The organism is Nitratireductor arenosus (assembly GCF_009742725.1).
Lineage (GTDB): Bacteria > Pseudomonadota > Alphaproteobacteria > Rhizobiales > Rhizobiaceae > Mangrovimarina > Mangrovimarina arenosa.
The window spans coordinates 918,407-973,055 of the sequence record NZ_WPHG01000001.1 but is presented as its reverse complement, the minus strand read 5'-3'; the positions used below and the strand labels follow the sequence as shown (position 1 = coordinate 973,055).

General features: G+C 65.3%; 60 protein-coding genes and 1 other annotated feature (2 of these 61 cut by a window edge). Of the genes, 25 read left to right on the top strand and 35 right to left on the bottom strand.

Features of this window, described 5'->3' with window-relative positions:
* A protein-coding gene (hemC, locus tag GN330_RS04705; protein WP_156711478.1) for a hydroxymethylbilane synthase crosses the window boundary here: on the bottom strand, nt 1-382 show its beginning. 548 nt of this gene lie to the left of the window's left edge; the window shows 382 of its 930 coding nt (coding positions 1-382); it begins with the start codon at nt 380-382; its stop codon lies off the left edge, out of view.
* A 107-nt stretch (nt 383-489) separates the two neighbouring features.
* On the opposite strand from hemC, the gene tsaD reads away from it, so the two are divergent.
* From tsaD to GN330_RS04675, 6 genes are all read left to right on the top strand, one after another.
* Nucleotides 490-1,578, top strand: a complete 1,089-nt coding sequence (gene tsaD / locus GN330_RS04700; RefSeq protein WP_343040363.1) for a tRNA (adenosine(37)-N6)-threonylcarbamoyltransferase complex transferase subunit TsaD — start codon at nt 490-492, stop codon at nt 1,576-1,578.
* Nucleotides 1,575-2,573, top strand: coding sequence for an NAD(P)H-dependent glycerol-3-phosphate dehydrogenase (locus GN330_RS04695; protein ID WP_156711476.1), 999 nt, complete (start codon nt 1,575-1,577; stop codon nt 2,571-2,573). Before tsaD ends, GN330_RS04695 begins: the two co-directional genes overlap by 4 nt.
* Nucleotides 2,574-2,596: 23 nt before the next feature.
* Nucleotides 2,597-2,893: a YciI-like protein gene (locus GN330_RS04690; RefSeq protein ID WP_156711475.1), complete on the top strand. Its 297-nt coding sequence runs from the start codon at nt 2,597-2,599 to the stop codon at nt 2,891-2,893.
* Nucleotides 2,894-3,322: an EVE domain-containing protein gene (locus GN330_RS04685; protein ID WP_156711474.1), complete on the top strand. Its 429-nt coding sequence runs from the start codon at nt 2,894-2,896 to the stop codon at nt 3,320-3,322.
* A 10-nt stretch (nt 3,323-3,332) separates the two neighbouring features.
* A complete protein-coding gene (locus GN330_RS04680; protein WP_343040262.1) occupies nt 3,333-4,004 on the top strand; it encodes a class I SAM-dependent methyltransferase in 672 nt (223 codons plus the stop codon).
* Nucleotides 4,005-4,065: 61 nt separating this feature from the next.
* The gene (locus GN330_RS04675) at nt 4,066-4,473 is read left to right on the top strand and encodes a DUF1761 domain-containing protein (protein ID WP_156711472.1); all 408 of its coding nucleotides are present in this window, start codon (nt 4,066-4,068) and stop codon (nt 4,471-4,473) included.
* 1 nt (nt 4,474) lies between these two features.
* On the opposite strand, the gene GN330_RS04670 is transcribed toward GN330_RS04675, so the two are convergent.
* On the bottom strand, nt 4,475-5,065 hold the full coding sequence (locus GN330_RS04670) for a L,D-transpeptidase family protein (protein ID WP_156711471.1): 591 nt from the start codon (nt 5,063-5,065) through the stop codon (nt 4,475-4,477).
* Nucleotides 5,066-5,145: 80 nt separating this feature from the next.
* On the opposite strand from GN330_RS04670, the gene GN330_RS04665 reads away from it, so the two are divergent.
* Nucleotides 5,146-5,829, top strand: a complete 684-nt coding sequence (locus tag GN330_RS04665) for a response regulator transcription factor (RefSeq protein ID WP_156711470.1) — start codon at nt 5,146-5,148, stop codon at nt 5,827-5,829.
* 46 nt (nt 5,830-5,875) lie between these two features.
* Entirely contained in the window at nt 5,876-6,328 is a 453-nt protein-coding gene (locus GN330_RS04660; protein ID WP_156711469.1) for a cyclic nucleotide-binding domain-containing protein, read from the top strand.
* Nucleotides 6,329-6,399: 71 nt separating this feature from the next.
* Here the strand turns inward: GN330_RS04660 and GN330_RS04655 are convergent, their stop codons facing one another.
* The 6 genes from GN330_RS04655 to tesB all read right to left on the bottom strand — a co-directional run bounded on the left by GN330_RS04655 (nt 6,400) and on the right by tesB (nt 13,992).
* Nucleotides 6,400-7,206 carry an exodeoxyribonuclease III gene (locus GN330_RS04655; RefSeq protein ID WP_156711468.1) on the bottom strand — a complete coding sequence of 269 codons (807 nt, stop codon included), beginning with the start codon at nt 7,204-7,206 and terminating at the stop codon, nt 6,400-6,402.
* Between the two features lie 201 nt (nt 7,207-7,407).
* The gene (locus GN330_RS04650) at nt 7,408-8,079 is read right to left on the bottom strand and encodes an outer membrane lipoprotein carrier protein LolA (protein WP_156711467.1); all 672 of its coding nucleotides are present in this window, start codon (nt 8,077-8,079) and stop codon (nt 7,408-7,410) included.
* 79 nt (nt 8,080-8,158) lie between these two features.
* Complete coding sequence (locus GN330_RS04645) at nt 8,159-10,705, bottom strand: DNA translocase FtsK (protein WP_156711466.1); 2,547 nt, start codon at nt 10,703-10,705, stop codon at nt 8,159-8,161.
* Nucleotides 10,706-11,164: 459 nt separating this feature from the next.
* The gene (locus tag GN330_RS04640; RefSeq protein WP_156711465.1) at nt 11,165-12,520 is read right to left on the bottom strand and encodes an ammonium transporter; all 1,356 of its coding nucleotides are present in this window, start codon (nt 12,518-12,520) and stop codon (nt 11,165-11,167) included.
* A 28-nt stretch (nt 12,521-12,548) separates the two neighbouring features.
* Nucleotides 12,549-12,887 carry a P-II family nitrogen regulator gene (locus GN330_RS04635; protein ID WP_156711464.1) on the bottom strand — a complete coding sequence of 113 codons (339 nt, stop codon included), beginning with the start codon at nt 12,885-12,887 and terminating at the stop codon, nt 12,549-12,551.
* 226 nt (nt 12,888-13,113) lie between these two features.
* A complete protein-coding gene (gene tesB, locus GN330_RS04630) occupies nt 13,114-13,992 on the bottom strand; it encodes an acyl-CoA thioesterase II (protein ID WP_156711947.1) in 879 nt (292 codons plus the stop codon).
* A gap of 134 nt (nt 13,993-14,126) precedes the next feature.
* Here tesB and GN330_RS04625 point away from each other — a divergent pair, with 134 nt between their 5' ends.
* From GN330_RS04625 to GN330_RS04615, 3 genes are all read left to right on the top strand, one after another.
* Entirely contained in the window at nt 14,127-15,362 is a 1,236-nt protein-coding gene (locus tag GN330_RS04625) for a ubiquinone biosynthesis hydroxylase (RefSeq protein WP_156711463.1), read from the top strand.
* A 136-nt stretch (nt 15,363-15,498) separates the two neighbouring features.
* Nucleotides 15,499-15,936 carry an OsmC family protein gene (locus GN330_RS04620; RefSeq protein ID WP_156711462.1) on the top strand — a complete coding sequence of 146 codons (438 nt, stop codon included), beginning with the start codon at nt 15,499-15,501 and terminating at the stop codon, nt 15,934-15,936.
* A gap of 180 nt (nt 15,937-16,116) precedes the next feature.
* Nucleotides 16,117-17,268 (top strand): Leu/Phe/Val dehydrogenase, encoded by a 1,152-nt coding sequence (locus GN330_RS04615; RefSeq protein ID WP_156711461.1) that lies wholly within the window; start codon nt 16,117-16,119, stop codon nt 17,266-17,268.
* A gap of 32 nt (nt 17,269-17,300) precedes the next feature.
* Here GN330_RS04615 and msrA read toward each other — a convergent pair whose 3' ends face one another.
* On the bottom strand, nt 17,301-17,897 hold the full coding sequence (gene msrA / locus GN330_RS04610; protein WP_156711460.1) for a peptide-methionine (S)-S-oxide reductase MsrA: 597 nt from the start codon (nt 17,895-17,897) through the stop codon (nt 17,301-17,303).
* 179 nt (nt 17,898-18,076) lie between these two features.
* On the opposite strand from msrA, the gene GN330_RS04605 reads away from it, so the two are divergent.
* A complete protein-coding gene (locus GN330_RS04605) occupies nt 18,077-18,793 on the top strand; it encodes an alpha/beta fold hydrolase (RefSeq protein WP_197435029.1) in 717 nt (238 codons plus the stop codon).
* A 324-nt stretch (nt 18,794-19,117) separates the two neighbouring features.
* Here the strand turns inward: GN330_RS04605 and GN330_RS04600 are convergent, their stop codons facing one another.
* The 8 genes from GN330_RS04600 to GN330_RS04565 form a co-directional block, all read right to left on the bottom strand.
* Nucleotides 19,118-19,771: a YceH family protein gene (locus GN330_RS04600; RefSeq protein WP_156711458.1), complete on the bottom strand. Its 654-nt coding sequence runs from the start codon at nt 19,769-19,771 to the stop codon at nt 19,118-19,120.
* Between the two features lie 13 nt (nt 19,772-19,784).
* A complete protein-coding gene (locus GN330_RS04595) occupies nt 19,785-20,324 on the bottom strand; it encodes a hypothetical protein (protein WP_156711457.1) in 540 nt (179 codons plus the stop codon).
* A 22-nt stretch (nt 20,325-20,346) separates the two neighbouring features.
* On the bottom strand, nt 20,347-21,126 hold the full coding sequence (locus GN330_RS04590; protein WP_156711456.1) for a succinate dehydrogenase iron-sulfur subunit: 780 nt from the start codon (nt 21,124-21,126) through the stop codon (nt 20,347-20,349).
* Between the two features lie 78 nt (nt 21,127-21,204).
* On the bottom strand, nt 21,205-23,037 hold the full coding sequence (gene sdhA, locus GN330_RS04585; protein WP_156711455.1) for a succinate dehydrogenase flavoprotein subunit: 1,833 nt from the start codon (nt 23,035-23,037) through the stop codon (nt 21,205-21,207).
* Between the two features lie 8 nt (nt 23,038-23,045).
* Nucleotides 23,046-23,429 carry a succinate dehydrogenase, hydrophobic membrane anchor protein gene (gene sdhD, locus GN330_RS04580; protein WP_156711454.1) on the bottom strand — a complete coding sequence of 128 codons (384 nt, stop codon included), beginning with the start codon at nt 23,427-23,429 and terminating at the stop codon, nt 23,046-23,048.
* A gap of 2 nt (nt 23,430-23,431) precedes the next feature.
* On the bottom strand, nt 23,432-23,848 hold the full coding sequence (gene sdhC, locus GN330_RS04575; RefSeq protein ID WP_156711453.1) for a succinate dehydrogenase, cytochrome b556 subunit: 417 nt from the start codon (nt 23,846-23,848) through the stop codon (nt 23,432-23,434).
* A 208-nt stretch (nt 23,849-24,056) separates the two neighbouring features.
* On the bottom strand, nt 24,057-24,326 hold the full coding sequence (locus GN330_RS04570; protein ID WP_156711452.1) for an MliC family protein: 270 nt from the start codon (nt 24,324-24,326) through the stop codon (nt 24,057-24,059).
* 128 nt (nt 24,327-24,454) lie between these two features.
* On the bottom strand, nt 24,455-24,916 hold the full coding sequence (locus tag GN330_RS04565; RefSeq protein ID WP_156711451.1) for a GNAT family N-acetyltransferase: 462 nt from the start codon (nt 24,914-24,916) through the stop codon (nt 24,455-24,457).
* Between the two features lie 131 nt (nt 24,917-25,047).
* On the opposite strand from GN330_RS04565, the gene GN330_RS04560 reads away from it, so the two are divergent.
* The 3 genes from GN330_RS04560 to GN330_RS04550 all read left to right on the top strand — a co-directional run bounded on the left by GN330_RS04560 (nt 25,048) and on the right by GN330_RS04550 (nt 27,728).
* Entirely contained in the window at nt 25,048-25,416 is a 369-nt protein-coding gene (locus GN330_RS04560; protein WP_156711450.1) for a hypothetical protein, read from the top strand.
* Between the two features lie 108 nt (nt 25,417-25,524).
* Nucleotides 25,525-26,883, top strand: coding sequence for a hypothetical protein (locus tag GN330_RS04555; RefSeq protein WP_156711449.1), 1,359 nt, complete (start codon nt 25,525-25,527; stop codon nt 26,881-26,883).
* The gene (locus tag GN330_RS04550; protein ID WP_197435027.1) at nt 26,880-27,728 is read left to right on the top strand and encodes a COG3904 family protein; all 849 of its coding nucleotides are present in this window, start codon (nt 26,880-26,882) and stop codon (nt 27,726-27,728) included. Before GN330_RS04555 ends, GN330_RS04550 begins: the two co-directional genes overlap by 4 nt.
* A gap of 16 nt (nt 27,729-27,744) precedes the next feature.
* On the opposite strand, the gene GN330_RS04545 is transcribed toward GN330_RS04550, so the two are convergent.
* The 7 genes from GN330_RS04545 to GN330_RS04510 form a co-directional block, all read right to left on the bottom strand.
* Nucleotides 27,745-28,944 carry a GGDEF domain-containing protein gene (locus tag GN330_RS04545; RefSeq protein ID WP_156711448.1) on the bottom strand — a complete coding sequence of 400 codons (1,200 nt, stop codon included), beginning with the start codon at nt 28,942-28,944 and terminating at the stop codon, nt 27,745-27,747.
* A 189-nt stretch (nt 28,945-29,133) separates the two neighbouring features.
* Complete coding sequence (locus tag GN330_RS04540) at nt 29,134-29,589, bottom strand: hypothetical protein (protein WP_156711447.1); 456 nt, start codon at nt 29,587-29,589, stop codon at nt 29,134-29,136.
* Nucleotides 29,558-29,716 carry a hypothetical protein gene (locus tag GN330_RS04535; protein WP_156711446.1) on the bottom strand — a complete coding sequence of 53 codons (159 nt, stop codon included), beginning with the start codon at nt 29,714-29,716 and terminating at the stop codon, nt 29,558-29,560. Before GN330_RS04535 ends, GN330_RS04540 begins: the two co-directional genes overlap by 32 nt.
* 8 nt (nt 29,717-29,724) lie before the next feature.
* The gene (gene leuC / locus GN330_RS04530; protein ID WP_156711445.1) at nt 29,725-31,131 is read right to left on the bottom strand and encodes a 3-isopropylmalate dehydratase large subunit; all 1,407 of its coding nucleotides are present in this window, start codon (nt 31,129-31,131) and stop codon (nt 29,725-29,727) included.
* A gap of 337 nt (nt 31,132-31,468) precedes the next feature.
* A complete protein-coding gene (locus GN330_RS04520) occupies nt 31,469-32,317 on the bottom strand; it encodes a universal stress protein (RefSeq protein WP_156711443.1) in 849 nt (282 codons plus the stop codon).
* A 36-nt stretch (nt 32,318-32,353) separates the two neighbouring features.
* Nucleotides 32,354-33,838: a SulP family inorganic anion transporter gene (locus GN330_RS04515; RefSeq protein ID WP_156711442.1), complete on the bottom strand. Its 1,485-nt coding sequence runs from the start codon at nt 33,836-33,838 to the stop codon at nt 32,354-32,356.
* 72 nt (nt 33,839-33,910) lie between these two features.
* Nucleotides 33,911-33,966: a sequence feature (sul1 is cis-regulatory element that is thought to sense ions involved in sulfur or methionine metabolism; They are found in Alphaproteobacteria), on the bottom strand.
* A 132-nt stretch (nt 33,967-34,098) separates the two neighbouring features.
* Nucleotides 34,099-34,653 carry a MarR family winged helix-turn-helix transcriptional regulator gene (locus GN330_RS04510; protein ID WP_156711946.1) on the bottom strand — a complete coding sequence of 185 codons (555 nt, stop codon included), beginning with the start codon at nt 34,651-34,653 and terminating at the stop codon, nt 34,099-34,101.
* 99 nt (nt 34,654-34,752) lie between these two features.
* On the opposite strand from GN330_RS04510, the gene GN330_RS04505 reads away from it, so the two are divergent.
* The gene (locus tag GN330_RS04505; protein ID WP_156711441.1) at nt 34,753-35,469 is read left to right on the top strand and encodes a hypothetical protein; all 717 of its coding nucleotides are present in this window, start codon (nt 34,753-34,755) and stop codon (nt 35,467-35,469) included.
* Nucleotides 35,470-35,505: 36 nt separating this feature from the next.
* Here GN330_RS04505 and GN330_RS04500 read toward each other — a convergent pair whose 3' ends face one another.
* From GN330_RS04500 to GN330_RS04485, 4 genes are all read right to left on the bottom strand, one after another.
* Complete coding sequence (locus tag GN330_RS04500) at nt 35,506-35,994, bottom strand: MgtC/SapB family protein (protein ID WP_156711440.1); 489 nt, start codon at nt 35,992-35,994, stop codon at nt 35,506-35,508.
* A gap of 62 nt (nt 35,995-36,056) precedes the next feature.
* Entirely contained in the window at nt 36,057-36,707 is a 651-nt protein-coding gene (locus GN330_RS04495; protein ID WP_246188492.1) for a class I SAM-dependent DNA methyltransferase, read from the bottom strand.
* 297 nt (nt 36,708-37,004) lie between these two features.
* Nucleotides 37,005-37,826, bottom strand: a complete 822-nt coding sequence (locus tag GN330_RS04490) for an amino acid ABC transporter permease (protein ID WP_156711439.1) — start codon at nt 37,824-37,826, stop codon at nt 37,005-37,007.
* 67 nt (nt 37,827-37,893) lie between these two features.
* Entirely contained in the window at nt 37,894-38,691 is a 798-nt protein-coding gene (locus tag GN330_RS04485) for a transporter substrate-binding domain-containing protein (protein WP_156711438.1), read from the bottom strand.
* A gap of 297 nt (nt 38,692-38,988) precedes the next feature.
* Here GN330_RS04485 and GN330_RS04480 point away from each other — a divergent pair, with 297 nt between their 5' ends.
* Complete coding sequence (locus GN330_RS04480; RefSeq protein ID WP_156711437.1) at nt 38,989-40,029, top strand: DUF2332 domain-containing protein; 1,041 nt, start codon at nt 38,989-38,991, stop codon at nt 40,027-40,029.
* A 16-nt stretch (nt 40,030-40,045) separates the two neighbouring features.
* On the opposite strand, the gene GN330_RS04475 is transcribed toward GN330_RS04480, so the two are convergent.
* The 7 genes from GN330_RS04475 to GN330_RS04445 all read right to left on the bottom strand — a co-directional run bounded on the left by GN330_RS04475 (nt 40,046) and on the right by GN330_RS04445 (nt 46,210).
* Nucleotides 40,046-40,660 (bottom strand): pyridoxamine 5'-phosphate oxidase family protein, encoded by a 615-nt coding sequence (locus GN330_RS04475; protein ID WP_156711436.1) that lies wholly within the window; start codon nt 40,658-40,660, stop codon nt 40,046-40,048.
* A gap of 4 nt (nt 40,661-40,664) precedes the next feature.
* Entirely contained in the window at nt 40,665-41,315 is a 651-nt protein-coding gene (locus tag GN330_RS04470; protein ID WP_156711435.1) for a septation protein A, read from the bottom strand.
* A 5-nt stretch (nt 41,316-41,320) separates the two neighbouring features.
* Nucleotides 41,321-43,138, bottom strand: coding sequence for a signal recognition particle-docking protein FtsY (gene ftsY, locus GN330_RS04465; RefSeq protein ID WP_156711434.1), 1,818 nt, complete (start codon nt 43,136-43,138; stop codon nt 41,321-41,323).
* Nucleotides 43,139-43,149: 11 nt separating this feature from the next.
* A complete protein-coding gene (gene mtaB / locus GN330_RS04460; protein ID WP_156711433.1) occupies nt 43,150-44,430 on the bottom strand; it encodes a tRNA (N(6)-L-threonylcarbamoyladenosine(37)-C(2))-methylthiotransferase MtaB in 1,281 nt (426 codons plus the stop codon).
* Nucleotides 44,430-45,311 carry a diaminopimelate epimerase gene (gene dapF, locus GN330_RS04455; RefSeq protein ID WP_156711944.1) on the bottom strand — a complete coding sequence of 294 codons (882 nt, stop codon included), beginning with the start codon at nt 45,309-45,311 and terminating at the stop codon, nt 44,430-44,432. Before dapF ends, mtaB begins: the two co-directional genes overlap by 1 nt.
* An 88-nt stretch (nt 45,312-45,399) precedes the next feature.
* Nucleotides 45,400-45,561 carry a DUF1328 family protein gene (locus GN330_RS04450; protein WP_156711432.1) on the bottom strand — a complete coding sequence of 54 codons (162 nt, stop codon included), beginning with the start codon at nt 45,559-45,561 and terminating at the stop codon, nt 45,400-45,402.
* Between the two features lie 106 nt (nt 45,562-45,667).
* The gene (locus GN330_RS04445) at nt 45,668-46,210 is read right to left on the bottom strand and encodes a hypothetical protein (protein ID WP_156711431.1); all 543 of its coding nucleotides are present in this window, start codon (nt 46,208-46,210) and stop codon (nt 45,668-45,670) included.
* A gap of 227 nt (nt 46,211-46,437) precedes the next feature.
* Between GN330_RS04445 and GN330_RS04440 the strand changes: the two genes are divergently transcribed.
* From GN330_RS04440 to GN330_RS04405, 8 genes are all read left to right on the top strand, one after another.
* Entirely contained in the window at nt 46,438-46,905 is a 468-nt protein-coding gene (locus GN330_RS04440) for a VOC family protein (RefSeq protein WP_246188491.1), read from the top strand.
* A 100-nt stretch (nt 46,906-47,005) separates the two neighbouring features.
* Nucleotides 47,006-47,575, top strand: a complete 570-nt coding sequence (locus tag GN330_RS04435; protein ID WP_156711430.1) for an AprI/Inh family metalloprotease inhibitor — start codon at nt 47,006-47,008, stop codon at nt 47,573-47,575.
* A 47-nt stretch (nt 47,576-47,622) separates the two neighbouring features.
* A complete protein-coding gene (gene zapE, locus GN330_RS04430; RefSeq protein WP_156711429.1) occupies nt 47,623-48,807 on the top strand; it encodes a cell division protein ZapE in 1,185 nt (394 codons plus the stop codon).
* 265 nt (nt 48,808-49,072) lie between these two features.
* Complete coding sequence (mdh, locus tag GN330_RS04425) at nt 49,073-50,038, top strand: malate dehydrogenase (protein ID WP_156711428.1); 966 nt, start codon at nt 49,073-49,075, stop codon at nt 50,036-50,038.
* Between the two features lie 14 nt (nt 50,039-50,052).
* The gene (gene sucC, locus GN330_RS04420; protein ID WP_156711427.1) at nt 50,053-51,249 is read left to right on the top strand and encodes an ADP-forming succinate--CoA ligase subunit beta; all 1,197 of its coding nucleotides are present in this window, start codon (nt 50,053-50,055) and stop codon (nt 51,247-51,249) included.
* 4 nt (nt 51,250-51,253) lie between these two features.
* Nucleotides 51,254-51,874 (top strand): hypothetical protein, encoded by a 621-nt coding sequence (locus GN330_RS04415; protein ID WP_156711426.1) that lies wholly within the window; start codon nt 51,254-51,256, stop codon nt 51,872-51,874.
* A 106-nt stretch (nt 51,875-51,980) separates the two neighbouring features.
* Nucleotides 51,981-52,886, top strand: a complete 906-nt coding sequence (sucD, locus tag GN330_RS04410; protein ID WP_156711425.1) for a succinate--CoA ligase subunit alpha — start codon at nt 51,981-51,983, stop codon at nt 52,884-52,886.
* Between the two features lie 120 nt (nt 52,887-53,006).
* Nucleotides 53,007-54,649, top strand: the 5' portion of a protein-coding gene (locus GN330_RS04405) for a 2-oxoglutarate dehydrogenase E1 component (protein ID WP_156711424.1). It continues 1,345 nt past the right edge of the window; the window shows 1,643 of its 2,988 coding nt (coding positions 1-1,643); the start codon lies at nt 53,007-53,009; the stop codon falls past the right edge of the window.

Here is a 54,649-nt window from a genome sequence, read left to right as displayed (position 1 = left end):
CGACCGTCGCGCCGTCGCTCAGCGCCTCCAGCGTGGGCGCGGTGCCGCCGATCAGGGCATCGCGCACATCCTCGCGTTCCAGGAAAGCGCCGAGAATGAGGCCGTCGGGCTGGTTGGTCGGCATATCCTTGGACGAATGCACCGCCAGATCGATGGCGCCGTCGAGCAGCGCCTGCTCGATCTCCTTGGTGAACAGTCCCTTGCCGCCGGCTTCCGACAGTGGCCGGTCCTGGATGCGGTCGCCGCTGGTGGTGATCACCTCGATGGCGAAGGCGTCCTCTGGCAAGCCGTGCGCGGCCATCAGCCGTGCGCGTGTTTCGCGTGCCTGCGCCAAGGCGAGCGCACTTCCCCGGGTTCCGATCCTGATCTGGCCAGTTTGCATGTCTCAAAGTCCGTGCTAACCCCCGCCGGTGACGGAAGGCTGTGATTGGCGGCCTTCCTACCCGAGGAAAGGACCATCCGGCAATCATGCGGCCCGATCACGCCGACATTCGCGTTCTCGGCATCGAGACAAGCTGCGACGAAACGGCGGCGGCGGTGGTGGAATCGCAGCCGGGGCGGCCGCCGCGGATTTGCTCCAACGTCGTGCTCAGCCAGATCGCCGAGCATGCCGCGTTCGGCGGCGTGGTGCCCGAGATCGCGGCGCGCGCCCATGTCGAGGGTCTCGACGGTGTCGTCGAGGCGGCGCTGGCCGATGCGGATACGCGCCTATCGGACGTCGATGCGATCGCGGTCACCGCCGGGCCGGGCCTGATCGGCGGACTCCTGGTCGGGCTGATGACGGCCAAGGCATTGGCGGCAGCAACCAAAAAGCCGCTGATCGCAATCAACCATCTGGAGGGCCATGCGCTGTCGGCCAGGCTGATGGCGCCGGTCGCCTTTCCTTATCTGATGCTGCTGGTTTCGGGCGGGCACACCCAGATCGTGCTGGTGAAGGGGCCGGGATCCTACGAGCGCTGGGCGTCGACCATCGACGATGCGCTCGGCGAGGCTTTCGACAAGACCGCGAAGCTGTTGGGTCTGCCCTATCCGGGCGGGCCGAACGTGGAACGCGTCGCCGCAGGGGGCGATCCGGGCCGGTTCAATCTGCCGCGCCCGCTCAAGGGTGAGGCGCGGCTCGATTTCTCCTTTTCCGGACTGAAGACGGCCGTGCGCCAGGCGGCGAGCGCGATCGCGCCGCTCACCCGCCAAGATATCGCCGACATCGCCGCCTCCTTCCAGCTTGCCATCGTGGAGACGCTGGAGGATCGCGTGGCGCGCAGCCTGGCACGGTTTCGCGCCATTTTCGCCGACGCGGCGGCACCGGTGCTGGTGGTGGCCGGCGGTGTCGCCGCCAACCGTGCGATCCGCGCCGCGCTGGAAAGGCTGTGCCGCGATCACGGGTTCGGTTTTCTGGCGCCGCCGGCGGAATTGTGCACCGACAATGCGGCCATGATCGCCTGGGCGGGTATCGAGCGCCTGCGGGCAGGGTTGCTGGCGCAGGAGGACCCGATGATCCAGGCGCCACGCTCGCGCTGGCCGCTCGACATGTCCGCCGCCCCGCTGATCGGGGCCGGCAAACGCGGGGCCAAGGCATGAGCCCGTCCGAGGGAAAGGCTGGCGCGATCGCCGTGCTCGGCGGTGGCGCATGGGGCACGGCACTCGCCCAGGCCGAGGCGCTCGCCGGTCGTGACATACGGTTTTGGGCGCGCGATCCGGCGACGGTCGAGGGCATCAACCGCACCCGCCGCAACCCGCGCTTCCTGTCCGGTATCATGCTCGACCGACGTATCCGCGCCACCGGCGATCTGGCCGATGCGGCCGCCGGCGTGGCCTGCGTGCTCCTGGTGACGCCGGCGCAGACGGTGGCGGCGGTCAGCCGTCTGCTCGCCTCGGTGCTCGCGCCGGACATTCCCGTCGTGTTGTGCGCAAAAGGCATCGACGCGGTTTCCGGCACGCTATTGTCGAGCGTTACGGCGCGCAACCTGCCACAAAATCCGGTCGCAGCGCTCTCGGGTCCGAGCTTCGCCGTCGACGTTGTCGCCGGCCTGCCGACGGCGGTGACGATCGCGGCCAGCGATGCGGAAGTCGCCGGCGCGCTGTCGACGCTTTTGTCGACACCGGCCCTGCGGTGCTATTCCAGCGACGATCTCGCCGGGGTCGAGGCGGGCGGCGCGCTGAAAAACGTCATGGCGATCGCGGCCGGTGCGGTGGCCGGTGCCGGGTTGGGCGCGAGCGCGCAGGCCGCGACGGTCACGCGCGGTTTCGTCGAGTTGCGTCGCATTGCCGGGTTTTTCGGTGCCCGCAGCGAAACGCTGATGGGGCTTTCGGGTTTCGGCGACCTTTTCCTCACCTGCGGTTCCGGAAAGTCGCGTAATTTCACCTATGGGCTGGCGCTGGGGCGCGGCGACCCGCTCGACGACCTGCCGTTGGCGGAGGGCGTGGCAACGGCCGCGATCGCCGACCGGCTGGCGCGCGAGGGCGGTATCGATGCGCCGATCACCAGAAATGTCGCGCTTTTGCTTGACCGCGCGATCACCGTGCGCGAAGCCATGACGGCGCTGCTGTCGCGGCCGCTGAAAAGCGAATTCTGACCCGGCAGGCAAGTGGAGGACCGATGCTGTTTGCCCTGATTTGCACCGACAAGCCCGACCATCTCCAGGTGCGGCTGGATACGAGACCCGGCCATGTCGCCTATCTGGAGGGGCTGAACGCCAAAGGCACGCTGAAGTTTGCCGGCCCGTTCCTTGACGAGGCGGGCAAGCCGACCGGCAGTCTGGTGGTCGTGGAGGCGGCCGATTCGGCCGCCGCCGAGCTGATCGCCGAGGCCGATCCCTACGCGCGCGCCGGACTTTTCGCCTCCGTTGAAATCAAGGCCTGGAATTGGGTCTTCAACGCGCCGCAGGGGGCCTAGATGGCATACTGGCTGTTCAAATCGGAACCCTCGACCTGGTCGTGGGACAAGCAGAAGGCCAAGGGCGAGGCCGGCGAACAATGGGACGGCGTGCGCAACTATCAGGCCCGCAACAATATGCGGGCGATGGCGGTCGGCGACAAAGGTTTCTTCTACCACTCCCAGGAGGGACTTGAGATCGTCGGGATCGTGGAGGTGAGTGCGCCCGCTCACCCCGACAGCACCACCGACGATCCGCGCTGGGAATGCGTCGATATCCGCGCGGTGCGCGACGTGCCGAAACCGGTCAGCCTCAACGACATCAAGGCCAATTCGGTGCTGGCGGAGATGGTGCTGGTGAAGAACTCGCGACTTTCCGTGCAGCCGGTCCGTGATGACGAGTGGGCCGAAATCTGCCGCATGGGCGGGCTCGACCCCGATACGATCTGACGTCCGGCCGGTGGTCGGCACGTCCGCAAAGACGCTTTCGCCGACCGAGGCGAGCGCATTCGTGGCGGCCAATACCGGTCTGATCGCGCCACCGCACGTGCCCGAAATCGTGCTCCACCTTGCCGACGAAGCGCATGCATTGTGGCTCAAGACCGAGGATGAGCTGGAGGCGATCGGCCTGCAGCCGCCCTTCTGGGCCTTCGCCTGGGCGGGCGGACAGGGGCTGGCGCGCCATCTCCTCGACCATCCCGGGATCGTCGCGGGCAAGACGGTGCTGGATTTCGCGACCGGATCGGGGCTGGTCGCGATCGCCGCGCGCAAGGCCGGCGCGGCCGCGGTGGTCGCGGCCGACATCGACCCGTTCTGCCGCGCGGCGGTGGCGCTCAACGCAACCGCGAACGATGTCGAGATCGCCTTTGACGACCGCGACCTGATCGGCCTCGACGAAGGCTGGCAGGTGGTGCTTGCCGGCGACGTCTTTTACGATCGCGCGCTCGCCGAGCGGCTGTCGTGCTGGCTCGGCCGGCTTTCGGCGCGCGGTGCGCTCGTGCTCGTCGGCGATCCCGGCCGATCCTATCTGCCGCGCGCGCTGCTTACGGAAATCGCTACCTACCAGGTGCCGGTGACGCGGGCGCTCGAGGACGCGGAGGTCAAGCGCACCACGGTGTGGCGGTTCGATTGACGAACTCGCGGCAGCGGCGTTCTATGCGGCGCAGACTTATGGCGGGCAAGGGAGTGCTGGCATGGATTTCGGTGGTGTGAGTTATCTGGCGGTGCTGGTCGCCGCGGTCGCGGCCTTCCTGTTCGGCGCGGTCTATTATGGCGGGCTCGGCAAGCCCTGGATGAAGGCGGCGAAAATCAAGCCGGAAGACGCCCGCATGGAGCCCATGTTGTTCATTACCAGTTTCGGGTGCGAATTGGTGATGGCCTGGGTGATGGCCGGCGTGATCGGCCATCTCGGCGCGGGCCAGGTGACGCTGTGGAACGGTGTCGTGTCCGGTTTCTTCCTCTGGCTCGGGTTCATGGCGACAATCACCGCCATCAACCAGCGCTATCAGGGGTTCGGCTGGGATCTGACCCTGATCGACGCCGGCCACTGGCTCGGCGTGGCGTTGATCATCGGCGGGATCATCGGCTGGTGGGGCGTCTGAGTCAGCCGATGACCTCGATCACAGTGCCCCGCCGCAGGACCGGCAGGAGCCGCATCATCGTGCGGCGCGAGACGGCGACGCAACCCTCGGTCGGCGTATAGCCGGGCCGGGCCAGGTGCAGGAAGATCGCGCTGCCGCGTCCCCGGACGGCCGGACGCATGTTCCAGTCGAGCACGATCACGACATCGTAGAGATGGTCATGGCGACGCATGATCTCGTGACTGGCCGCGTAGGGCAGGCGCACCGGCCGGTTGTAGTTGCGGTCGCCGGGCGCGTCGCACCAGCCGAGTACGCGCGGGATCGGCCGCAATTGCAGGCGCGTGGGCACAACCCGGCCCCTGTCGACGCGCCGATAACCCCACAGCACCGCGAGTCGGCCGCGCGGGGTGGCGCCGTCGCCCTCCCGCTTACGGGTCGTGATGCCGCCCCGACCGAGTGCGCATGAAAAACTGTGCCGACCGAACTGGAGCAAGCCCTGGGTCGGATGGCCCGGCCGCGGCCGCACGACAAGCAGCGGCGCGGCGGCGATGTTGTCTTCCGCCGCATTACGCTCACGATTTTTGGAGTATGATGGTGCCAGCTTACAAATCATGGTGAGCGTCTTTCACGATTCGCGCGCGCCTCATAGATGTGGAACGATCGACCCTTTCACAATTGCTTATGGAACGAAACATGACTTCACGCACCATATTGATTGTCGACGACGATGACGATCTACGCGCCACGCTGGTTGAGCAACTCTCGCTTTACGAGGAGTTCAGGGTCATCCAGGAACCGTCGGCCGGCAAGGGCATCCAGACCGCTCGCGGTGGACTGATCGACCTGTTGATCATGGACGTCGGACTGCCCGACATGGATGGGCGCGAGGCGGTCAAATTGCTGCGCAAAGGCGGCTTCAAGGCGCCGATCATCATGCTGACCGGGCACGATACCGATTCCGACACGATTTTGGGCCTGGAGGCGGGCGCCAACGACTATGTGACCAAGCCGTTCCGCTTCGCCGTGCTTCTGGCGCGACTGCGCGCGCAATTGCGCCAGCACGAGCAGAGCGAGGACGCCACCTTCGTCGTCGGGCCCTACACGTTCAAGCCGAGCCAGAAGCTGCTGATCGACCAGCGCGGCGGCAAGGTACGGTTGACCGAGAAGGAAGCCTCGATCATCAAATATCTCTACCGGGCCGGCCAGAAGGTGATCACGCGCGACGTGCTTTTGGAGGAAGTGTGGGGCTATAATTCCGGCGTCACCACCCATACGCTGGAGACCCATGTCTACCGGCTGCGCCAGAAGATCGAGCGTGATCCTTCCAATGCGGAAATTCTTGTGACAGAAAGCGGGGGTTACAAGCTCGTCCCCTGAGTCGAAAGGCACCGGTTGGGCAGGGCTGGAAGGCCGGGACACCTTCATGGCGCTTGACGACGATATCGGCATTCTCGCCGGCGTGGGCATATTTCGCGAATTCACGCAGGACCAGCTTCGTCTTCTCGCATTCGGGACGGAGCGCTTGCGCCGGCCCGCCGGCAAGGAGATTTATCGCGAAGGGGCGGCGGCCGACTGCGCCTTCGTCGTGGTCGAGGGCAAGGTCGCGCTTTTTCGCGAGCGCGAGGGCGAACGTATCGTCGTCGGCCGGATCGGTGCGGGCTCGGTGATGGGCGAGTTGGCCCTGATTACCAACGGATACCGGCTGACCGGGGCGATGGCCGAGACCGAGGTCGAACTGATGCGCCTCAATCGCGGCCTGTTCCAGCGTATCCTGGTCGAGTATCCCGACGCAGCGGCCAAACTGCACCAGCGGCTATCGGCCGATCTTACCGGCATGCTGGAACGGATCGAGCGCCTGGCGCCGAAATTTTCTTAGCAATACGGTAGAACGGCGCCAGTCGCGGGTTCGGGCTGCACCCACAATCAACGCGGTTCTGCAGACTTTTTCTAATCGAACCCGAAACGGGTGATGACCGGCACGTGGTCGGACGGGCGCTCCCAGCCGCGCGCCGCGCGCAGGACCTCGACCTCCCGCATGTCGTCGACCAGGTTCGGCGAAGTCCAGACATGGTCGAGCCTGCGGCCGCGATCGGAGGCGGCCCAGTCGCGGTTGCGATAGCTCCACCACGTATAAAGCCGCTCCTGCGGCGGGATATGGGCGCGCATCAGGTCGACCCAGCCGCCTTCGGCGCGCATCGATTCCAGCCCTTCGGTCTCGATCGGCGTATGGCTGACGACCTTGAGAAGCTGCTTGTGCGACCAGACATCGGTCTCGAGCGGTGCGATGTTCAGGTCACCGACCAGGATCGCGGCCGACTCGCCGTCGAAGCCGGCGCGAACCGAACGCATTTCCTCGATGAAATCGAGCTTGTGGCGGAATTTCGGATTGATCTCAGGATCGGGCTCGTCGCCGCCGGCCGGAACGTAGAAATTATGCAGCAGCACCGACCGGCCGCCGGCCGAAAGCCGCGCCGAAACATGGCGCCGGTCGCCAATACCGCAGAAATCTCGCTTTTCGACGATGTCGAGCGGCCGCCGGGATAGCGTCGCCACGCCGTGATAGCCCTTCTGGCCGCTGATCGCCATGTGACCGTAGCCGAGCGCCTCGAAGGCGGCGGCCGGAAACAGATCGTCTGGACATTTCGTTTCCTGCAGGCACAGGACGTCGGGCGCGTAATCCTTGAGAAACTGCTCCACCAGCGGCAAGCGCAGGCGCACGGAGTTGATGTTCCAGGTAGCGACGGTGAAGGGCATGGAAGAATTCCGGCTGGGGTGAAGGCGCGAAATTGCCAGCCGGAGGCCGTCGTGACAAGCGCGCCCTGCCGCGCGGACCGGCGGATGCGGTTCATCCACAGGCGATTGGCGAGGAAGGTTGCGTTTTTTGCGTTCGCAAAAGCGGATTTTTCCGTCGGCGCGTCGAGAAGGCGACCGGCAGCGCGCCTATCCGCTCCGAAGCTACCTGGTTGGTCCGCGCCCGCGCGCGCCGTGGCGGGAGATGTACTGATAATCGATCGCGAACACGCTCGGGTCGAAGGTCACGCCCTGCTTGACGTTGAAAATCATCACGGTCGTGTCCTTGCCCTGGGAATCGGTGATGGTCCACTGCCGCAGTTCATAGGATGCCGGGTCGAACATCATGGTGATGGTGGCGTCGCCGAAAACCGAGCGGTCCTGCAGCTTGATCGTGGTCAGGTCCTTTTCCTGACTGACCTGACTGACCTTTTCGGTCGACAGATCGATGCTGTCGTCGAGCAGCAGTTTCAGCGGCGTCTTCGACAGCGGGTAGAGGTCCCACGTCTTCAGTTTTTTGTTGTTGATGACGACCGATTTGCCGTCGGCGATCACCTGCACGCCGGCCGGGGCTTCATAGTTGAAGCGAATCTTGCCGGGCCGTTCGATGTAGAATTTTCCGCCGGTCTGCTCGCCGCGCGGGCCGAACTGCACGAACTCGCCCATCATGGTGCGGATCTGGGTAAAATGGTTGGCGATTTTCTGCGCCTCGGGGCTGGCCGCCGCCGCCGCTTGGGCGGGCACGAGCGGCATGAGGCACGTCGCGCCGAGCGCCGCGAAACCGGCAAGCGCGGCGCGGCGCGAAAATCTCCCTGCCGTGTATGGCGAAGAAATCATGATGGCGGCTCTCCTAAGCGTTGTGACGGGTCTAAGCACGGAGTGCGGCATTAATTTGGCTCGCGCGCGCCCGGGACGATCAAAAAGTCTCGTCCTCGGTCGGCACAAGGATTTCGCGCTTGCCGGCATGGTTGGCCGGGCCGACGATGCCTTCCTGCTCCATGCGCTCAATGATCGAGGCGGCGCGGTTGTAGCCGATGCCCAGGCGCCTCTGGATATAGCTGGTGGAGGCCTTGCCGTCGCGCAAGACCACCGCGACGGCCTGGTCGTAGGGATCGTCGGAATTGTCGATATTGCCGCCGCCGGAGCTCGAAGGGCCGGAGGCGTCGTCGTCCTCGTCGTCCTCGGTGATCGCATCGAGATATTCCGGGACACCCTGGACCTTGAGATGGGCCACGACCTTTTCCACCTCGTCGTCGGAGACGAACGGGCCGTGGACGCGCTGGATGCGCCCGCCGCCGGCCATGTAGAGCATGTCGCCCATGCCGAGAAGCTGTTCGGCGCCCTGCTCGCCCAGAATGGTGCGGCTGTCGATCTTGGAGGTGACCTGGAAGGATATCCGGGTCGGGAAATTGGCCTTGATCGTACCGGTGATGACATCGACGGAGGGGCGCTGGGTGGCCATGATGACGTGGATGCCGGCCGCGCGCGCCATCTGCGCCAGGCGCTGCACGGCACCCTCGATGTCCTTGCCGGCGACCATCATCAGGTCGGCCATCTCGTCGATGATGACGACGATGTAAGGCAGCGGCGCCAGATCGAGCGTCTCGGTCTCGTAGATCGCCTCACCGGTTTCGCGGTCGAAACCGGTCTGGACGGTGCGCGAGATCGCCTCGCCCTTCTTGGTCGCCTGGGCGACGCGCTGGTTGAAGCCGTCGATGTTGCGCACGCCGACCTTGGACATCTTGCGGTAGCGGTCCTCCATCTCGCGCACGGTCCATTTCAGCGCGACGACGGCCTTTTTCGGGTCGGTGACGACGGGGGTGAGAAGATGCGGGATGCCGTCATAGACGGACAGTTCCAGCATTTTCGGATCGATCATGATCAGCCGGCACTGTTCGGGCCGCATGCGATAGAGGATCGACAGGATCATGGTGTTGATGGCGACCGACTTGCCCGAGCCGGTCGTGCCGGCGACGAGCACGTGCGGCATCTTGGCGAGGTCGGCGATCACCACCTCGCCATTGATGGTCTTGCCGAGCGCCAGGCCGAGCTTGGCCTTGGTTTGCTCGTAGTCGCGCGAGGCCAGGATTTCGCGCAGGAAGACCGTTTCGCGGCGCGCATTGGGCAGCTCGATGCCGATCGCGTTGCGGCCGGGCACCACGGCGACGCGGCAGGCGATGGCGCTCATCGAACGGGCGATGTCGTCGGCCAGGCCAATGACCCGCGACGATTTGATGCCGGGCGCGGGCTCGAGTTCGTAAAGGGTGACGACCGGGCCGGGGCGGACGTGGATGATCTCGCCCTTGACGCCGAAATCCTCCAGCACGCCCTCGAGCAGGCGCGCATTCTGTTCCAGCGCGTCCGTCGACAGGCTGGGGTCGCGCGCCACATTCTTCGGCTCGGCCAGGAAATGCAGCGTCGGCATTTCGAATTCGCTGGCATCGATGAACGAGGTTTGAGCCTCGCGCTGGACCCGGGCGCCGGGTTTGGGTTTGGGGGGCGGGTTTTCGACGCGCGCGGCCGCACGCGCCGGCTGGGGCGCGCTTTGCCGGGGCGCGGGCTCGAAATCGCCCATATCGTCGAAATCCGGTTCCTCGAGCGGTTCGGGCGCCAGACCGTCGAGGCTTTCGAATTCAGGCTCGACACGCAGCCGGTCGGCGCGTGCGGGCCGTATCTGCGACACCTCGTCGAACTCATCCGGTGCGTCGTCATAGTCGATGCCGGTGTCTCGCGGACCCGACAGCCGGCGCACGAAGGCGCGGGCCGATAGCCACCAATGGACCAGCGCACCGAGCGCGGGAACGCCGTCATCATCATCGTCGGCTTCGGTGAAGTTCTCCTCGGCGTCCTCGTCGTCGGATGCCGCGAAGTCGTCGACAGGCAGCGTCCTGCGTCCGATCAGCCCGACGGCGAACATCATCAGCCACAGGGCGGGTAGGCCAAACAGCAGCATCAGGGCCACCGCCAGCAGGCCTTGCGGATAGCCGCCCGACAACAAGGCGGGCAGTTTGAGCACCATGTCGCCGAACACTCCGCCGAGACCGGACGGCAGCGGCCATGTCGGCGGCGCGGTGATGCAGCCGGCAACGGCCGCGCCGAGAAGGGTAGCTCCGGCCCAGGCCGCGCCGCGGCGCGGCAGGCGGTCTGGCGGTCGGCCGGCGAGCAGAAAGAGGCTCCAGGCGAAAACGGGCACCAGCGCGGCCACGGCGGCGAGGCCCAGGAACTGCATGGCCAGATCGGCCACGACCGCGCCCGGATAGCCCATCGCGTTGGTGACGGTGTTGCCGGTGGCATGGCTGAAGCTGGGGTCGGCGACGTTCCAGGTGGCGAGCGCGGCGATGGCAAATGCACCGAACGCCAGCAGCGCCAGCCCGAGCACGCGCGTCAGCAGCCGTTGCACGAAACTCTGGATCCCTTGTCCGATTCCGCCCAGGGCCAATGCCGCCGAATTGCCTGTTCTCATCTCGCCTTCCTCGCACGCGTGCCGCCGTCCGGCCGGTCGATCCGGATGGCAGGCCGCGACCCAACCTAGAAAGTGAGGGTTAAAGCCGCATTAACCATGCGCATTTGCGAGCGATCGGACATCGCTTTTTCGAAAACGGAATGGTGACTCCGGTAGTCTGCTACAAGGACAGACCCGAACCCACGGCGCCCAGCGCCGTCCGCATCAAAATGAGCGATCCGCATATGAAGCGCGGTGGAAGTCTGCCCATCAGCGATCCGCCGCGCGATATTGATCTTCCAGCGACAATGCTCTCCTCTCCCCCACGGCGCTCCGCGTGGCGTCCGGGATATGAGGAGAGCATGGAGTGCGATTCAAACCTCGCTTCGTGCACGAGGGCGCGCGGCGCCGAACCCTTTTCGCGGCTGCAGGCGCTTTGAATGTTCCGGCCGGCAGGGTTCTGCCGGCCGGAATTGGCGTTTACGAGTGGTAGGCGGCCTCGCCGTGCGAGGTCAGGTCCAGGCCCTGGCGCTCCGCGTCCTCGGCCGGCCTCAGTCCGATCAACACATCGGTGAGCTTGTAGAAGATCGCCGAGCCGATGCCGCACCACACGATGGTGACGAGGACGGCCAGGATCTGCGTCCAGACCTGCCCGGCCATCGACACGCCCTCTGCATAGCCGACGCCGCCCAGCGCGGAGGAGGCGAAGACGCCGGTGCCGATCGCGCCGACGATGCCGCCAATGCCGTGAATGCCGAACACGTCGAGCGAATCGTCGTAACCGAGTTTGATCTTCACGACGGCGACGAAATAATAACACACCGCGCTGGCGATCGCGCCGAGCACGATGGCGCCGACCGGGCCGACCAGCCCGGCGGCGGGGGTTACGGCGACCAGGCCGGCGACCACACCGGAGGCCGCGCCGAGCATGGAGGCCTTGCCGCGCGCAAGCGCCTCGACCACCACCCAGGCGATGATCGCGCCGGCGGTTGCGGTGAAGGTGTTGATCATCGCCAGTGCCGCGCCGCCGGTCGCCTCAAGGTTGGAGCCGGCGTTGAAACCGAACCAGCCCACCCACAGGATTGAGGCGCCGACCATGGTCAGGGTCATGGAATGCGGAGCCATGTTGTCCTTGCCGTAGCCGGTGCGCTTGCCGATCATGATGCAGCCGACGAGACCGGCGATGCCGGCATTGATGTGGACCACGGTGCCGCCGGCGAAGTCGAGCGCCCCCCAGCCGAATAGCAGTCCGCTGCCGTCCCAGACCATATGGGCGATCGGGAAATAGACGAAGGTGACCCACAGCGCGACGAACAGCACGACGGCCGAGAACTTCACCCGTTCGGCGAAGGCGCCCACAATCAGCGCCGGCGTGATGCAGGCGAAGGTCATCTGGAAGCAGATGAAGACGAATTCGGGAATGACGACGCCGTCGGTGAATGTCGCCGCGGTGCTGTCCATCGTCACGCCGGTCAGGAACAGCTTGCCGAAACCGCCCCAGAACGGGCTCGTGCCGCCGCCGAAGGCGAAGGAATAGCCCCACAACGTCCAGATCACGATGACGACGGCGGTGATCATCGTGCATTGCATCAGCACCGACAGCATGTTCTTGGCGCGCACCAGCCCGCCGTAAAACAGCGCCAGTCCCGGCAGGATCATGAACAGCACCAGCACGGTAGCGATCATCATGAACGCGGTGTCGCCCTTGTCCATGACGGGCGCGGCCGTTTCGGCTGTGTCCTGTGCGTAGGCGGTGAAGGGGGCAAGCGCACCAGCGCCGAGGCCGCCGGCCAATGCGGGCCGAAGGCCACGCCGGATAAGCGTTGGAATGGTCATCTTGGTCTCCTTGAAATCGGATTGACGGTCAGATCGCATCGACGTCGGTCTCTCCGGTGCGAATGCGCACCGCCTGGTCGATCCCGTGGACGAAGATCTTGCCGTCGCCGATCTGTCCGGTCCGGGCGGCCGTGCCGATCGCCTCGACGGCCCGCTCGGCAAGCTCGTCGGCAACAACGATCTCGATCTTGACCTTCGGCAGGAAACTGACGGCGTATTCGGCGCCGCGATAGATTTCCGTATGCCCCTTCTGGCGCCCGTATCCCTTCACCTCGGTGACGGTCAGGCCCTGGATGCCGACGGTGGTCAGCGCCTCCCGAACCTCGTCGAGCTTGAACGGCTTTATGATAGCCATCACGATTTTCATCAGGCTTCACCCTTGTTTGTGCGGGTTCCCGCGTTCCATCACACCACCAGTGGCCCGCGGGCGACCGGAGCGTGACAAGGGCGATTCAATCTCCGTGCCAGTTTCCGTGGCCTGCGCACAATTGTCTGAAATGTATTGCTAAATCGGATCGGTCGCGGCGTCGCTTCGCGCTTGCGAACCGCGTCGCTGCAAAGAATCTATGCAGAATCGAAGCTCTGCCTATATTTTAGGCAGTAGTTCCGGGCCCGGTGCGCAGCCGGATCAGCCCTTCCTGGGCGACCGAGGCGATCAGCACGCCGTCGCGACCATAGATGGCGCCGCGGGTGAAGCCGCGGGCGCCGGAGGCGGACGGGCTGTCCTGGGTGTAGAGCAGCCAGTCGTCGAGCGGATGCTCGCGGTGGAACCACATCGCGTGATCAAGGCTGGCGACCTGGAGGTCGGGATCGAAGACGGCGCGTCCGTGCGCGAAAGTCGAGGTGTCGAGCAGGGTCATGTCGGAGAGATAGGCAAGCACCGCGGTACGCAGCGGCCACTCGTCCGGCACCGGGCCGGTGGTCCGCAACCAGATGTTCTGGCGCGGCGGCAGCTTGTCGCGGCTGGTGTAGTGTTCGAGATTGACCGGTTTGATCTCCAGCGGCCGTTCGCGGGCCCAGAAACGGCGAATGATGTCGGGCACGTTGTCCATGTGCTCGAGCAGTTCGCGCTGGGTCTTGAGCCTTTCCGGCGGCGGCACGTCGAGCGGCATCGGAAACTGATGATCGAGCCCCGGTTCGGCGAGCTGGAAGGAGGCCTCGAGCGAGAAGATTGCCTTGCCGTGCTGAACGGCGACAACCCGGCGCGTGGTGAAGGAGCCGCCGTCGCGAATGCGGTCGACTTCGTAGACGATCGGCACCTTGGTGTCGCCGGGACGCATGAAATAGCCGTGCAGCGAATGTACCTGCCGGTCGGCGTCGACGGTGCGCTGGGCGGCGACGAGGGCCTGGCCGATGGTCTGGCCGCCGAAAACGCGCTGCCAGGCCGTTTGCGGGCTGCGACCACGAAACAGATTGTGTTCCAGCCGCTCGAGGTCGAGAATGGCCAGAAGTTCCTGCATGGCTGGCGACATCGTCACGGCCCCGCTTTCGTCGACATGTCCGTTTGTTCAGACTTGGCGGGTTTTCGAGCAGAAAGGCAAGGGCGAAGTCAACCGGGTCGACGGAGCCTGACCCTAGAACCGGCATGCCCAAAGAGGAGTTTTTGATGGCGAAAATGACGAAACGCGGACGCGTCGACGTTGTGGTCGCGGGTGCCGGATATGTCGGGCTGGCGACGGCGGTATCGATCGCGCAAGCGCGGCCTGCACTGAAGGTCATCGTTGTCGACGCCGCACCACCCGGCGTCTGGCAACGCGACGGCCGCGCCTCGGCAATCGCCGCGGCGGCCTGCCGGATGCTGTCGCAGCTCGGCTGCTGGGACGAGATCGCGCCGCAGGCGCAGGCGATCACCGACATGGTCGTTACCGATTCGCGCACGTCCGATCCGGTGCGTCCGGTCTTTTTGACCTTTGACGGCGAGGTTTCGACCGGCGAGCCGTTCGCGCATATGACACCCAACAAGGCCCTGAACGGCGGCTTACGGCGGCGCGCGGCCGAACTCGGTATCGATCTCCTGGAAGGTGTGGCGGTGGAACGATTCGACGCCGGCCCCGCCGGCGTTACCGTCGCGCTGGCCGACGGCACCGCCATCGAAGCGTCTCTCCTGGTCGCCGCCGACGGGGTGAAGTCGCGCTTGCGCGACATGGCCGGCATCAAGACGGTGCATTGGGATTACGGCCAGTCCGGCATCGTGTGCACGGTCAAGCACGAACGCCCGCATAACGGGCGCGCCGAGGAGCATTTCCTGCCGGCCGGTCCGTTCGCGACCCTGCCGCTGACAGGAAATCGCTCGTCGATCGTGTGGACGGAGCGCACCGAGGAAGCCGAGCGCCTGATCGCCGAGGACGATATCGTTTTCGAGACGGAACTGGAGCTCCGTTTCGGCCTGAAGCTCGGCGAGATCAGCGTCGAAGGGCCGCGCCGGGCCTGGCCGCTCGGGCTGACGCTGGCGCGCGAGTTCGTCGCGCCCCGTTTCGCGCTGGTGGGCGATGCCGCGCACGGTATCCATCCGATCGCCGGCCAGGGGCTCAATCTCGGCTTCAAGGACGCCGCCGCTCTGGCCGAAGTGGTGGTCGAGGCCGACCGGCTCGGCGAGGATATCGGCGCGCTCGACGTGCTGGAGCGCTACGCGCGCTGGCGCCGCTTCGACACGGTGCAGATGGGCATCACCACCGACGTGCTCAACCGCATGTTCTCCAACGATTTCGGCCCGCTGCGCGCGGTGCGCGATATCGGCCTCGGCATGGTCGACCGGATGCCGCGGCTGAAGGAATTCTTCATCCGTCAGGCGGCCGGACTCGCCGGCGAGGCGCCGCGGCTTCTGCGCGGCGAGGCGATCTGAAACAGTCCGGAGTTTCGATCGGCTATTCGGAACGGGTTCGTTTCGACACGTCACACGAATTTCATTGTCGCGCCATCACGGTGCCGCGTGTGATGGGGTATGATGTACCAGCGCCGCGCAATCAATGGAGAATGCCATGCACCGCACGTCCAAAGCCGTCTGGAAAGGCACGCTGACGGAAGGCCAGGGAACGCTCGATACGCAAAGTGGCGCGATTGCCGACCTTCCCTATTTCTTCAAGGGCCGGTTCCAGGACGAAAGCGGCCAGTCGGGAACCAATCCCGAAGAGCTGATCGCGGCGGCGCATGCCGGTTGTTTCGCCATGCAGCTCTCTCACTTCCTGGCTGAAAATGGCACGCCGGCCGAGGCGCTGGAGGTCTCGGCCCGGGTCGAATTCGGTCCTGCCGCCGACGGCGGTTTTGCGATCACGGCCAGCATCCTTACCCTTGTCGGCAAGGTTGCCGGTATCGACGCGGCCACGTTCGAAGACCTGGCCGACAAGGCGAAGGCGTCCTGTCCGGTTTCGGGCGCGCTCTCGTCGATCGATATCCGGCTCGACGCCCGGCTTGCGTGACGCGGTCGCGTGCGACCGAGTACCCGAACGATTGTGACCGGTTTCGATGGTTTCCGCGCAAGGTCGGATCGCCGAAGGCCGGCAGTACGAAACCAAAAGTCGCCCCAAAGAGCCTATAGTTCCTGAGGGTAAGTCAACGCCCGCAGGAAGGGCAGACGGCCTCGAACCGGAGGAGAAGATATGCTGCAGGCAGCAGGACCGCGCACCGTCAAGGTGCCGGGCGGCAAGTCAACCCTGAAACTCAGCGACATCACCGAAGACGCGAGCCGGCTCGCGGATTTCGCCGACCACGAGCAGGTGTGGCTGGGGCGCGACGAGGAACGCGGGCTGACCGCTATCGTCGCGGTACACGACACCACGCTCGGCCCCGCACTCGGCGGCACGCGCGTATGGCCGCACGAGAATTTCGAGGCTGCGCTGACCGACGCGCTCAGGCTGTCGCACGGCATGACGCTGAAGGCGGCGGTGGCGGGTCTGGCGCTTGGGGGCGGCAAGGCGGTGATCGTGGCCGACGCTAGGTCGGACAAGTCGCTGCGGCTTCTGGATGCCTATGCGGAAATGCTGGCCGCGCTCGAAGGCCAATACATCACCGCCGAGGATGTCGGGTTGTCGCTGGAGGACGCCGATTATCTGCGCGCGCGTACCCCGAACGTGACCGGCACGACACGCGGCGGTAGCGGCAATCCCTCGCCGGTGACCGCGCAGGGCGTATTTTTGGGCATCAAGGCGGCGCTGAAGCACCAGAGCGGCTCGGAAAAGCTCGACGGCGTGCGTGTCGCGGTACAGGGGCTGGGCGCGGTTGGCTGGTCGCTGGCCAAGCGGCTTAGAAACGAGGGCGCGCGGCTTTCCGTGAGCGATATCGAGCCTGCCCGAGCGGACAAGGCGGTCACGCATCTTGATGCTGTCGCGCTGGAAGGCGACGCGATCACGACCGCGGATGTCGACATCTTCGCGCCCTGTGCTCTGGGCGCGGTGCTGTCCGAGACGACGATTCCGCTCTTGAAGGCCGGCATCGTCGCCGGTTCGGCCAACAACCAGCTTGCCACCCCGCAGGATGCCGAAAGGCTGCGTGCGCGCGGCATCCTCTACGCGCCCGACTACGTCATCAATGCCGGCGGGTTGATCAACGTCGCCGAGGAACTGACGCCGCCGGGCTACGACGCGGACGCGGCGATGAAACGGGTGGGGGTGATCCCGCGCACGCTCGGCGCGATTTTCCGGCGCGCGGAGGCAGAGGGCCGCACCACCGATGCGGTCGCCGAAACGATCGCGCTTGAATATATCGAGAGTGCGCGGGCCAAGAAGGCGCGGCGGGCGAAGTCGGCCCGATAGCGGCGCCGATCGGCTTGCATGGATGCACGGTTCTAATGCGCCGGGATGCCCCGATGGGCAGCCTCGCCCCACAACTCCTCGATGCGGTCGTCGCGGCCGCATGAGTAGCGGTAATATTTATAGCGCAACGGGTTCTTGCGGTAGTAGTCCTGGTGGTATCCCTCGGCGTCCCAAAAGGCGCCGGCCGACTCGATCGGGGTGACGATCTTCCGACCGAGTTCGTTCTCGGCTTCGGCCCTTGCCTCTTCGGCCGCCTTTTGCTGCGCCTCGCCCTGGGTGTAGATCGCGGTCGTGTAGGCATGGCCGCGATCGCAGAACTGGCCGCCGGCGTCCGTCGGGTCGACGGAACGGAAAAAAATGTCGGCCAGCGTGCGGTAGCTGGTCTGCGACGGATCGAACTCGATCTTCACCACTTCGCGATGGCCGGTATGGTTGCGGTAGGTCGGATTTTCGAGATCGCCGCCGGAATAGCCCGAAACCGTCGATTTCACCCCCTGCACGCGATCGAAATCCGATTCCACACACCAAAAGCAACCGCCGGCGAAGATCGCGGTCTGTGTTTCCTGGGCGATCAACGGCGCGGGCGCTCCAAAGGTGATGAGAAGAGCGACTGCGAACTGGCGGATCATTGCGGATACTCCGAATGTGTGAGCGTTCAGGCTACCGGCGGCTTTCGTCAAGGCAATTCACGGTGCAACACGACCCTGTGAGCTGTATCGGCCGCTTGGTTTCGCCCGTGCCGGAATCGGGTGGCTGCCGGGAAACAAACCATGCACTACCGCGCCGTCCCTCAACACGGAGAAACGGCATGGCGCATTATCTGCTTATTCACGGCAGCTGGCATGGAGCCTGGTGCTGGTACAAGATCGTCCCGCGGCTTGCCGCGCACGGACGGGTCTCGGTCGTCAACCTGCCCGGCCGCGGTCGCGACCCGGCGGTGCCGGCCGAGGTTGGGCTCAGCCGCATGGTGGATGCGGCCGCAGCCTATCTCGTCGACGGCGAAAAGACGACGATCGTCGTGCACAGCCGCTACGGCGTCGTCGCCTCGGCGCTCGCCGAACGCCATCCCGAGCGCGTGTGCAGAGTGATCTATCTGGCGTCCTTCATGCTGCCGGCCGACGACTGCGTGGCGCAATGGTCGATGAGCGATCGCGATTCCCTGGTTCCCGCCAATCTGCAACTTAGTTCGAGCGAATATTGGGACTGGCTCAAGCCGGAAGCCCATGTCGATGCGCTTTATGCCGATTGCAGCGCCGACGACGTGTCGCTGGCGCGCACGCTGTTGTGCCGGGAGCCGTCCCGGCCGGCGGGCGAGCCGCTGCGACTCAGCGCCGATCGCTACGGGCAGGTGGCGCGGGCCTATATCCGGCTGACGGAGGACCGGGCCGTCTCGCCGGCCCTGCAGGACCGGTTGATCGAGGCCAGCCCGCCACAGCGGGTGGAGAGCATCTCGGCAAGCCATTCGGCTTATTTCTCGCAACCGGATCGGCTGACCGAGACGATCATGGCGATCGACCGAGACTGATATATGTAAGATGTGATCTAGAGCCATTCTTCTTTAGATGGAGTTGTTTGACCGCCGGGATTTCGCGGTCTGGCCACGAGCGTGCGCCGATGCGGTGTTAGCACCGTGAGCCGCGCGCGAGACCGTAAGACGCGCGAAAGACCAAGGTCGGGCGATTGCGGTTTGACGGGCTGTATCAAGCGCATTCGTTCCTCGGCTTGGACGGCTTTTCCGCCCCTGCGGCGTCAAAGCCCTTGCCCGATAGTCATATCGCGCTGCGGACTTCTCCTTGCCGGAGCGACAAATCGATTCCGTCAAACCGCTTCCATCTAAAGAGGAACGGCTCTAGCCGTTGCCGGTCAGCACCGCCAATTGCCGCCGCAACTCCGAAACCTGCTCCTCCAGCGCGCTCACGCGCGCTTCGAGGTCGCTTGAGGCTGCGGTGTGGGTAGCGGTCTGAACCGGGGCGGCCCGCGCCGGATAGGCGGTCGCCGCCACCGGCCCCGACAGAAGATGCATGTAGCGGTCCTCGCGCTGGCCGGGGCCGCGCTCGACGAGCTGAACCAGGGCCGGCCGGCGGCCGATCAAAAGGTCGAGATCGGCGAGCAGGTCGTCGAGCGAGCCGTAACTCGCCATGCGCTCGGTGCGTGTCAGAAGTTCGCGCGCGGTCTGCGGACCGCGCAGCATCATCAGCGCGATCAGCGCGGTCTGGCCCTGGGTCAGCGAAAAACGCTGTGCCATCAGGTGCTCGTAGCGCTCGACGCGCGAGGCGAAGGCCTGGCGCACCAAGCCCTTGTCCTGCAACTGGGCGAGGGCGCGGCGGACCTCCACGGTTTCCGGCGTCATGACCGGATCGCGCGCCGTCTTCTGGTTGGCCGCGCCGTGCACGCCGTTGAGGCTCATCGGATAGACGTCCGGCGTCAGCGTCTTCTTTTCGGCCAGACAGCCGAGAACGCGCGTCTCGAGCGGATTGAGAAGGGGGAGGTCGTTGGTGGACATGGTGCTACCGTCTTCAAAGAGGCTCTCGTGTCGAAGTGACACGTCGTTGCGAAAGTATCTCGTCGACCTTTGCTGCCAAGCCGGTCACGGAACTGAAGGATGCAAGCTGCTCCACCTTTCGAAGCCCGATCTGGTTGGTTGGCGGAAGGTCACTGGTGGCGATCACGAAAAACCGCCATTGCTCAGGATCGCGATGGTCAGCTGTATCGTCCGCAATCGCATGAAGTCCGAGCAGATATAGTTCGGCATTTCGCCCCGGCGACGGTATCCACGTCTTGCCGTCAAGCCAATATCCCTTTCTCGGCGCAATATCCCAGGAAGGGCGCGAAAGACGCGTGGTGGTCCAAGTTTGGCGAATGGCAGTCTGCTTGACTTCAAGGCGGATGCCGTTTCTTTCGAAATCATGCGATGCGTAGTCTGACGAGCACCATGTCCAGTCTGGCAGCGCCCTTGAGATGATCGCTTCGACGACGATCGATCGATAGACGTTCATGATCAATGATTTGCCGAATATTACCTCCGAAGCCAGCGTGACAATATCCGACCTTTTCACTGAGTTCGTTCCACTATCTTTACTAGACCCGCCGTTCCACCATCATCTTCTTGATCTCGGCGATCGCCTTGGCCGGGTTGAGGCCCTTCGGACAGGCCTGGGTGCAGTTCATGATGGTGTGGCAACGATAGAGCCGGAACGGGTCTTCCAGATTGTCGAGCCGCTCCCCGGTCGCCTCGTCGCGGCTGTCGATCAGCCAGCGATAGGCCTGCAGCAGGACCGCCGGTCCAAGATAGCGCTCGCCGTTCCACCAGTAGGACGGGCAAGAGGTCTGGCAGCAGAAACACAGGATGCATTCGTAGAGGCCGTCGAGCTTCTGCCGGTCCTCGTGGCTCTGGCGCCATTCCTTGGCGGGTTCCGGCGAGACCGTCTTCAGCCAGGGCTCGACCGAGGTGAGCTGCGCATAGGGTACTGTGAGATCCGGGACGAGATCCTTGACCACCGGCATATGCGGCAGCGGGTAGACCTTCACCCCGCCGTCGATCTCGTCCATGCCCTTGGTGCAGGCGAGCGTGTTGGTGCCGTCGATGTTCATGGCGCATGAGCCGCAGATGCCCTCACGGCAGGAGCGGCGCAGCGTCAGCGTCGGGTCGACCCTGTTCTTGATCCACAACAGCGCGTCGAGCACCATCGGCCCGCAATCGTCCATGTCGACGTAATAGGTGTCGACGCGGGGATTGTCGTCGTCGTCCGGAGACCAGCGGTAGATGCGGAATTCGCGCACGTTGGTCGCGCCGTCCGGCTTCGGCCAGGTCTTGCCTTCCTTGATCTTCGAATTCTTGGGAAGAGCGAGTTCAACCATCGTGTCGGCATTCCTTTCGAATAGCCCGCATCGGGGCCGGGCGGCGTCGGGCCCGGCCGGCCGTTGCGCGCATCGGGCTCAATACACCCGCGCCTTGGGCGCGATCTTGGTCAGCGCGATGCCGCCGTCCTTTTCCTCAAGCAGCGGCTCGGTGTGGACCGGGCGATAGGAGAGCGTCACCTTGCCCTTGTCGTTCAGCCGGGCCAGTGTGTGCTGGCGCCAGGTCTTGTCGTCGCGCTCGGAGAAGTCCTCGCGGGCATGCGCGCCGCGGCTTTCCTTGCGCGCCTCGGCGCCGTAGACGGTGGTGATGGCGCAGGCCATCAGGTTTTCTAGCTCCAGCGTCTCCACCAGGTCGGAATTCCAGATCATCGAGCGGTCGAAGACCTTGATGTCGGCGAGCTCGCCCCAAATCGCCGAAATGCGCTTGCAGCCCTGTTCGAGTGACGCCTGGGTGCGGAACACCGCCGCGTCCTCCTGCATGGCGCGCTGCATCTTGTCGCGCAGGACGGCGGTCGGGCTGCCGCCGTCGGCGTGGCGGGTGCGGTCGAAGCGGTCCATGATCTTGTCGACCGCCTTTTCGTTGATTGCCGGGATCGCGGCCGCCCGGTCGATCACCTCGCCGGCGCGGATCGCGGCGGCGCGGCCGAAGACGACGAGGTCGATCAGCGAATTGGAGCCGAGCCGGTTTGCTCCGTGCACGGAGGCGCAGCCGGCCTCGCCGACCGCCATCAGGCCGGGCGTTACCCGGTCGGGATCGTCCTTGGTCGGGTTCAGCACCTCGCCCCAATAATTGGTGGGGATGCCGCCCATATTGTAGTGCACGGTCGGCAGCACCGGGATCGGCTCGCGGGTCACGTCGACGCCGGCAAAGATCTTGGCCGATTCGGAAATGCCGGGCAGACGCTCGGCGAGCACGGCCGGGTCGAGATGGTCGAGATGCAGGAAAATGTGGTCCTTTTCCTTGCCGACACCGCGACCATCGCGGATCTCCATCGTCATGCAACGCGAAACCACGTCGCGCGAGGCCAGATCCTTGGCCGACGGCGCGTAGCGCTCCATGAAGCGCTCGCCCTCTGAATTGACCAGATAGCCGCCCTCGCCGCGCGCGCCCTCGGTGATCAGGCAGCCGGCGCCGTAAATGCCGGTCGGGTGGAACTGCACGAACTCCATATCCTGCAGCGGCAGGCCGGCGCGCGCGATCATGCCGTTGCCGTCGCCGGTGCAGGTATGCGCCGAGGTCGCCGACAGATAGGCGCGGCCGTAGCCGCCGGTGGCCAGCACAACCATCTTGGCGGCGAAGCGGTGGATGGTGCCGTCGTCGAGGTTCCACGCGACGACGCCGGTGCAGGTGCCGTCATCGTCCATAATCAGGTCGAGGGCGAAATATTCGATGAAGAACTGGGCGTTGTTCTTCAGCGACTGGCCGTAGAGCGTGTGCAGGATGGCGTGGCCGGTGCGGTCGGCGGCCGCGCAGGTGCGCTGCACGGGCGGGCCCTCGCCGAAATTCTGCATATGGCCGCCGAAGGGGCGCTGGTAGATCTTGCCTTCCTCGGTGCGCGAGAACGGCACGCCGTAATGCTCGAGTTCGTAGACGGCCGCCGGCGCCTCGCGGGCGAGATATTCCATGGCGTCGACGTCGCCGAGCCAATCGGAGCCCTTGACCGTGTCGTAGAGATGCCATTGCCAGTTGTCGGGGCCCATGTTCTGCAGCGAGGCGGCGATGCCGCCCTGGGCCGCCACCGTATGCGAACGGGTCGGAAACACCTTGGTGATGCAGGCGGTCTTGAGGCCTTGCTCGGCCATGCCGAGCGTGGCCCGCAGGCCGGCGCCGCCGGCGCCCACCACCACCACGTCGAATTTGTGATCGACGAACTCGTAGGCTCCGCCGCCCGCCTTGCTTGCCTCAGCCATCGGCGCCATTACCCTCCGAACGCGATCTTCAACAGCGCGAACACGCAGGCCACGCCTATCGCGAACGCAAAGAATGTATTGAGCACGACAAGGGCGATCTTGATGCCCTCGTCATGGATGTAGTCCTCGATGATCTCCTTCATGCCGATACGCATATGCACCAGGCCGGAAACGAGGACGAGAACGAGGACGAGAGACACGAAGGGGTTGCCCAGCGTGGCGCGGACCTCGTCGTAGCCGGCGCCGTTGAGCGCGATCAGGAGACCGACGAAAAACAAAAGCAGCGGGATGTTGGCGATCGCCGTCAGACGCTGGCGCCAAAAGGTGTCGGTGCCGTCCTTGGCCGAACCGAGGCCGCGGACCTTGGCAAGGGGGGTGCGCATGTCGCTCATCGTCAGCCTCCGCGTGCCATATAGCCGGCAATCCAGACCAGGACGGTCAGCGTCACCGAACCGGCGATCGTCGCCCAGGCCAGTTTGGTCGAGGTCTCCTTGCCCATCGCCGTGCCGGTGTCCCACACCAGATGACGCAGGCCGCCCAGCATGTGGTGCAGCAGCGCCCAGGTGTAGCCGAACAGGACCAGCCGGCCGAACCAGGAGCCGTAGAGGCCGTTGACGAACTCGAAATAACTTTCCGAGGTGGCGGCTGCGATCAGCCACCAGGCAACCAGCAGCGTGCCGACATAAAGCGCTGCGCCGGTAATGCGGTGCACGATCGACATCACCATGGTCGGGATCAGGCGATAGACCTGAAGATGCGGCGAAAGCGGTCTTTGTCTCATGCCAGGTCGGGTGGCTGTGGAATTGCTCATGGCTCCCCCAGATAGAAGGCGCGGGATGCGACGCGGCGACTGCCGCCGCCGGCCCGGTTGCCCGTTTCTAATGGTCTTTTTGCAGCGCGTCAAAGCCGGAAAAAGATGCCGCATCGGGCATTTAGACAGGCGTCGTGACGGCGCGCCCGCGAAGTCCCGGCTTCAATCGATTAAAGCCGAAACCGATCCCGGTGCGTGCGATCCGGCGTCAGCGGCGGCAGGTATTGGGCGCCGCACCGGACTTCATCAAGAGCGCCTCGTTGCGGTCCAGAAGCAACGCATAGGGCGGCGCACCATAACGGATGCGCGAATCGGCCGGGGAGGCGGGCAATATGATCGGCGCGCTGTCGTCGACGGTGACGATCACGCTCGCGCCGCGGTTTTCGACAGCCATGCGGGCGCCGTCGTCGCAGCGATAGGTGGCTTTGCCGCGCGGTGCCGAGGCGCGGCCCGCATCGGCGCCCGATCCGTCCGCCACGCACGCTGCGAGAAAGATGACCGGCAACAGGATCAGGTGGTTTTTCAGGACGGTTCCTCGCGGTTCGCGGCCGGGCCAGCGAAAGTTACAAATTTTGGCCGCACGAGATCAAGCCGGACGCACGGAAGCTATTTTCCGTCGAATCGGATGACGTAGCTCGACCAGTCGGCGGGGCCGGCGATCTGCTCGTAGAGCTTCTTGCCGTCTTCGGGCTTGCGCGGCGCGCTCAGCATCAGCTTGGTCCAGCCGCGTTCCTCGGCACGGTCGGCGAGTACGTCGACCATCGCCTTGGCGATGCCCTTCGAGCGGTGTTCATGGTGGACGTAGATGTGGTCGCAGGCGCCGCAGCGCATGCCGGAGACCGGCTCTGGCAGGTCGGCGAAGATTGCGAAGCCGACCAATTGGCCGTCGATGCGGGCGCCCAACACTTCGGCGGTACGGTCCTGCAACAGCGCCTCGGCGTAATATTGATCGGGGCGGCGCGGCGCGCCGCGTTTGAGCGCCTGGGCATAAGCGGCAAGCAGCGGCGCCAGATCGGGGGCGTCCTTGAGACGAAGCAGGGCGATGTCGATTGCGGGCTGATCGGTCATTTGTTCTCCATCGGGGATATTAACCATGTCTGTCAATTGCCGCGTGCGGATTTCCCGTCCCAGGTGACAGAGGTTAAGAAAAGGTTAATGTTCAGTGTGAGGAGGCTTCGACCTCAAGGAAAGGACGCGCCATGCGCCTGAACTGGAAATCCTGGATGGGAGCATTCGCGACCGTCGCGCTCGCCGCTCCGCTGATGGTATCTGCCGCGGCGCCGGCTGCGGCCGGCGGTCTCTACGACCGGGTTTACGCCGACAGCTTCGGCAATCTCGTGATCCGCAGCCCTTCGGGCTACAAACGCATCGTCGTCGGCCAGGGCCATCTGGCCAAAGAGCTGGGCGAGTACAGCCGCGCCGGCGCGGGTCCTGACGTCGTCTATTACGACGAAGCTGACCGGGTGCGGCGCGACTGCCGGCGCCACGGCGTGCTGCTCAAGGGCCGCGGCTATATGTACGGCCTGCCGGACAACACCGTGCCGGTGCTGGTCGGGCCCTGCCGCTGAGCGATTCGTCCGAATCGAGCCCGGCGGCCCTGATTTGGTCACGTTTGCACCGCCTGATTCGGTACTGACGCAGGCGCAAGGCGAGGCCGTGACGGGACGGGAGACAAGATGAGCGAAGCCGCGACCGCCCGCAGACTGAAGGACCACGCCGCGTCGCTGACGACGATGACGCGTTTCGTGCTCGCCACGCTGGCGCTGGCTTCGGGCGTCTATACCTATCTGGGCGTGCGCAGCCTTCTCGACGGATCGGCGACAATCGTGTTTTTCGCCGCCATTATCTATTCGGCCGCCGTGTCGGTCGGAATCTACGGTTTCTGGACCTATCTGCTGCGGTTCCTGCCCGAAATGCGCGACGGCGCCTCGCGTCTGGTGCTGGTCGCCGTCATGGCGGTCGGGTCGGTGATGATCGTGGCGATGTCGTCCTGGCTCAACGCGGCCGCGCTTGCCGGGTCGGCCGCGGTCGAGCAGCACCTGGCCGAGACGCTGGAGGACTACACCGGCGATCTCGACCAGGCCAACACCAACGCGCTCGGGGCGCTGTCGCTGCTGCCCGATATCCAGCGCGCCGGCGAGCGTTTTGCCAGGCTGGCCGACGACGAACGTGAATCGGGCGCGCTGACGGGAACCTCCGGCTCGGGCAGCGTGGTGCAGCTTCTGACCCAGATGGCCGCGCAGATGCGCGAGCTCGAGGCCAACATTCTCGCCTCGCGTGAGACGGTGGCGACGCTTTTCAAGGAGGGGCAGACCCATCTGGCGGCGATGCGCGGACTGGTTTCCGAATCGGGCGCGATCGCGCCGCGTTCCGATCGTTTCGCCGAACAGGCGGTGGCGCTCGCGGGCGTGATCGCTGCACTCGAGCAGACTTCCGTCGCGCCCTCGGTGATGCGCGCGGCCGAAGATCTCTCGGTCGGCTTTATCGCGCCGGTCGCCGACGGGTCGACCGCCGACCTGGCCGGCCGGCAAGACGTCGTCATGGCCACGATCCGCTCATCCGTCGAGGCGCAGTCGAAGGCGCTCTCCAAGGCCGCCGAGCAGATTCTTGCCCAGCCCAAGGTGCCCGACCGGCGCTACGTACCGCTGTCGTCGGCAGAGGCGGTGCTGCTTTATGGCGGCGATTTCATTCCGAGCTGGGCCGGCGCGATCTCGATCGACCTGCTTCCCGCCGTGCTGGTGGCGATCATGGCCGTGGTGCAGGCGGCGGTGCGGCGCGGGGAAGAGCAAATGGCCGATACCGACCGCATCACCGCGGCGGACATGCTGCGCTCGCTGGAAATCCACGACGCTCTTCTGGCGCGTCGCGTCGCCGCCGCCAGCGTAGTCCCGGATGCGGATCAGGCCGCGACGGTGGAGGACGAAGCCGACGCGGCAGAGCCGGCGGAGGACGGAGGCCGTCAGGGTGATGAAAGGCCGGCGGCCGAGAACGTGACGCCGCTGTCCTTGTCGGAACGCAAGAGGAGCGATTCGTGAGCCGCGCCGGCAGCCTCTCCCTTGCCCGTGGGAATTCCGGCCGCAGGCGCGGCGTGCGGGCGACGATCGGGCGTTATTTCGCCCGTTTCGACGAGGGCGAGGTGATCCGCTGGGCCTTTCGCGGCCTGTTGATCGGCGCCGTCGGCGTGTTGGCGATGGATCTGCATGACCTGATCAAGGCCCGGCGCCCGGCCACGGTGTCGCCTGCCGGTATCACCTCGCCGATCCTGCCGCCGGCGGTGGACACGCGGGACGGCGAAGGCGGCTCGGCTACGGTCGATCCGCGCGACCAGGTCCTGGTCGACGAGGACCGGCTGCGCCGGCCGATCAGCTTTACGCTCAAGCCAGGGGGCATCCTGGCGGCGGAGGGTTTTGTCGATGTCGGCGCGGCGGCGCGTTTCGCCGCCGAGATCGCGGTGCGCGGCGAATATGTACGCGCGGTTCTGTTGAATTCGCCGGGCGGCTCGCTCGACGATGCGATCGCGATCGCCCGGCAGATACGCGCTCGCGGCCTGGCGACGGCCGTCGTGGATGGCGCCTTTTGCGCTTCTTCCTGCCCGCTGATGCTGGCCGGCGGGGTGACGCGCTCGGTCGGGGTCAAATCGGCGGTCGGAGTGCACCAGTTCTATGCTGTCGGCGAGATGCCTGCCGAACCGGCCCAGGCGATGTCCGACGCGCAGGCGACCACGGCCCGCATCTCGCGCCATCTGGACGAAATGGGCGTGGATCCGGCCCTGTGGCTGCACGCGCTCGATACCCCGCCGCGCGCGCTCTACTACCTCAGCATGGATGAGATGCGGGGCTTTGGCCTCGCGACCGACACGGGCCCGATCGCCGCGAAATAGGTCGGATTATGCCGTGTCAGCGCATGGCGCGTTGCGTGCGGCGGTCGCCGTTGTCGTGCACGATCCTCGGGGCGACGCGCACGCAGTTGCGGCCGCTGTTCTTGGCCTCGTACAGCGCCAGGTCGGCGCGACGCAGCATATCGGACAGCATGTCGTCGGCTTTCAGTTCGGCAACGCCGAAGCTGGCGGTGAAGCGCACGGGTGCGGGCATGCCCTGGATCTCGAGCGCGGCGAAGGCGCTGCGTATCGCTTCCGCGAACAGGCGCGCCGCGGCGGCGTTGGCGCCCGGCAGCAGGATGGCGAACTCCTCGCCGCCGATGCGGCCGACGACGTGGTTTTCCGCCTTCGCCTCGATCAGTTGCGCGGCGAAGGCGCGAATGACGAGATCGCCGCCGGGATGGCCGTAACTGTCGTTGACCGCCTTGAAATGATCGAGGTCGCAAATGACGATCGAGGCCGGGATCCGGGTTTCGCCGAGCAGTCGCGTTACCTGCGGTACGCGCTCCTCGAAGCCGCGGCGGTTGAGCAGGCCGGTCAGGGAATCGGTTTCGGACTTCGTGGTCGCGTCGATCAACAGGTCGCGCACCAGGATCACCGCCACCAGCAGGCCGGTCGCCACGATCAGGACCGCTCCCATGGATTGCGAGATCAGCGCGTAGATGCTGTCGACATAGGTTTGAGGGCGATCGCCCGGCCCGAAGGCGGCGGCAAAGAACGGTTTGGCAAGGAAGTGAAGCGCCCCAGCGCCCAGTACGCCGGTCAGCGCGATATCGAGATAACGCTTGCCCGGCGCGCGGATCAGAAGCAGCACGGCGGTGCCCTGAATGACGAAATAGGGTAGTTGGTAAAGCAGCACGCGCGTGAACGAGTCGCGCGGCATGTCGTAGATGGCGACATTGAGCGGCAGCGACGCAAACACCAGGATCGCCAGAAATCGCCAGGGGATGCGGAGGTCGTATTTTTTCAGCACACCGACATTGAAGGTGATCTGGGCCGCGATCGAGACGACAAAGGCCGAAAACACGACGAAACGCGGATTGTCGACGGCCGAAACCATCCATTCCACGCCAAAATTCACCATTCCGAGAACGAAGCTGGCGGCGATCCAGCGTGCAGGAACGCGGACCTTGCTGTAAATGCTGACCCATGCGAACGCGCCGGCGAAAAGGCCGGCGACGACGAGGTTGATCGCCAGAATATATCCGGCAGCACTCATATCCGGCTCCTGTTCGCGTGCCGTGTGACATTAGCGCGAGGGTTCGAAAAAGAGGTTAATGCCGGCGGCGCCTAGTCCGGATTCTTGATGTGGCAACGCCCTTTGCACCTTAGGATGCAAAGGGCGTCGAACGGGCTTCGGTGGGACCGGGCGGTGGGCGGAAAACGGTACCAGTTCCACCCAACGATCCTAGCGGCGAGCGAGGTTGCCCGAATGGGACAGGCGCGGCAGGCGGCGCGTCGTGACACGGCGTTCGGCCGTGCCACCGGTGCACTCGCCGTTTTCCTTGCAGTCGATGAAGCCGTTATCGGTCACGCAGCCATAGCCGCCCTTGTCGGCGTGGGTGCCGTAGCCGATATTGTCGTCGTTTTTTTCGCAGGCCGTGCGGACCTGTTCGCGGGTCGCCTTCAGCTTCTTGATCTTCATCTCGGCGAAAGACGGACCGAGCGATGTCACGAGCAGGATCGCGGTGAGCGTTGTTATCGTGGTTTTGGCAAGCATGGCGGTTTCCTCCACAAAGACCGGCGATTTGCGAGCCGGAACGGGGCGATGATGGAGGTATGCGCCTGAAGCGGGCGTGATCGCGCCGTTCACGGCCGCTTCATATATGCAATCAGCTTTGCTTGCCGGCTTGCTGACCGTCATGCGCAAACGCGCCGAACATGCGCCAGATCGCGGTGAGGAAGACAAAAAACTGCGAGCTGGTCAGCACGGCGGCAATCGCGCTCTGCGAGGCCGCCGGCTGAGGCGGGCGACCTCGCAGAGCGGTCATGGGAGCGTTCAGCGCCAGTCGCGGATGTCGACGAAATGGCCGGCGATCGCAGCCGCCGCGGCCATGGCCGGCGACACCAGATGGGTGCGGCCCTTGAAACCCTGGCGGCCCTCGAAATTGCGGTTCGAGGTCGAGGCGCAGCGCTCCTGCGGCTTCAGCCGGTCCTCGTTCATGGCCAGGCACATTGAGCAACCCGGTTCGCGCCAGTCGAAGCCGGCCGCCTTGAAGATCGCGTCCAGGCCCTCGGCCTCGGCCTGCGCTTTGACCAGGCCGGAACCCGGCACGATCATGGCATCGACGCGCTCGCTGACCGTGCGGCCCTCGACGACTTTGGCCACGGCACGCAGATCCTCGATGCGACCATTGGTGCACGAGCCGATGAAGACGCGGTCGAGCGCGATGTCGGTGATCTTCGTGCCCGGCGTCAGGCCCATATAGTCGAGCGCGCGCTTCTTGGAGTTGCGCTTGTTCTCGTCGGCGATCTCGTCGGGGTCCGGCACGACGCCGGTGACGGAGACGACGTCCTCGGGCGAGGATCCCCAGGTGACGATCGGCGGCAGATTGGCCGCGTCGAGCACCACCGTCCGGTCGAAATGGGCGCCTTCGTCGGTGCGCAGCGTTCTCCAGTATTCCATGGCCATGTCCCAGGCCGTGCCCTTCGGCGCGCGGGGCTTGCCCCTGACATAGTCGAAGGTGGTCTCGTCGGGCGCGATCAGGCCGGCGCGGGCGCCGCCCTCGATCGACATGTTGCAGACTGTCATGCGGCCTTCCATCGACAGCGCGCGGATCGCCTCGCCGGCATATTCGATGACATGGCCGGTGCCGCCGGCCGTGCCGATCTCGCCGATGATGGCCAAAATGATGTCCTTGGCGGTGACGCCGTCGGGCAGTTGCCCGTCGACGCGCACCAGCATGTTCTTGGCCTTGTTCTGGATCAGCGTCTGGGTGGCGAGCACATGCTCGACTTCGGAAGTACCGATGCCGTGCGCCAGCGCGCCGAAGGCGCCATGGGTCGAGGTGTGGCTGTCACCGCAGACGATCGTCATGCCGGGCAGGGTGAAACCCTGCTCGGGCCCGACGATGTGGACGATGCCCTGGCGCAGATCGACCTCGTTGTAATAGTCGATGCCGAAATCGGCAGCGTTCTTGGCCAGCGCCTCGACCTGGATGCGGCTTTCCGGATTGGCGATGCCGTGCGAGCGGTCGGTGGTCGGCACGTTGTGATCGACGACGGCGAGCGTCTTTTCGGGATGACGCACCTTGCGGCCAGCGATTCTGAGGCCTTCGAAGGCCTGCGGACTTGTTACCTCGTGGACGAGATGGCGGTCGATATAGAGGAGACAGGTGCCGTCGTCCTGGCGGTCGACCAGATGGTCGTCGAAGATCTTGTCGTAAAGGGTGCGGGGAGCGGTCATTGTCTTGCGTCCGTCGATAGGAGAGCTGGATGGACCGGCGGGTCGCCGGGCGGGCGGCGTTCAGGCGCGCCGGGTCGCCTTCGCACCCGAAATCCGCGCGAAAAAACGCGCCGGCAGGCGCTTTCTGTCCTGCAGGGCAAAGCGCTTATAGGCCGGATTGCCGAACAATTCTTCCATAGCGTGGCTCATACCAGCAAAGACGCAGGGCGGCAATCTGAGTGCGGGCCGGCCGAAACCAGGCGTTGGCCGGCTGTCGCACCGAGGTCCGGGGCGGACGTTGCCGACCGCTCTGCCGTTTCTCGCCGCGCCACGTGCGGTGTTCCGTGCGCGCGCTCCGCTACCGGAACAACAAAACCGGGATCTTGCAGGCGCGGATCATTTCCGTGGTGGTGGAGCCGATAATCATCGAGCGGATGCGCGAATGGCCATAGGCACCCATCACGAGGAGGTCGATGCCGTCCTTCTCGACCGTCTCGGCGATTGCCTTGTCCGGCTGGCCCTGGACCAACCGGGAGATGGCCTGGTGGCCGCCGGCTTTCAGCATGGCCTCGGCGTCGGCAAGCCTGCGGCGGTGTTCGGCGGTGTCAGCGCCGACTGCCAGAAGACGAAGGTCGAGGTCCATGAACAGGGCCGAGCGAGCGATATGGTCCACCGCGCGGCCGATGCTCGGCCCGCCATCATGGGCGATCAGGAGCTTTTCGACCGGACGCCAGGCGCGGGCGGCGACGTAGACCGGGCGGGTGGCGGAGCGGACGATGCGTTCGAGGTTGGACCCGAGATGCAGTTTCGCGAAGTCGGCGCCCTCGCCGCGCTTGCCGATCACGATCAGGTCTGCCTGCTTCTCGGCCTCTGCCACCGTTTCCAGAAGATCGCCGTTGCGCAGGCGCATGCTCGCCTCGACGCCGGCTTCGGCCAGCATTGCCTGCGCGTCTTCGAGTATGGCGCGACCGCGCTTTTGGGCGAGTCTGGCGCGCTCTTCGTCGAGCCTGCTGAGCTCGGCCAGAAGAGCCGAGCGGGCGCCGAGCGCGATCGTGCCGGAAAGGTCGGACGAGGCGGTCTCGCGGCGACCGAGTACGTGAAGCAATTCCACCGTCGCGCCTGTGCGTTTGGCGATCCAGGCGGCGTTTTCGCACACGCTTTTCGAGTAGGTCGAGCCGTCGATAAGCGCGATGATCTTGGCCGTCATTTTCTTCTCCTGACCGAAGCCTAGCCGTAGACGGCCCTAATGCGCCATGAGTTTGTCGAGCGCGCCGGGCTTGTCGTGGATGGCAAGCCGGTCGACCAGCGTCTCGCTGGCCTCGTTCATGCCGACGATCTCGACATCGGCGCCGTCGCGGCGGAATTTCAACACCGCCATGTCGAGGGCGGTCACGCTGGAAATGTCCCAGATATGGGCGCGCGATACGTCGATCGTTACCTTTTCCAAGGTCTCCTTGAAGTCGAAAGCGGCCATAAAATCCTCTGCCGAGGCGAAAAAGAGCTGACCTTCCACCACATAGGCGCGGTGGCGTCCGTCGGCGCTCAGCGTTGACGATACGCGGAACAGCTGGGCGATCTTCCAGGCAAAGAAGATGCCGGACAACAGCACGCCGACCAACACGCCGATCGCCAAATTGTGCGTGAACACCACGCAGATCACCGTCGCAAGCATGACGATCGAGGACGAGCGCGGATGGTCCCGGAGGTTCTTGACCGACGACCATGAGAACGTGCCGATCGACACCATGATCATGATAGCGACAAGCGCCGGCATCGGAATCCGGCTGACGAGGTCGCCAAGCACCAGGATCATGAACAACAACAGCACACCGGCGGCGAAGGTGGACAACCGACCCCGACCGCCCGACTTCACATTGATGATCGACTGGCCGATCATCGCGCAGCCGGCCATGCCGCCGATGAAGCCGGTGGCGGTGTTGGCGATGCCCTGGCCGATGCATTCCTGGTCGCGGTCCGACGCCGTGTCGGTCAGATCGTCGACGATCTGCGACGTCATCAGCGATTCCAAGAGCCCGACCACCGCGACGGCGGCCGAATAGGGCAGGATGATCAGCAGCGTGTCGAGGGTGAGGGGGATGTCCGGGATCAGGAAGATCGGCAGGGTCGACGGCAGTTCGCCCATGTCGCCGACGGTGCGCACGTCGAGGCCGAAGGCGATGGCGATCGTCGTCAGGACGATGATGCAGACCAGCGGCGAGGGAACGGCCCTGGTGAGATAGGGAAACAGGTAGATGATGCCAAGGCCGGCCGCGACCATGACATAGGTCAGCCACGGAACACCGATCAGTTCGGGGAGCTGGGCCATGAAGATCAGGATGGCGAGCGCGTTGACGAAGCCGGTCATCACCGAGCGCGAGACGAAGCGCATCACCTGCCCGAGCTTCAACAGCCCGGCGCCGATTTGCAGCAGTCCGGCAAGTACCGTCGCGGCGAGCAGATATTGCAGGCCGTGATCGCGCACCAGGGTGACCATCAGCACCGCAGTCGCGGCGGTCGCGGCCGAGATCATGCCCGGCCGTCCGCCGACGAAGGCGATCAGAACGGCGATCGAGAACGAGGCGTAGAGGCCGATTTTCGGGTCGACACCGGCGATGATGGAAAAGGCGATGGCTTCGGGAATGAGCGCGAGCGCGACGACGAGGCCGGCGAGAAGATCGGCGCGGATGTTGGAAAACCATTGTGCGCGATAGGCGTAAAGTGATGGCATCGGGGTCCAGGAAGTCAAAACCCAAACCGCGGCCCGACAGGGTAGGACCGCAAAGAAAGACGGTATGGGTGTAGTTGTCCGACGGGTCGGCGGCCGGAAGAGCCACCCGGGGTTTCACCGGGTCCGAATGAATGCCCCTTCCCTAGAGCCGATCAGCTTCGAATGGAAGCCGTCCAAGCTGGGAGGGCTGCAGGTTTTTTGATGTTGCGCCTCAAACCGCAACCGCCCGACCCCGGCCTTTCGGGTTCCGGACGGCGGCGTCAGGCGGCTTCCTGCTCGACGCAAATCTGATCGGATTCGGCGCCCGACAGGTTTTCGCCGAGCAGCCGGCAGGCATGCCGGCCGGGCCCTCGGGCGTCCTCGCCGAAATGGCGACAAGCGCGGCAAAGCCCGAAAGGCCGGCCGCCGCCCTCGGCGACAAGCCCGGCGAGCAGGGCCTGGAGGCCATCCTCGAGCGCCTCGGCGCGTGAGGGCGCCAGACGGGTCAACGTGCGGCGCAATGTCTCGATCCGGTCGCTGTCCAGCATGGCGCGGCCAGCCGGCGTCAGCTCCAGCCGCACCGAGCGGCGGTCGCCGGGATGCGGCGATTTCTCCACCAGGCCGGCGCGTTCGAGCGCCATTACGGTCTGCGAGACGGTGCCCTTGGTCGCGCCGAGATAGGCGGTTAGGGCGCCGGGTGTGCGCGAGAAGCGATTGGCCCTTGCCAGATAGCGCAGTGCGTCCCATTGCGCCGGCTTCATGCCGTGTGCGTGGCCGGTCTGGCCGACCAGCCGGGCGAGCCGTTCCACGAGGTCCAGAGTCCGGTGCGTTTCCATCGTCACTAATTAGTATCGTAACAATACCACTATTGCAAGTCGGCCGCGGCCGTGGTAGTTGCGCAATGGTATCGTATCGATACTAATAAGGAGGATCAGATGACGAGATTTGTTTTCGCCGCGCTGCTTGCAGCCGGCACGTCCCTGCCCGCGCTTGCGCACGACATCAAAAGCCCGGTCGACGACGCCGTGCCGCCGGCCTTCGACATCGTTGTGTCGTCGGCCACGACCGACGGCCGGCTGGCGACCTTCATGATGGAGCTGGCGGGCGAGGCGGGGTCGCAAAAGCCGGAAGCGGTCGGACAGCTCAAGGGTGCCAAGGTAGCCGCCTATGTGTGGCCGACCGGGCTCGACCCCGCAGTGGCGGGTTTTGCGGCCGGCTCGGGCATTCTCGCCCTTGCCGTCACCGCGCATCCCGATTTCGACGACACGCCGCTGTTCGACGAAAACGGCGACGGCGATCCGGCTAATGACGGGGCGAACTGGCATTCGCACTGGGTGGTGCTCGCCGAGGACACGGCCTGCGGCGCGGGGCTGAAGGTGCGCGATGTCTCGCCCGGCGTGGACATGTTGCCGGCGACGGCCCCGATGCTCCCGCTTGCGCTTGACAGTCCCGGCATGTCGCCCCTGTTCGACGGCAAGCGTGTGGCGATCACCGTGCCGGTCGCGGATGGCGAAACCGTCTCGTTCGACGCGGTCACGTCCGAACTGACCGTCAACGAGACAGGCCAGGCGCCGCTTCTGTGCGTGACCGGGGTCTACGACGTTGCGTCCGGCGACCTGTCGCAGCCGGGCGTCATCATGCGCAAGGAGTGAAGCGGAAGCCCGGGCGGGGACAGGGCCGGGCGCCGGTCAGTCGCCGCCCTTGCCGGCTTTCGCGCGCTGCTCGACCAGGCGGAGCGCGGCCAGCACGATGACGGCGAGCAGGGTCGCGACAAGCGCGATCTGCCAGAAGCCGAGACCGCAGGCGAGGCCGACCGCCCCGGCCAGCCACATGCCGGCGCCCGTGGTCAGGCCATGCACCTCGCCACGGGCGAAGACGATGAGGCCGGCGGCGAGAAAGGCGACGCCGGCCGTGACCGCCTCGACAAGCCTGACCGGATCGATGCGGATGGCGTCGTCCTCGAAGGCGGGCAGGTGGGTGATCTCGATGGTAAGCACGGCGATCGTCGCCGCCGACAGGCAAACGAGGATATGGGTGCGCAAGCCTGCCTGCCTGTTGCGCCATTCGCGCTCGAAGCCGACGACGCCGCCGAGCGTTGCGGCGAGCAGCAACCGGGCCGCGATCACTTCGAAGGGAAGCCAGCTCGCGCGGCCGAAATCGGTGAAGAATGTTTCCATGGCGTGCCTCGTGCGGGAAACGCCGTGCCCGCGTAAAGGTTGCCGGCGCGCGTGCCGCCCGGTCAGGCGCGCCGGAAGACGAAGGTCTTGACGAAAACGTCCGGTTCCGCCACCGCGAAGGCGCGGAAGGGTGGGCTTTCCTCGACCGGGCGCCAGATACCGGCCTGTTCAAGGCGGTCGAAACGGTCCTGGAAGCCGGCCTCGGCGATCAGCCTGTCGCGTACGGTGAACATGACGTGCCCGCCGGAATGGGTGATGCGGGCCATCTCGTCCAATCCGCTCGCCGGCGCGTGGCCGGCGGTGAACACGCCGGCGGCGATTACGGCGCGGAAATGGCCGTCCGGCCACGGCAGCGCCTCGCCGAGCGCGGCCTGTTTCAGCGTCCCGTAGGCCTGCCGCGACTTCGCGATCGCCAGCATCTCGTCGGACAGGTCGAGCCCTTCCAGCCGGTCGTAGCCGAGCGCCTTCAGGAACGGGCCGGACAGGCCGGTACCGCAGCCGGCGTCGAGGATCGGCCCTTCGCCGGCCGGAACGTGGCGGGCAAGCCAACTCGTGATCAGGAAGGGCAGGCAATAACCAAGCTCGGCCGTCTCGCGGTCGTAGCCGGCCGCCCAGGCCGCATAAGCGTCGGCGAGTTCGGTTTCGGTCGTGGCCGCATAGACCTGGTCGAGCGGGCGCGGTGGGGAAGAGGGATGTTCCGACATGGCCGCCATGCTAACGCCCTCCGGCCCTCGATGCCAAGCCGCGACACGCGTCCGCCTGTCTGCGTGTCGGGGTTTTCGCCCTCACCTGGGGCGACATGGACCTGATAGGGATCGCCATGCCGTCAGCCTTCGGCAATTCCTGGTCCGGCTTGGCAACGAGGCGGCCGGTTGTCGCCGCGCATCGACCGCGTCTACCTGATGGAAGACTACCGCGCTGCGTTCGATTATCTCAGCACGCCGCGCGAGCGGCACGGCAAGGTGGCGATTGAAACCGGTCTTTGAGCCGATGCCGTCGTGTGGTGCGCGTCAGCGCGATCGCTGCGCCTCGCCTTGGCGCAGGCGTTTTTCCAGCGCGCGCAGCGCCAGCGACAGGCTGACGGTGAGGATCAGATAGATATAGGCGACGATCGAATAGGTCTCGAAAAAGCGGAACGAGCCGGAGGCGTAGATCTTGCCCATCTGGGTGATGTCGGCGACGCCGAGCACCGAGACCAGCGAGGAATCCTTGACCATGGCGACGAAATCGTTGCCCAGCGGTGGCAGGATGATGCGGATTGCCTGTGGCAGGATGATCAGCCGAAAGCGCTGGACGCGCGACAGGCCCAGTGCCTTGGCCGCCTCGATCTGGCCGCCGTCGACGGACTGGATGCCGGCGCGGAACACTTCCGAGATGAAGGCCGAATAGCCGATGGTGAGCGCGATGATCGCGCGCCACAAAAGCGAGACGTCGCGAACCAGAAGCGGTTCCAGCATGCCCGCATCCCGCAGCGGCGTTGTCACCAGGTTCCACAACGCCACGAAGGCCGGCACGCCGGCGAAGGCGATCCAGAACAACAGCACCAGCACCGGCACGCCGCGGATGATCTCGACATAGAAGCGGGCGATCTGGCGCAGCACCACGGAGCCCGACAGCGCCATCAGCGCCGTGCCGAGGCCGATCAGCGAAGCGAGCGCGAAGGCGACGCCGGTGACGAAAACGGTGATCGCGACGCCCTTCGACACGGTGGCGAAGACCTGGGAGTAGAGGTCGCTGGCGGCGATCAGGATCGCGATCGTCGCCGCGATGATGGCGGCGGCGAGCAGCCACCAGGGAAACTCCCTGGTGGACGAAGCGGATGGTTGGTTCATCAGGTTTTGGCGCTTTCAGGCAAGTGCCCGCTTCCGCCCTTGCGGCGCACGCGGGCGCTGCCGGGCATCACTGTCCCAGCTTGTAGTCGAGGAACCACTTCTTGTTGAGCGCGTCGATGGTGCCGTCGGCCTTCATCGCCGTGATCGCGGCGTTGAAAGGCTCGACCAGATCGGAGCCCTTCGGGAAGATGAAGCCGAAATCCTCCGAGCCGAGCGGGCCGCCGATCACCTTCAGCTTGCCGTCCGAGGCGGCGACATAACCGTTGGCGGCAACGCCGTCGGTGAGTACGAGGTCGACATCGCCGGCGCGCAGCGCCTGCACGGTCGCGCCGAAGGTCTCGAACAACTTGATGCGCGGATTGGCCTCGTCGCCGTCGAGAACGTCGTAGACGGAGACGTAGAACGGCGTGGTGCCTGGCTGGGCGGCGATCAAAAGGTCGTCCTTGGCCGCGAATTCCTTCTCGTCGGCGAACCGTTCCTCGTCGGCGCGCACCAGCATGCGCATTTCCGAATGCATGTAAGGGTCGGAGAAGTCGACCTTCTCCTTGCGGTCGTCGCGGATCGTGATGCCGGTCATGCCGAGATCGTACTGGCTGTCGGACACGGCCTGGATCATCGCGTCCCAGCTGGTGTTTTGATATTCGACGGAAAAGTTCAGCCGCTTGGCCATCTCGGCCATGGCGTCATACTCCCAGCCGATCTGCTCGCCGGTCTTGGGATCGACGAATTGCAGCGGCGGGTAGGCGTTTTCCGTCACCACCACGACCGTGCGGCCGCCGAGATCGGGAACGTCCTGCGCCTGGGCGGCAAGCGGGACGAAGACGAGGGCGGCAAGCGCGGCGAACGTTGACAGCAATTTCGACATCTGGAGCTCCTGGGGGCAGCGTCCCGGCCGTCGCGGCCGGTTCGGGCCGCAGTTTAGCGACCGGACGCCGGCACGCAAGGCGTGTAGGGTCTCGCGACGTCAAACCGGGTTTCGTAGGAGACGAGAAATGGATTTGCTTCAATCCGGGCCTGAAAGGTTTTAGCCTGCCGGCATGACCTATCCGCGCGTGCATTGGATGCTGGCGCATGAGCGACAGGTGCAGGAAGGCGGCGGTGGCGCGCCGTTTTCCAATCCCGACGACATATGACGATTTAGGTCCCGAGCCTGGAGTGCGCAATGAGACAGAATGATATCCGGGCCGATTTCGAACGTCAGGCGGCAGGATGCGCTGCGCTCGGCTCGCCGTTTACGGCGCGGCTGTGCCGGGCCCTGGCCGCAATACTCGATCGCTCCAGCGTGACCGGTCTGGCGGTTCTGGAATGGGACGGCGATCCACGCGCCGACGCGCTTGCGCTCAGGCTGTGCGGCGGGCTGCACGCACTGGTCCTGGCGGGCGAGGACGACGCCCTGGCCGGGCTCTATCCGCCGGCGCGGGTGGCGGAGCCGACTTTCCGCGCCGAGCTCGACGCCGCGATCCGGCGCAATGACGAGGCGCTGGTACGCGCGCTCGACAGCGCGCCGCAGACCAACGAGATCGCCCGCGCCGGCATGATCCTGCCGGGACTCCTAGCCGCCGCGCGGGAACTCGACCGGCCGGTCGCCGTGGCCGAGATCGGCTCCAGCGCGGGGCTCAATCTGTTGTTCGACCGGTTCCACTACGATTACGGCGCATCACGCTGGGGCGAGACCACCTCGCCGGTGCGGCTCCAATCGGAGGTTCGCGGCAAGACACCGCCGCTCGATGCAGCCATCGAGATCGTCGCGCGCGCCGGCAGTGACATCCGCCCGATCGACTGCCACGACCCGGCGCAGAGGCTGCGGCTGCGCTCCTATGTGTGGCCCGATCAGCAGGCGCGGCTGCAACGCCTCGACGCCGCGATCGGCCTTGCCGAGGAGACGCCGTTTTCAGTACAGCAGGCCGACGCGGCCGATTTTGTGGACCGCCAGCTTTCGGCGCGAAAACCGGGAACGGGGTTGGTGCTGTTTCACACCATCATGTGGCAATATCTGCCGGCGGCTACCAAGGCGAGGATCGAGGCGGCGCTTGACACGGCGGGTGACGCGGCAGGCCCGGACAATCCGATCGCGCGGGTGGCCATGGAGCCTGTCGATACCCGCGATCCGCATGCGACGTTGAGCCTGACGGTATGGCCGGGCGGCGAAACCCGACGGCTCGCCCATTGCGACTATCACGGCCGCTGGATCGAATGGCTCTGAGCGTGCGGGGCAGAGGTCACCACATCGACTTGCGATAACCCTCCTCCAGGGCCCGGTCGGTATGGTCGGCCGGCGTGGTCATGGCGAGCTGGTCCGTCAGAATCTGTCCGAGCGTCGGCATAGCGCCGCGTGCCGGCCAGGATTGCGGATCCCAGAGCGCGGAGCGCATGAACGCCTTGGCGCAGTGCATGTAGCAGGCCTCGACCGACACGATCATTACCGTGGCCGGTTTCTTGCCGTCGACGGCAAGAAGCTCTCGCAGCGCCTCGTCCACGGTGATGCGCGCGCGGCCGTTGACCCGCAAGGTCTCGTTCATGCCGGGGATGAGGAACAGCAGACCGATGGCGGGGTTGGCGATCACATTTTCCAGCGTGTCGAGCCGGTTGTTGCCGGGCCGGTCGGGAATGGCGAGCGTGGTGTCGTCGAGGACGGCGACGAAGCCCGGCCGGTCGCCCCTGGGCGTGACGTCGCCATTGCCCGCCCCGCCAGACGAACCGATCAGCACGAAGGGGCTTTTTTCGATGAAGGCGCGGCAATGTCCGTCGAGCGCGCCCAGTTCCTTGCGGACCGCCCGGTCGCTGGGCGTCTTGTAGTGGTCGCGCAATTCCTCGCGGTTGTCGATGAAACGCATCGCCTTACCCCTTGCGGAACTGGTCGTCGAGCGAGTGGCGCATGATCAGCGGCATCTGGCTGAAGGTGAAGATCAGCGTGATCGGCATGATGCCCCAGACCTTGAAGGCCACCCATATGTCGGTGGAAAAAGACCGCCAGACGATCTCGTTGACAACGGCCAGGAAGAAGAAGAACAGACCCCAACGGAAGGTCAGCTTGCGCCAGCCCTCTGCGTCGAGCTTGAAGGCCTGGTCGAAGACATAGCCGAGCAGGGAACGACCGAACAGCAGGCCGCCAAGGAGAACGGCGCCGAACAACGAATTGACGATGGTCGGCTTCATCTTGATGAAGGTGTCGTCCTGCAGCCACAGCGTCAACGCGCCGAAAACGAACACGACTACGCCCGAGATCAGCGGCATGATCGGCAGCGAGCGCACCAGAAGCCAGGACACACCCAGCGACAGCGCGGTGGCGATCATGAAAAGCCCGGTGGCGATGAAGATCGGTCCGCCGAACGCGGCCAGGGCCGGAAAAACCTTGGCCAGCCACTCGCCGCGCGCATTGGCGAAGAAGAAAACCACCAGCGGTCCCAGCTCCAGCACCAGTTTCAGGAGCGGATTCATCGCTTTGCGCTTGGGGTTGTCGGGTTCGTGTTCGAATATCTGCTGGTTCATGCCACTCACGCCACGCCCGCGATCGCCTTGGCGAAATCGCCGGCCGAGAAGGGTTCGAGGTCGTCGACCTGTTCGCCGACGCCGATGAAATAGACCGGCAGCTTGTGCTTCGCCGCGATGCCGACCAGGATGCCGCCGCGCGCCGTGCCGTCAAGCTTGGTCATCACCAGACCGTTGACGCCGGCGATGTTGCGGAAGATCTCGACCTGGTTGAGCGCGTTCTGGCCGGTGGTCGCGTCGACGGTCTGCAGCACGGTATGCGGGGCCTCGGGATCGAGTTTGCCGAGCACGCGCACGATCTTTTCCAGCTCGGCCATCAGCTCGGCCTTGTTCTGCAACCGGCCCGCCGTGTCGATGATCAGCACGTCGGAGCCGGCCTCTCTGGCCTGTTCGAAGGCGTCGTAGGCTAGGCCGGCCGCGTCGGCGCCGAGTTTGGAAGCCACAACCGGCGAGGCGGTGCGCTCGCCCCAGATCTTGAGCTGCTCGATCGCGGCGGCGCGGAAGGTGTCGCCGGCTGCCAGCATCACGTCGAGCCCGCCGGCGGTCAGCTTGGCGGCGAGCTTACCGATCGTGGTTGTCTTGCCGGTGCCGTTGACGCCGACGACCAGCACCACATGCGGCTTGTGCGACAGGTCGAGCTCGAGCGGCAGCGCCACCGGCGCGAGCACCTTTTCGATCTCGCTCGCCATCACTGCGCGCACTTCCTCCTCCGACACGTCGCGGCCGTAGCGGCCCGATGCCAGCGTGTCGGTGATGCGGATCGCCGTTTCCATGCCGAGATCGGCCTGGATCAGGACGTCCTCGAGATCCTGCAGCGCGTCGTCGTCGAGCTTGCGCTTGGTGAAGACGCCGGCGATGTTGCCGGTGAGCTCGCGCGAGGAGCGCGCCAGCCCCTGGCGCAGACGCTGGAACCAGCTCGGCCGTGCCGCCGCCTCGGGTTCTGCCGGTTCGTCCGCATGTTTGGCCTCGACGGTTTTGGCCACCGTGACCTTGCCGGCCGGTGCGGCAGGGTTCGGGCTTGGCGGGGCTCGTGGCGCGGCCGGTTGATCGGCATCCGGCTCGGTTTGCGCCGGCTCAGGCTGGTCGGGCGAGGCGTCGGGCACGATGTCGGGCGTAGCCGGTTCCGGTAGCGTCGTCGCCTCCGGGGTGCCCGGCTCCGGCTCGGATGGCGTAACGGGTTTGTCGCCGGCCAGCCGTTCAGCCGGTCGGGGAGCAATGGGGTCATCTTCCGGCTTTTGGGTCGAGGCGGGCCGGTCGGCTTTCTTGATCGAGGCCCTGGGCCTGGCCGGCGCGGCGGCCGCCGGTTGGGGGGCAATCGGTTCGGAGCCGGCGCTTGGCGAGGGTGCGGCCGTTTCCCGCGTATCGCTCGTATCGTCGGCGGTCGTGGGGCGCAGCGGCTCCGCGTCAATGGTCTCTTCGGCGGGTTCGTCTTCCGGTGTCTGCGGTGCAGGCGGGTCGACCGGCTTGGCGTCCGGGTGCTCCGGGGCCGATAAGGGCGCATCGGATTCTTCGCCGTCCTGATCCGGCGCCCTGGCCGTGATCTTCTCGATGTCCGACGGCCGGGCCTCCGGCCCATCGTCCCTGCGGTGCTCGGTTCCGGCTTCGTCGTCCGGCTCGGGCCGGACGGGCTCTTGGTCCGCGGGTTCGGGGGCTGCCGGCTCGAGGGTTTCGGTCGCCCCGGCCGGCGTGACCGCTGCGTCTTGGGCCGCAGTTGCCGCATCGTCCGGCTGCGCCGTCTCAGGCAGCGGTGCTCCGTCCTCGTCGCGATCCTCGACCTTCTTGCGACCGAAGGAAAAGACCTTCTTGATGAATCCGAATGCCATGCTTTGGTCCGTCAGGCCGCCTTGGCCAGGAATTGGGCTTTCAGCAGAGCGCCGTCATGGCCGGCGATGCGCGCCGGCACGATCTCGCCCGGCGCGCCGGCGTCGACTGCGGCAAGGGCGAAGCCTTCCGTGCGGCCGATCCCGTCGCGCTCGATCAAGAGCTTCTGCGTGGAGCCGACAAGTGTGTCGAGGTGGGCGCGATAGGCGGCCTCGCCCGCCGCGCGCAGCCGGGCGGCGCGGTCCTTGACGATGCGGCGGTCGAGCTGCGGCATGCGGGCGGCTGGGGTGCCCTCGCGTGGGCTGAAGGGGAAGACGTGCAGATGAGTCAGGCCGCATTCGGCGACGATCTTGAACGAATTTTCGAACATCGCTTCGGTCTCGGTGGGAAAACCGGCGATGATGTCGGCGCCGAAGACGGCGTCGGGTCGCAGAGCGCGGACCTCTTGGCAAAAACGGATCGAATGGTCGCGCAGGTGGCGACGCTTCATGCGCTTGAGAATCATGTCGTCGCCGGACTGCAGCGACAGGTGGAGATGCGGCATCAGCCGGGTCTCGGTGGTGAGCGCCTCCATCAGGTCGTCGTCGGCCTCGATCGAATCGATCGAGGACAACCGCAGCCGTTCAAGGTCGGGCACCTGTTTGAGCACGGTGCGCACCAGCCGGCCGAGCCGGGGGGTGCCGGGCAGGTCGGCGCCGTAGCTGGTGATGTCGACGCCGGTAATGACCACTTCGCGATAACCATTGCCGGCCAACCGCTTCACCTGCTCGACGACGGCGCCCATCGGCACGGAGCGTGAATTGCCGCGGCCATAGGGGATGATGCAGAAGGTGCAGCGGTGGTCGCAGCCGTTCTGCACCTGGACGAAGGCGCGGGCGCGGCCCTCGATGGCGTCGACCATGTGGGCGGCGGTCTCGGTGACCGACATGATGTCGTTGACGCGCAGCTTCTCGGTGTCGTTGACGCCGAAATCGGGCAGGGCGCGGTAGCTGTGGCTGTGCAGCTTTTCCTCGTTGCCGAGCACAAGGTCGACCTCGTCCATAGCCGCGAAGGCATCGGGGTCGGTCTGTGCGGCGCAGCCGGTGACGACGATGCGCGCCTGCGGGTTCTCGCGCCTGGCCTTGCGGATCGCCTGCCGGGCCTGGCGTACCGCCTCACCGGTGACGGCGCAGGTGTTGAAGACGACCACGCCGCCTTCGAGCTCGCCGAGACCGGCGGCGTCGGCCTCGCGGCGCATGACCTCCGATTCGTAGGTGTTGAGGCGGCATCCGAAGGTGACGATGTCGACCGCCATCAGACCACGCCTTCCGCGTCGCGGGTCCAGGCTCCGGTCGCAGGGTCGAAGCGGCCGGAGAACTCCCATTCGGCCGGACCGGTCATGATGACATGGTCGTCGTCGCGCCATTCGATCGCCAGCGGCCCGCCCGGCACGGTCACGGTGACGATGCGGCCGGTGCGGCGCGTGCGGGCGGCCGAGACCGCTGTCGCGCAGGCGGCCGAGCCGCAGGCCCGCGTCAGACCGGCGCCGCGTTCCCAGGTTCGGATGGTGACGGCGTCCGGGGCGGTCACCCGGGCGATGGTGATGTTGGCGCGTTCGGGGAAGATCGGATGGTTTTCCAGGAGCGGCCCGAACCGCTCCAGATCGTAGCTCCACACATCTTCGTCGACCCAGAAGATTGCGTGCGGATTGCCCATCGAGGCGGCGGAGGGCGAATGCAGTACCGGGGCGTCGATCGGGCCGATCTGCAGCTCGATCATGCGCGTATCCCGGAACTCCTCGGCGAGCGGAATGTCCTGCCAGCCGAAACGCGGCATGCCCATGTCGACGGAAATCGACCCGTCGGCGTGCTCCTCGGCATTGAGGATGCCGGCGACGGTCTCGAAGGTGAAGCGGCGCGTGCCGGTTTCGGCCGCCAGCGCCTGCACCACGCAGCGCATGCCATTGCCGCAGGCCTGTGCCGACGAACCGTCGGAATTGAGGATTTCGATATAATGCGCCGTGCCCGGTGTTTTTGCGTCGTGGATCGCCATGATCTGGTCGAAGCGGGTCGCCGGATCGGCGGCGAGCGCGCGCGCGGCGGCCGGCGCAACCCGGTCGGCGCGCCCGCGCATGTCGGCCACGATGATCTCGTTGCCGAGCCCGTTCATCTTCGCAAAAGGTGGGCGTTCGTCCATGCCGGTCATGCCTGTCGATCCGGCCCCTATATGGCGGAACGGGGCCGCAATTACCAGACGCGCGGCCGGCAAGGAAGCGTCGGGCGCGTCAGGCGATCGCCACCAGACCGAACAGCACCAGCAGGAACAGGATCAGCGCGATCGCGATCAGCACCTTGGCGCCGGTCATGGCGGCGCCGGCGAGCGAGTTCATTCCGAGCAGGCCGGCCACGGCCGCGACGACGAGAAGGATGAAAATCCATTTGAGCATATGTTTTTCTCCGGCTTGACGCCCGGGGCCCGGCCCCGAAGGCAACACCAGGAAGAACGCAGCAGAACGCATCGCGTTCCCGCCACGGCGATGAAACTGCTGTGGATCAGCCCGCGACCTCGAAGGGGATCTCGAATTCGGCCGTTTTGTCGGAATGATTGTCCTTGAGCAGGAAACGGCCGGTATATTTTCCGGGCGGCGGAGTTTCCAAATTGATGTTGAGCGTCAGGAAGAACTCGCGGTTGCGGTAGCGGACCGGCAGTTCGAGGCGCATCAAGTCTTCCTTGCCGAAAACCTTGTCGCCGTTCGCGTCGAGAATGGCGAGATCGACGCCGAGCGAGATCAGCCGGTCGCCAAGCGGGCCGCGCCCGTAAGCGAACCCGATCGGCTCGACATAGACGAGGACCTTTTCGCCGATCTTGTAGATCGTGTTGTCGCGCCGGGCGTAGACTCCGTAGCCGGTGGCGCTGTCGACGGGCACCGCCTTGCGGATGGTCAGCGGCATGGCGTCCCAGATCTCGGCAATGGCGGCGTCGAGGGTTTCGATGGCCGCGGTCGGATCACCGGCGGCGACATGGTTTTCGGCCTCAACGCCCTTGTCCGCGATCGAACCGGCGGCGGCGGCGCTGGAAAGTCCTGCTGCTGTCATGAGTACCAAGATCGCCCGCAATCCGCGCATTGTCCAATCCCCCATCAATGCCCCGCCTATCCTACGCCACGGGCGAGCGGCGACGTCAAGCAGGCGAGACCGGCGCGCCGGCGCCGTCAAGGCCGAGCCGATTGAGCGATGCTCGACGTTTCATGGCAAACGAGATAAGGGCTTTGCCGGTGCGGTCGTGACAATCTGGTCGGCATGGATCGCCAAGGGAGGCGGCTTTGAAAAAGCGCGGCAAGGACCCGTGGATGCCGGCGGACGATTTCGGGCGGTCATTGCCGCGGGGCATCGGTCTCAACCTTCTCGTGCCCGAGATCGATCCGATGGAACGGTTCTTCCGCGAGGTGATCGGCGCCAACACGATCTATGCGGATGAGGATTTCGCCGCCGTCGAAATCGCCGGTTCGGTTCTGATGCTGCATGCCGACCATAGCTATGCCGACCACGAGATGGCGGGGGTCGTCGTCGATGCCGAATGGCGCGGCGTCGGCATGGAAATCCGGATCTACGGCGTTGATCCCGATCGCATCGAGGGTCGCGCCCGCAGCGCGGGATCGACCATCCTTTCGGGGACGCTCGACAAGCCGCACGGCTTGCGCGAATGCCACATCGTCGGCCCTTCGGGCTATATATTCGTGCCCAGCCGCGCTATATCGCGAGAAGATTCGACGGCGGAAACCCAAATTTAACCATGCCATCGTGCAATTAACCGCAACATTGCCATGATTGTCGCGATTGAACTCGTGACCGCGGGGCGTGTCCCGTCGCGAGTTCCCACGGAGGACTATGATGCGATTTTCGATTTCCGGCCCGCTCGTGCTGACGCTGTGTGCCGTCGCGCTCGCCGGATGCCAGAGTTCCCGGCTCGGCTCGCTCGGCTCACGGCCCGAACCGCTCAATCCGGCGCCTGCCGGTACGGTCACAGCCGGACAGTTGCCGCCGCCCGCGCCGACCGGGCCGACCGACCCGTCGAGTTTCCCCAAGCCGCCCTCGACAGCCACGGAGTCAGGCGAGACGGAGGTCGCAGCGCTCGACCCCGACGCGCCGGCCGAACTGCCCGGGGCTCCCGCGACGGCGGCCGAACTGACCGTCGGTAGCGTCGCCGGTGTCTGGAACGCGTCTGTCTCCGGCCAGTCCTGCCGGGTCGCCACGCCGCAGACCAAGTTCGGCCAGGGCTTTCGGGCCGGGCCGCTGCGTTGTCCGGCACCGCTCGACGGCGTGAAATCCTGGAACGTCGCCGGCAAGCAGCTTTCGCTCTACGACGCCGGCGGCGGCGTGCTCGCCCGGCTCTATTCGTCCGGTGCTGAACGCTTCGACGGCCAGATGACGTCCGGCCAGCCGATTTCGCTGTCGCGGTGAACACGGCTCTCCGCTTTCCAAGTTGATCGCGATATCGAGACCGGCCCATGTCTTTGCGCGACGGACTTCAGCCTTTTGCCTCGGTGCGGCAGGCCTATCGCGATCTGGTCGAGCGCGGCGCGGTGACGCGCGACGCCGCCCAGGAAAAAATCGCAGACCGTTTCGACCAGCTGATCGAGGAATTGGCGACCAAGCGACTTGCCGCGAAGTCGAGCGCACTCGGCTGGCTTTTCGCACGCCGGCGCGAGCCGAAGGCGCCGGTCAAGGGGATTTACATCCACGGCGCGGTCGGGCGCGGCAAGACCATGCTGATGGACCTGTTTTACGACCTGGCACCGGTCAATCGCAAAAGACGGGTCCATTTCAACGACTTCATGGCCGAGGTGCATGACCGGATCGGGCGCCACCGCGCCGCCGTCAAGGCCGGCGAGGCCAAGGGCGATGACCCGATTCCGCCGGTGGCGCGGGAACTGGCGAACGAAGCCTGGGTGTTGTGCTTCGACGAATTCGCCGTCACCGACATCGCCGACGCAATGATTTTGTCGCGGCTGTTTTCGGCCCTGTTCGACCAGGGGGTGGTGCTCGTGGCGACGTCGAACGTGGCGCCGCTTGATCTTTACCGCGACGGGCTGAACCGACCGCTGTTCGAACCCTTCATCGCCATCCTCGAGCGTCACGCCGACGTCATGAGCCTGGACAGCGACACGGACTATCGGCTGGAAAAGCTGAACCGGCTGCCGGTCTATCTGACCCCGCTCGACGCGGACGCCCGCGGCGCCTTCGAGGCGGCCTGGGCGAATTATGCCGACGGCGCGGGTGAGGCGACCGAGACGATCAAGGTCAAGGGCCGTACCATCCGCGTCGAGCGCTCCGTCCGCGACGCGGCCCGCTTCACTTTCGAGGAACTGTGCGCCCGCCCGCTCGGCGCGCGCGACTATCTTGCGATCGCCGCCCGCTTCAGGACGGTGTTCGTCGAGGGCATTCCAGTGTTCGACGACCGCGGCCGCAACGAGGCCAAGCGGTTCATCCTGCTGATCGACACGCTCTACGACAAGCGCCTGCGTCTCGTCGCCAGCGCCGCGGCGCAACCGCAGGGGCTTTACCGCGGCCGCACCGGTACGACGGAATCCTTCGAGTTCGACCGCACGGCCTCGCGGCTGATCGAAATGCAAAGTCGCGACTGGCCCGGTGAAGAGCCGGCCGAGTCCGCCAGCGCCGAAGGACATGCCTAAAGCGGCGGGCGCGACCCCGTTTCACGCTTCACGGGATTGTGCGGACGCGGAATTTGCGCAATAATTTTGACGTTTACGTAATTCCTGTCGTTTCTAAACGATTGAATTTATTTATGCTCGAAGAATCGGTTGTCTTTTTTTTCGTGCGAGTCTAAGGCCACGCGCGAATTTCGCCTCGACTAAAGGCATCGAACACCAGCCGATGCCTTTCAATCTCAACCTGACTGGGCCATGGTAGCCCACATATTGCGGGGATAGCTCTCGAATGGCACGCAGAAAGATCGCGCTTATCGGTTCCGGCATGATCGGCGGAACGCTCGCCCATCTGATCGGCCTGAAGGAACTCGGCGATGTCGTCCTGTTCGACATCGCCGAAGGCATCCCCCAGGGCAAGGGCCTCGATATCGCACAGTCCGCGCCGGTCGAGGGCTTCGACGCCCATTTCTCGGGCGCCAACGACTATTCGGCGATCAAGGACGCCGACGTGTGCATCGTGACCGCCGGCGTGCCGCGCAAGCCGGGCATGAGCCGCGACGACCTGCTCGGCATTAATCTGAAGGTGATGGAGCAGGTCGGCGCCGGCATCAAGAAATACGCGCCCAAGGCGTTCGTGATCTGCATCACCAACCCGCTCGACGCGATGGTGTGGGCGCTGCAGAAATTCTCGGGCCTGCCGAAGACCCACGTGGTCGGCATGGCCGGCGTGCTCGATTCCTCACGGTTCCGCTATTTCCTCGCCGAGGAATTCAAGGTCTCGATCGAGGATGTCACCGCCTTCGTGCTCGGCGGTCATGGCGACACGATGGTGCCGCTGACGCGCTATTCGACCGTGGCCGGCATTCCGCTGCCCGACCTCGTCAAGATGGGCTGGACTTCCAAGGAGAAGCTCGACGAGATCGTCCAGCGCACGCGTGACGGCGGCGCGGAGATTGTCGGGCTGCTGAAGTCCGGCTCGGCCTATTACGCGCCGGCGGCCTCGGCGGTGGCGATGGCGGAGAGCTATCTCAAGGACAAGAAGCGCGTCCTGCCCTGCGCCGCGCACATGTCCGGCCAGTACGGGGTCAAGGATCTCTATGTCGGCGTGCCGACGGTGATCGGCTCCGGCGGCATCGAGCGGGTCATCGAGATCAGCTTGAACAAGGCCGAGCAGAAGATGTTCGACAAGTCGGTGGCCGCCGTCACCGGCCTGTGCGAAGCCTGCATGAATATCGCCCCGAATCTGAAGAAATAAGCGAGCGCGGCCCAATGAACATTCATGAATATCAGGCCAAACAGGTCCTGAAAGGCTTTGGCGCGCCCGTCGCCGAGGGCGTGGCGATCCTGTCGGCCGACGAAGCGGAAAAGGCGGCGAAGTCGCTGCCCGGCCCGCTTTACGTTGTCAAAAGCCAGATCCATGCCGGCGGTCGCGGCAAAGGCAAGTTCAAGGAACTCGGCGCCGACGCCAAGGGCGGGGTCCGGCTGGCGAAATCGATCGAGGACGTTGTCGCCAATGTTGGCGAGATGCTCGGCAACACACTGGTCACCAAGCAAACCGGACCGGGCGGCAAGCAGGTCAACCGGCTCTATATCGAGGACGGCGCCGACATCGACCGCGAACTCTATCTGTCGATCCTGGTCGACCGCACCGTCGGTCAGGTCGCTTTCGTGGTTTCGACCGAGGGCGGCATGGACATCGAGGCTGTGGCCGAGGAAACGCCCGACAAGATCATCACCGTGGCGATCGACCCCGAGGCGGGTGTGACGGCGGCCGACATCGCCAAGCTGAATGCGGCGCTGGAGCTTTCGGGCGAAGCGGCGACGGACGGCGAGACGCTGTTTCCGATCCTCTACAAGGCCTTCGTCGAGAAGGACATGAGTCTGCTCGAGGTCAATCCGCTGATCGTCATGACCAACGGAAGGCTGCGCGTGCTCGACGCCAAGGTGTCGTTCGACACCAACGCCCTCTACCGCCATCCCGACATGGTCGAGCTGCGCGACGAGACCGAGGAGGACGAAAAGGAAATCGAGGCGTCCAAGCACGATCTCGCCTATGTCGCCCTCGACGGCAATATCGGCTGCATGGTCAACGGCGCGGGCCTTGCCATGGCGACGATGGACATCATCAAGCTCTACGGAGCCGAACCGGCCAACTTCCTCGACGTCGGCGGCGGCGCTTCCAAGGAAAAGGTCACGGCCGCCTTCAAGATCATCACCGCCGACCCGGCCGTAAAGGGCATCCTGGTAAATATTTTCGGCGGCATCATGCGCTGCGACGTGATCGCGGAAGGCGTGGTCGCCGCGGTCAAGGAAGTGGGTCTGAAGGTTCCGCTGGTCGTGCGGCTGGAAGGGACCAATGTCGAACTCGGCAAGAAAATCATCAATGAGAGCGGCCTCAACGTGATCGCGGCCGACGATCTCGATGATGCCGCCCGCAAGATCGTCGAGGCGGTGAAAGAGGGTTAGTCGCGTGCGACGCGCCGCATCCATTGTCATGCTCGTGACGGCGCTGTCGGCACCGTCAGGCGTTCAGGCGGGCGAGGAATGGTCGACGCGTTTCGCGACAACCTTCCAAGAAAGCTGCGTCCCGCAGCGCCTGAGCTACGAGGGCACGCTTGCTCGGGCCGGGGAAGTTGGCTGGGAGGTCTTCACGCCCGTCGAGCAGAGCGAGTTCGGCACGCTTATGGCGAAGTCGGAGGCCGCGCTTGAGGAGGCCAAGGCCGACATGCCCGGCATGTCGTTTCGCGCGCAGACTTTCGCGCGGGACGTCGAAGGGCGCGTGCTGCATCTCGTCGTGTCGCTGACAGTGTCGGAGTATCTCGATGCGATCGGCTGCTATCTCTATGATTTCGAGGCGACGGAGCCCGTCGCGGCCGCGGCGGTGTCCGATATTCTGGGCATCAAGCCGGCGCAGTCGCACAGCGACGAGATCGTGGTTTCCCATCTTTGGGGACCGCCGCCGTCGATGCCGCGCACCCTCGACACCTATCTGACCTTCATTCCGCCCGGCAGCCCCTATGCCGAGCAGGCCGGCTTCGACGGCCAAATGCTGAAATTCTCGTCCTCGCAGCCGCGGGAGGACGAGCAATGACCTTTCTCGACGCCGCTCACGCCTCCGCCCCCATCGCCTTGCCGGCTGCACGTGCCGGCGCGGCTTTCCCATTCGAACCCTGACAGGCTCTGGAGTTACCGTTCGCATGTCCATTCTCGTCAACAAAGACACCAAAGTTCTCGTCCAGGGTCTGACCGGCAAGACCGGCACCTTCCACACCGAGCAGGCGCTGGCCTATCACGGCACCAAGATGGTCGGCGGCGTCCACCCGAAGAAGGGCGGCGAGACCTGGGGTTCGGTCGAAAGCGGCGCGCAGTTGCCGATCTTCGCCACGGTGGCGGAAGGCAAGGAAAAGACCGGTGCCAACGCCTCGGTCGTCTACGTGCCGCCGGCGGGCGCGGCGGCCGCCATCATTGAAGCGATCGAGGCAGAGATCCCGCTGATCGTGTGCATCACCGAAGGCATTCCGGTCATGGACATGGTCAAAGTCAAGGCCAGGCTCGACCGGTCGAACTCGCGCCTGATCGGCCCGAACTGTCCGGGCGTGCTGACGCCGAACGAATGCAAAATCGGCATCATGCCGGGCAATATCTTCAAGAAAGGCTCGGTCGGCGTCGTCTCGCGCTCGGGCACGCTCACTTACGAGGCGGTGTTCCAAACCACTAATGCCGGGCTCGGCCAGACGACGGCGGTCGGCATTGGCGGCGATCCGGTCAAGGGCACGGAGTTTATCGACGTCTTGGAGATGTTCCTGGCCGACCCGGAAACCGAATCCATCATCATGATCGGCGAGATCGGCGGCTCGGCCGAGGAGGACGCAGCGCGGTTCCTGAGGGACGAGGCCAAGAAGGGGCGCAGCAAGCCGATGGCCGGCTTCATTGCCGGGCGCACGGCGCCGCCCGGACGCACCATGGGCCATGCCGGGGCGGTGATCTCCGGCGGCAAGGGCGGCGCGGAAGACAAGATTGCCGCGATGGAGGCAGCCGGGATCAAGGTGTCGCCGTCGCCGGCGCGGCTGGGCCAGACGCTGGTCGAGGCGATCAAGGGCTGATCGCCGCCATGTGTTGGCCACGATGGCGACGCATGGGGCGGACGGAAACGAATAAAGACCGGCCGCATAGCGGCGGGTGCATCTAAACTAGGGACGGGGCGCACAGGCTCCGACAGGGTAATGGCACGGCAGGATCAGGCCAACGACCGGTTCTCGATCACCTCATTCCTCTATGGCGGCAACGCCCACTATATCGAGGAACTCTACGCCGCCTATCAGGACGATCCGACATCCGTCGACGCGGACTGGCGCGACTATTTCGCCCAACTCAAGGACGACGCCGACGACGTGCGCAAGAATGCGCAAGGCGCTTCGTGGGAGCGACCCAACTGGCCGATCACGGCCAATGGCGAACTGGTGTCGGCATTCGACGGCGACTGGGGACAGGTCGAGGCGCGCATCTCCGGCAAGATCAAGGACAAGGCCGCCAGGGGCGGTGTTTCCTTGTCCGACGAGGATATGCTGCGTTCGACGCGCAATTCGGTGCGCGCGATCATGATGATCCGCGCCTACCGCATGCGCGGCCATCTGCATGCCAATCTCGACCCGCTCGGGCTGGCGAACCCGCTCGAGGACTATAACGAGCTGTCACCGGAAGCCTATGGCTTCACCGAGGCCGACTACGACAAGCCGATCTTCATCGACCATGTTCTGGGGCTCGAATTCGCGACCATCCGCGAAATGCTCGACATCCTCAAGCGCACCTATTGCTCGACGCTCGGCGTGGAGTTCATGCATATCTCCAATCCGGAGGAGAAGGCGTGGATCCAAGAGCGCATTGAGGGGCCCGACAAGGGCATCGCCTTCACCGCCAACGGTAAACGCGCCATTCTGCAGAAGCTGATCGAGTCGGAAGGCTTCGAACAGTTCATCGACGTCAAATACAAGGGCACCAAGCGCTTCGGCCTCGACGGCGCCGAGTCGTTGATCCCGGCGCTGGAGCAGATCCTCAAACGCGGCGGCGCGCTCGGGATGAAAGAGGTTGTGTTCGGCATGGCGCATCGCGGCCGGCTCAACGTGCTGTCTCAGGTGATGGGCAAGCCGCATCGCGCCATTTTCCACGAATTCAAGGGCGGCTCCTTCGCGCCCGACGATGTCGAAGGGTCGGGCGACGTCAAATATCATCTCGGCGCCTCCTCGGATCGGGAGTTCGACGGCAATACCGTGCATCTGTCGCTGACCGCCAACCCGTCGCATCTGGAGATCGTCAATCCGGTGGTGATGGGCAAGGCGCGCGCCAAGCAGGACCAGATTTTCGGGCGCAAGCGCGAGGAGGTCGTGCCGCTGCCCGAACGGGTGAAGGTGCTGCCATTGCTTCTGCACGGCGACGCCGCCTTTGCCGGCCAGGGCGTGGTGGCGGAGTGCCTGGGCCTGTCGGGCCTACGCGGGCACCGCGTCGCCGGCACGCTTCACTTCATCATCAACAACCAGATCGGCTTCACCACCAATCCGCGTTTCTCGCGCTCGTCGCCCTATCCGTCCGACGTCGCCAAGATGATCGAGGCGCCGATCTTCCACGTCAATGGCGACGATCCCGAGGCGGTGGTCTACGCGGCCAAGGTCGCGACCGAGTTCCGGATGAAGTTCTACAAGCCGGTGGTCATCGACATGTTCTGCTACCGGCGTTTTGGCCACAATGAGGGCGACGAGCCGGCGTTCACCCAGCCGATGATGTATAAGAAGATCCGGGCGCACCCGACGACCGTCCAGATCTACGGCAAGAAGCTGATCGAGGAAGGCCTGATCACAGAAGGCGAGTTCGA

Coding starts and splice junctions, on each gene's coding strand:
- GN330_RS04695 (WP_156711476.1), top strand. CDS start 1,575: ATGAGCCCGTCCGAGGGAAAGGCTGGCGCGATCGCCGTGCTCGGCGGT.
- GN330_RS04690 (WP_156711475.1), top strand. CDS start 2,597: ATGCTGTTTGCCCTGATTTGCACCGACAAGCCCGACCATCTCCAGGTG.
- GN330_RS04685 (WP_156711474.1), top strand. CDS start 2,894: ATGGCATACTGGCTGTTCAAATCGGAACCCTCGACCTGGTCGTGGGAC.
- GN330_RS04675 (WP_156711472.1), top strand. CDS start 4,066: ATGGATTTCGGTGGTGTGAGTTATCTGGCGGTGCTGGTCGCCGCGGTC.
- GN330_RS04670 (WP_156711471.1), bottom strand. CDS start 5,065: ATGATTTGTAAGCTGGCACCATCATACTCCAAAAATCGTGAGCGTAAT.
- GN330_RS04665 (WP_156711470.1), top strand. CDS start 5,146: ATGACTTCACGCACCATATTGATTGTCGACGACGATGACGATCTACGC.
- GN330_RS04660 (WP_156711469.1), top strand. CDS start 5,876: ATGGCGCTTGACGACGATATCGGCATTCTCGCCGGCGTGGGCATATTT.
- GN330_RS04655 (WP_156711468.1), bottom strand. CDS start 7,206: ATGCCCTTCACCGTCGCTACCTGGAACATCAACTCCGTGCGCCTGCGC.
- GN330_RS04650 (WP_156711467.1), bottom strand. CDS start 8,079: ATGATTTCTTCGCCATACACGGCAGGGAGATTTTCGCGCCGCGCCGCG.
- GN330_RS04645 (WP_156711466.1), bottom strand. CDS start 10,705: ATGAGAACAGGCAATTCGGCGGCATTGGCCCTGGGCGGAATCGGACAA.
- GN330_RS04640 (WP_156711465.1), bottom strand. CDS start 12,520: ATGACCATTCCAACGCTTATCCGGCGTGGCCTTCGGCCCGCATTGGCC.
- GN330_RS04635 (WP_156711464.1), bottom strand. CDS start 12,887: ATGAAAATCGTGATGGCTATCATAAAGCCGTTCAAGCTCGACGAGGTT.
- tesB (WP_156711947.1), bottom strand. CDS start 13,992: ATGTCGCCAGCCATGCAGGAACTTCTGGCCATTCTCGACCTCGAGCGG.
- GN330_RS04625 (WP_156711463.1), top strand. CDS start 14,127: ATGGCGAAAATGACGAAACGCGGACGCGTCGACGTTGTGGTCGCGGGT.
- GN330_RS04620 (WP_156711462.1), top strand. CDS start 15,499: ATGCACCGCACGTCCAAAGCCGTCTGGAAAGGCACGCTGACGGAAGGC.
- GN330_RS04615 (WP_156711461.1), top strand. CDS start 16,117: ATGCTGCAGGCAGCAGGACCGCGCACCGTCAAGGTGCCGGGCGGCAAG.
- msrA (WP_156711460.1), bottom strand. CDS start 17,897: ATGATCCGCCAGTTCGCAGTCGCTCTTCTCATCACCTTTGGAGCGCCC.
- GN330_RS04605 (WP_197435029.1), top strand. CDS start 18,077: ATGGCGCATTATCTGCTTATTCACGGCAGCTGGCATGGAGCCTGGTGC.
- GN330_RS04600 (WP_156711458.1), bottom strand. CDS start 19,771: ATGTCCACCAACGACCTCCCCCTTCTCAATCCGCTCGAGACGCGCGTT.
- GN330_RS04590 (WP_156711456.1), bottom strand. CDS start 21,126: ATGGTTGAACTCGCTCTTCCCAAGAATTCGAAGATCAAGGAAGGCAAG.
- sdhA (WP_156711455.1), bottom strand. CDS start 23,037: ATGGCTGAGGCAAGCAAGGCGGGCGGCGGAGCCTACGAGTTCGTCGAT.
- sdhD (WP_156711454.1), bottom strand. CDS start 23,429: ATGAGCGACATGCGCACCCCCCTTGCCAAGGTCCGCGGCCTCGGTTCG.
- sdhC (WP_156711453.1), bottom strand. CDS start 23,848: ATGAGCAATTCCACAGCCACCCGACCTGGCATGAGACAAAGACCGCTT.
- GN330_RS04565 (WP_156711451.1), bottom strand. CDS start 24,916: ATGACCGATCAGCCCGCAATCGACATCGCCCTGCTTCGTCTCAAGGAC.
- GN330_RS04560 (WP_156711450.1), top strand. CDS start 25,048: ATGCGCCTGAACTGGAAATCCTGGATGGGAGCATTCGCGACCGTCGCG.
- GN330_RS04555 (WP_156711449.1), top strand. CDS start 25,525: ATGAGCGAAGCCGCGACCGCCCGCAGACTGAAGGACCACGCCGCGTCG.
- GN330_RS04545 (WP_156711448.1), bottom strand. CDS start 28,944: ATGAGTGCTGCCGGATATATTCTGGCGATCAACCTCGTCGTCGCCGGC.
- GN330_RS04540 (WP_156711447.1), bottom strand. CDS start 29,589: ATGACGGTCAGCAAGCCGGCAAGCAAAGCTGATTGCATATATGAAGCG.
- GN330_RS04535 (WP_156711446.1), bottom strand. CDS start 29,716: ATGACCGCTCTGCGAGGTCGCCCGCCTCAGCCGGCGGCCTCGCAGAGC.
- leuC (WP_156711445.1), bottom strand. CDS start 31,131: ATGACCGCTCCCCGCACCCTTTACGACAAGATCTTCGACGACCATCTG.
- GN330_RS04520 (WP_156711443.1), bottom strand. CDS start 32,317: ATGACGGCCAAGATCATCGCGCTTATCGACGGCTCGACCTACTCGAAA.
- GN330_RS04515 (WP_156711442.1), bottom strand. CDS start 33,838: ATGCCATCACTTTACGCCTATCGCGCACAATGGTTTTCCAACATCCGC.
- GN330_RS04510 (WP_156711946.1), bottom strand. CDS start 34,653: ATGGAAACGCACCGGACTCTGGACCTCGTGGAACGGCTCGCCCGGCTG.
- GN330_RS04505 (WP_156711441.1), top strand. CDS start 34,753: ATGACGAGATTTGTTTTCGCCGCGCTGCTTGCAGCCGGCACGTCCCTG.
- GN330_RS04500 (WP_156711440.1), bottom strand. CDS start 35,994: ATGGAAACATTCTTCACCGATTTCGGCCGCGCGAGCTGGCTTCCCTTC.
- GN330_RS04495 (WP_246188492.1), bottom strand. CDS start 36,707: ATGGCGGCCATGTCGGAACATCCCTCTTCCCCACCGCGCCCGCTCGAC.
- GN330_RS04490 (WP_156711439.1), bottom strand. CDS start 37,826: ATGAACCAACCATCCGCTTCGTCCACCAGGGAGTTTCCCTGGTGGCTG.
- GN330_RS04485 (WP_156711438.1), bottom strand. CDS start 38,691: ATGTCGAAATTGCTGTCAACGTTCGCCGCGCTTGCCGCCCTCGTCTTC.
- GN330_RS04480 (WP_156711437.1), top strand. CDS start 38,989: ATGAGACAGAATGATATCCGGGCCGATTTCGAACGTCAGGCGGCAGGA.
- GN330_RS04475 (WP_156711436.1), bottom strand. CDS start 40,660: ATGCGTTTCATCGACAACCGCGAGGAATTGCGCGACCACTACAAGACG.
- GN330_RS04470 (WP_156711435.1), bottom strand. CDS start 41,315: ATGAACCAGCAGATATTCGAACACGAACCCGACAACCCCAAGCGCAAA.
- ftsY (WP_156711434.1), bottom strand. CDS start 43,138: ATGGCATTCGGATTCATCAAGAAGGTCTTTTCCTTCGGTCGCAAGAAG.
- mtaB (WP_156711433.1), bottom strand. CDS start 44,430: ATGGCGGTCGACATCGTCACCTTCGGATGCCGCCTCAACACCTACGAA.
- dapF (WP_156711944.1), bottom strand. CDS start 45,311: ATGGACGAACGCCCACCTTTTGCGAAGATGAACGGGCTCGGCAACGAG.
- GN330_RS04450 (WP_156711432.1), bottom strand. CDS start 45,561: ATGCTCAAATGGATTTTCATCCTTCTCGTCGTCGCGGCCGTGGCCGGC.
- GN330_RS04445 (WP_156711431.1), bottom strand. CDS start 46,210: ATGACAGCAGCAGGACTTTCCAGCGCCGCCGCCGCCGGTTCGATCGCG.
- GN330_RS04435 (WP_156711430.1), top strand. CDS start 47,006: ATGCGATTTTCGATTTCCGGCCCGCTCGTGCTGACGCTGTGTGCCGTC.
- zapE (WP_156711429.1), top strand. CDS start 47,623: ATGTCTTTGCGCGACGGACTTCAGCCTTTTGCCTCGGTGCGGCAGGCC.
- mdh (WP_156711428.1), top strand. CDS start 49,073: ATGGCACGCAGAAAGATCGCGCTTATCGGTTCCGGCATGATCGGCGGA.
- sucC (WP_156711427.1), top strand. CDS start 50,053: ATGAACATTCATGAATATCAGGCCAAACAGGTCCTGAAAGGCTTTGGC.
- sucD (WP_156711425.1), top strand. CDS start 51,981: ATGTCCATTCTCGTCAACAAAGACACCAAAGTTCTCGTCCAGGGTCTG.